At 64.3% G+C, this 57,205-nt stretch carries 51 protein-coding genes, 1 tRNA gene and 3 pseudogenes; 39 read left to right on the top strand and 16 right to left on the bottom strand.

Translation table 11 applies throughout. The features are described 5' to 3' along the window. Positions 1-25: 25 nt before the first annotated feature. Positions 26-898 carry an NAD(P)-dependent oxidoreductase gene (locus tag NCS58_RS28055; protein ID WP_061121184.1) on the bottom strand — a complete coding sequence of 291 codons (873 nt, stop codon included), beginning with the start codon at positions 896-898 and terminating at the stop codon, positions 26-28. Between the two features lie 39 nt (positions 899-937). After that, positions 938-2,266 (bottom strand): MFS transporter, encoded by a 1,329-nt coding sequence (locus NCS58_RS28050; RefSeq protein ID WP_061121225.1) that lies wholly within the window; start codon positions 2,264-2,266, stop codon positions 938-940. 263 nt (positions 2,267-2,529) lie between these two features. On the opposite strand from NCS58_RS28050, the gene NCS58_RS28045 reads away from it, so the two are divergent. The 6 genes and pseudogenes from NCS58_RS28045 to NCS58_RS28020 all read left to right on the top strand — a co-directional run bounded on the left by NCS58_RS28045 (position 2,530) and on the right by NCS58_RS28020 (position 7,541). Beyond that, positions 2,530-3,450 carry a LysR family transcriptional regulator gene (locus NCS58_RS28045; RefSeq protein WP_061121185.1) on the top strand — a complete coding sequence of 307 codons (921 nt, stop codon included), beginning with the start codon at positions 2,530-2,532 and terminating at the stop codon, positions 3,448-3,450. 220 nt (positions 3,451-3,670) lie between these two features. Continuing rightward, on the top strand, positions 3,671-4,774 hold the full coding sequence (locus NCS58_RS28040) for a tartrate dehydrogenase (RefSeq protein ID WP_061121186.1): 1,104 nt from the start codon (positions 3,671-3,673) through the stop codon (positions 4,772-4,774). A gap of 2 nt (positions 4,775-4,776) precedes the next feature. Continuing rightward, positions 4,777-6,225 carry an aldehyde dehydrogenase family protein gene (locus NCS58_RS28035; protein WP_061121187.1) on the top strand — a complete coding sequence of 483 codons (1,449 nt, stop codon included), beginning with the start codon at positions 4,777-4,779 and terminating at the stop codon, positions 6,223-6,225. Positions 6,226-6,248: 23 nt separating this feature from the next. Further along, positions 6,249-7,082, top strand: a complete 834-nt coding sequence (locus NCS58_RS28030) for a Rossmann-like and DUF2520 domain-containing protein (RefSeq protein ID WP_061121188.1) — start codon at positions 6,249-6,251, stop codon at positions 7,080-7,082. Then, positions 7,079-7,195, top strand: a pseudogene (locus NCS58_RS28025) (alpha-hydroxy-acid oxidizing protein); the annotation flags it as partial. The gene NCS58_RS28030 and the pseudogene NCS58_RS28025, both read left to right, overlap by 4 nt. A 61-nt stretch (positions 7,196-7,256) precedes the next feature. Next, positions 7,257-7,541: an alpha-hydroxy-acid oxidizing protein gene (locus NCS58_RS28020; RefSeq protein ID WP_250538920.1), complete on the top strand. Its 285-nt coding sequence runs from the start codon at positions 7,257-7,259 to the stop codon at positions 7,539-7,541. Between the two features lie 68 nt (positions 7,542-7,609). Here NCS58_RS28020 and NCS58_RS28015 read toward each other — a convergent pair whose 3' ends face one another. Beyond that, complete coding sequence (locus NCS58_RS28015) at positions 7,610-8,467, bottom strand: oxidoreductase (protein WP_061121226.1); 858 nt, start codon at positions 8,465-8,467, stop codon at positions 7,610-7,612. Positions 8,468-8,586: 119 nt separating this feature from the next. Here NCS58_RS28015 and NCS58_RS28010 point away from each other — a divergent pair, with 119 nt between their 5' ends. The 4 genes and pseudogenes from NCS58_RS28010 (at position 8,587) to NCS58_RS27995 (ending at position 10,839) form a co-directional block, all read left to right on the top strand. Continuing rightward, positions 8,587-9,522, top strand: a complete 936-nt coding sequence (locus NCS58_RS28010; protein ID WP_061121190.1) for a LysR family transcriptional regulator — start codon at positions 8,587-8,589, stop codon at positions 9,520-9,522. Positions 9,523-9,625: 103 nt separating this feature from the next. After that, positions 9,626-9,991 (top strand): BON domain-containing protein, encoded by a 366-nt coding sequence (locus NCS58_RS28005; protein WP_061121191.1) that lies wholly within the window; start codon positions 9,626-9,628, stop codon positions 9,989-9,991. Positions 9,992-10,036: 45 nt separating this feature from the next. Beyond that, positions 10,037-10,504 (top strand): annotated as a pseudogene (locus NCS58_RS28000) (MFS transporter); the annotation flags it as partial. Positions 10,505-10,617: 113 nt separating this feature from the next. Beyond that, a complete protein-coding gene (locus NCS58_RS27995) occupies positions 10,618-10,839 on the top strand; it encodes a hypothetical protein (protein WP_061121193.1) in 222 nt (73 codons plus the stop codon). Between the two features lie 27 nt (positions 10,840-10,866). Here the strand turns inward: NCS58_RS27995 and NCS58_RS27990 are convergent, their stop codons facing one another. Continuing rightward, positions 10,867-11,238: an NUDIX hydrolase gene (locus NCS58_RS27990; protein WP_061121194.1), complete on the bottom strand. Its 372-nt coding sequence runs from the start codon at positions 11,236-11,238 to the stop codon at positions 10,867-10,869. 215 nt (positions 11,239-11,453) lie between these two features. Between NCS58_RS27990 and NCS58_RS27985 the strand changes: the two genes are divergently transcribed. From NCS58_RS27985 to NCS58_RS27975, 3 genes are all read left to right on the top strand, one after another. Beyond that, on the top strand, positions 11,454-12,278 hold the full coding sequence (locus NCS58_RS27985; RefSeq protein WP_061121227.1) for a CHAD domain-containing protein: 825 nt from the start codon (positions 11,454-11,456) through the stop codon (positions 12,276-12,278). Positions 12,279-12,370: 92 nt separating this feature from the next. After that, positions 12,371-13,120 carry a DUF2278 family protein gene (locus NCS58_RS27980; RefSeq protein ID WP_250478044.1) on the top strand — a complete coding sequence of 250 codons (750 nt, stop codon included), beginning with the start codon at positions 12,371-12,373 and terminating at the stop codon, positions 13,118-13,120. A gap of 173 nt (positions 13,121-13,293) precedes the next feature. Further along, complete coding sequence (locus NCS58_RS27975; protein ID WP_061121196.1) at positions 13,294-13,518, top strand: hypothetical protein; 225 nt, start codon at positions 13,294-13,296, stop codon at positions 13,516-13,518. A 48-nt stretch (positions 13,519-13,566) separates the two neighbouring features. Here the strand turns inward: NCS58_RS27975 and NCS58_RS27970 are convergent, their stop codons facing one another. Together NCS58_RS27970 and NCS58_RS27965 are read right to left on the bottom strand one after the other, a co-directional pair. Beyond that, a complete protein-coding gene (locus tag NCS58_RS27970) occupies positions 13,567-14,205 on the bottom strand; it encodes an NADPH-dependent FMN reductase (RefSeq protein ID WP_061121197.1) in 639 nt (212 codons plus the stop codon). A gap of 26 nt (positions 14,206-14,231) precedes the next feature. Beyond that, a complete protein-coding gene (locus tag NCS58_RS27965; RefSeq protein WP_250478043.1) occupies positions 14,232-14,369 on the bottom strand; it encodes a hypothetical protein in 138 nt (45 codons plus the stop codon). Positions 14,370-14,585: 216 nt separating this feature from the next. Here NCS58_RS27965 and NCS58_RS27960 point away from each other — a divergent pair, with 216 nt between their 5' ends. Next, the gene (locus NCS58_RS27960; RefSeq protein WP_061121198.1) at positions 14,586-15,179 is read left to right on the top strand and encodes a nitroreductase family protein; all 594 of its coding nucleotides are present in this window, start codon (positions 14,586-14,588) and stop codon (positions 15,177-15,179) included. 13 nt (positions 15,180-15,192) lie between these two features. Here NCS58_RS27960 and NCS58_RS27955 read toward each other — a convergent pair whose 3' ends face one another. Beyond that, entirely contained in the window at positions 15,193-17,379 is a 2,187-nt protein-coding gene (locus tag NCS58_RS27955) for a hybrid sensor histidine kinase/response regulator (RefSeq protein ID WP_061121199.1), read from the bottom strand. Positions 17,380-17,585: 206 nt separating this feature from the next. On the opposite strand from NCS58_RS27955, the gene NCS58_RS27950 reads away from it, so the two are divergent. Next, complete coding sequence (locus NCS58_RS27950) at positions 17,586-17,849, top strand: hypothetical protein (protein ID WP_061121200.1); 264 nt, start codon at positions 17,586-17,588, stop codon at positions 17,847-17,849. Between the two features lie 14 nt (positions 17,850-17,863). Beyond that, on the top strand, positions 17,864-18,850 hold the full coding sequence (locus NCS58_RS27945) for an FkbO/Hyg5 family chorismatase (protein WP_061121201.1): 987 nt from the start codon (positions 17,864-17,866) through the stop codon (positions 18,848-18,850). Here the strand turns inward: NCS58_RS27945 and NCS58_RS27940 are convergent. After that, positions 18,842-19,711, bottom strand: a complete 870-nt coding sequence (locus NCS58_RS27940) for a LysR family transcriptional regulator (protein ID WP_061121228.1) — start codon at positions 19,709-19,711, stop codon at positions 18,842-18,844. The genes NCS58_RS27945 and NCS58_RS27940 overlap by 9 nt on opposite strands. 86 nt (positions 19,712-19,797) lie before the next feature. Between NCS58_RS27940 and NCS58_RS27935 the strand changes: the two genes are divergently transcribed. Next, a complete protein-coding gene (locus NCS58_RS27935; protein ID WP_250478041.1) occupies positions 19,798-20,724 on the top strand; it encodes a DMT family transporter in 927 nt (308 codons plus the stop codon). An 87-nt stretch (positions 20,725-20,811) separates the two neighbouring features. On the opposite strand, the gene NCS58_RS27930 is transcribed toward NCS58_RS27935, so the two are convergent. Next, complete coding sequence (locus NCS58_RS27930) at positions 20,812-21,732, bottom strand: LysR family transcriptional regulator (RefSeq protein WP_061121202.1); 921 nt, start codon at positions 21,730-21,732, stop codon at positions 20,812-20,814. A 123-nt stretch (positions 21,733-21,855) separates the two neighbouring features. Here NCS58_RS27930 and NCS58_RS27925 point away from each other — a divergent pair, with 123 nt between their 5' ends. The 5 genes from NCS58_RS27925 (at position 21,856) to NCS58_RS27905 (ending at position 29,800) form a co-directional block, all read left to right on the top strand. Then, positions 21,856-23,982: a 3-hydroxyacyl-CoA dehydrogenase NAD-binding domain-containing protein gene (locus tag NCS58_RS27925; RefSeq protein WP_061121203.1), complete on the top strand. Its 2,127-nt coding sequence runs from the start codon at positions 21,856-21,858 to the stop codon at positions 23,980-23,982. Positions 23,983-24,020: 38 nt separating this feature from the next. Then, positions 24,021-25,199 (top strand): acyl-CoA dehydrogenase family protein, encoded by a 1,179-nt coding sequence (locus NCS58_RS27920; protein ID WP_061121204.1) that lies wholly within the window; start codon positions 24,021-24,023, stop codon positions 25,197-25,199. Positions 25,200-25,211: 12 nt separating this feature from the next. Next, a complete protein-coding gene (locus NCS58_RS27915; protein ID WP_250478040.1) occupies positions 25,212-26,351 on the top strand; it encodes an acyl-CoA dehydrogenase family protein in 1,140 nt (379 codons plus the stop codon). A 134-nt stretch (positions 26,352-26,485) separates the two neighbouring features. Further along, entirely contained in the window at positions 26,486-28,009 is a 1,524-nt protein-coding gene (locus NCS58_RS27910) for a sensor domain-containing diguanylate cyclase (protein WP_061121206.1), read from the top strand. A gap of 138 nt (positions 28,010-28,147) precedes the next feature. Beyond that, on the top strand, positions 28,148-29,800 hold the full coding sequence (locus NCS58_RS27905) for a response regulator (RefSeq protein ID WP_250478039.1): 1,653 nt from the start codon (positions 28,148-28,150) through the stop codon (positions 29,798-29,800). Positions 29,801-29,807: 7 nt separating this feature from the next. Here the strand turns inward: NCS58_RS27905 and NCS58_RS27900 are convergent, their stop codons facing one another. The 3 genes from NCS58_RS27900 to NCS58_RS27890 form a co-directional block, all read right to left on the bottom strand. Next, positions 29,808-30,755, bottom strand: a complete 948-nt coding sequence (locus tag NCS58_RS27900; protein WP_061121207.1) for an amino acid ABC transporter substrate-binding protein — start codon at positions 30,753-30,755, stop codon at positions 29,808-29,810. Positions 30,756-30,767: 12 nt separating this feature from the next. After that, positions 30,768-32,075: a dicarboxylate/amino acid:cation symporter gene (locus NCS58_RS27895; RefSeq protein ID WP_061121208.1), complete on the bottom strand. Its 1,308-nt coding sequence runs from the start codon at positions 32,073-32,075 to the stop codon at positions 30,768-30,770. Between the two features lie 420 nt (positions 32,076-32,495). Further along, the gene (locus NCS58_RS27890) at positions 32,496-34,028 is read right to left on the bottom strand and encodes a NuoM family protein (protein WP_061121209.1); all 1,533 of its coding nucleotides are present in this window, start codon (positions 34,026-34,028) and stop codon (positions 32,496-32,498) included. 350 nt (positions 34,029-34,378) lie between these two features. Here NCS58_RS27890 and NCS58_RS27885 point away from each other — a divergent pair, with 350 nt between their 5' ends. Continuing rightward, the gene (locus NCS58_RS27885; protein ID WP_061121210.1) at positions 34,379-34,627 is read left to right on the top strand and encodes a hypothetical protein; all 249 of its coding nucleotides are present in this window, start codon (positions 34,379-34,381) and stop codon (positions 34,625-34,627) included. Between the two features lie 43 nt (positions 34,628-34,670). On the opposite strand, the gene NCS58_RS27880 is transcribed toward NCS58_RS27885, so the two are convergent. Then, positions 34,671-36,023, bottom strand: a complete 1,353-nt coding sequence (locus NCS58_RS27880; RefSeq protein ID WP_061121211.1) for an NAD(P)/FAD-dependent oxidoreductase — start codon at positions 36,021-36,023, stop codon at positions 34,671-34,673. Positions 36,024-36,133: 110 nt separating this feature from the next. Between NCS58_RS27880 and NCS58_RS27875 the strand changes: the two are divergent. Further along, positions 36,134-37,069 (top strand): annotated as a pseudogene (locus NCS58_RS27875) (LysR family transcriptional regulator); the annotation flags it as partial. Between the two features lie 47 nt (positions 37,070-37,116). Here NCS58_RS27875 and NCS58_RS27870 read toward each other — a convergent pair. Continuing rightward, positions 37,117-37,201: transfer RNA gene (locus tag NCS58_RS27870), tRNA-Leu, on the bottom strand. A 165-nt stretch (positions 37,202-37,366) separates the two neighbouring features. On the opposite strand from NCS58_RS27870, the gene NCS58_RS27865 reads away from it, so the two are divergent. Continuing rightward, on the top strand, positions 37,367-38,569 hold the full coding sequence (locus NCS58_RS27865; protein ID WP_061121212.1) for a mechanosensitive ion channel family protein: 1,203 nt from the start codon (positions 37,367-37,369) through the stop codon (positions 38,567-38,569). 6 nt (positions 38,570-38,575) lie between these two features. Here NCS58_RS27865 and NCS58_RS27860 read toward each other — a convergent pair whose 3' ends face one another. Beyond that, positions 38,576-39,538, bottom strand: a complete 963-nt coding sequence (locus NCS58_RS27860; protein WP_061121213.1) for a LysR family transcriptional regulator — start codon at positions 39,536-39,538, stop codon at positions 38,576-38,578. Positions 39,539-39,634: 96 nt separating this feature from the next. On the opposite strand from NCS58_RS27860, the gene NCS58_RS27855 reads away from it, so the two are divergent. Together NCS58_RS27855 and NCS58_RS27850 are read left to right on the top strand one after the other, a co-directional pair. Continuing rightward, positions 39,635-41,662, top strand: coding sequence for an FAD-dependent oxidoreductase (locus NCS58_RS27855; RefSeq protein ID WP_061121214.1), 2,028 nt, complete (start codon positions 39,635-39,637; stop codon positions 41,660-41,662). Between the two features lie 62 nt (positions 41,663-41,724). Then, entirely contained in the window at positions 41,725-43,302 is a 1,578-nt protein-coding gene (locus NCS58_RS27850; RefSeq protein WP_061121215.1) for an ABC transporter substrate-binding protein, read from the top strand. A 33-nt stretch (positions 43,303-43,335) separates the two neighbouring features. Here NCS58_RS27850 and NCS58_RS27845 read toward each other — a convergent pair whose 3' ends face one another. After that, positions 43,336-44,208 carry a GNAT family N-acetyltransferase gene (locus tag NCS58_RS27845; RefSeq protein WP_250478038.1) on the bottom strand — a complete coding sequence of 291 codons (873 nt, stop codon included), beginning with the start codon at positions 44,206-44,208 and terminating at the stop codon, positions 43,336-43,338. A 247-nt stretch (positions 44,209-44,455) separates the two neighbouring features. On the opposite strand from NCS58_RS27845, the gene NCS58_RS27840 reads away from it, so the two are divergent. The 12 genes from NCS58_RS27840 to NCS58_RS27785 all read left to right on the top strand — a co-directional run. Next, complete coding sequence (locus tag NCS58_RS27840; protein WP_061121231.1) at positions 44,456-45,934, top strand: aldehyde dehydrogenase; 1,479 nt, start codon at positions 44,456-44,458, stop codon at positions 45,932-45,934. 208 nt (positions 45,935-46,142) lie between these two features. Further along, the gene (locus NCS58_RS27835; RefSeq protein ID WP_061121217.1) at positions 46,143-46,811 is read left to right on the top strand and encodes a haloacid dehalogenase type II; all 669 of its coding nucleotides are present in this window, start codon (positions 46,143-46,145) and stop codon (positions 46,809-46,811) included. Between the two features lie 29 nt (positions 46,812-46,840). Further along, entirely contained in the window at positions 46,841-48,115 is a 1,275-nt protein-coding gene (locus tag NCS58_RS27830) for an FAD-binding oxidoreductase (RefSeq protein ID WP_061121232.1), read from the top strand. Between the two features lie 79 nt (positions 48,116-48,194). Then, on the top strand, positions 48,195-49,817 hold the full coding sequence (locus NCS58_RS27825) for an ABC transporter substrate-binding protein (protein ID WP_061121218.1): 1,623 nt from the start codon (positions 48,195-48,197) through the stop codon (positions 49,815-49,817). 78 nt (positions 49,818-49,895) lie between these two features. Next, positions 49,896-50,852 (top strand): ABC transporter permease, encoded by a 957-nt coding sequence (locus NCS58_RS27820; protein WP_061121219.1) that lies wholly within the window; start codon positions 49,896-49,898, stop codon positions 50,850-50,852. Continuing rightward, positions 50,849-51,778, top strand: a complete 930-nt coding sequence (locus NCS58_RS27815) for an ABC transporter permease (protein ID WP_061121220.1) — start codon at positions 50,849-50,851, stop codon at positions 51,776-51,778. The genes NCS58_RS27820 and NCS58_RS27815 overlap by 4 nt, the downstream gene beginning before the upstream one ends. Before the next feature lie 20 nt (positions 51,779-51,798). Beyond that, positions 51,799-53,622 carry an ABC transporter ATP-binding protein gene (locus NCS58_RS27810; protein ID WP_061121233.1) on the top strand — a complete coding sequence of 608 codons (1,824 nt, stop codon included), beginning with the start codon at positions 51,799-51,801 and terminating at the stop codon, positions 53,620-53,622. Next, positions 53,619-53,933 (top strand): (2Fe-2S)-binding protein, encoded by a 315-nt coding sequence (locus NCS58_RS27805; protein ID WP_061121221.1) that lies wholly within the window; start codon positions 53,619-53,621, stop codon positions 53,931-53,933. Before NCS58_RS27810 ends, NCS58_RS27805 begins: the two co-directional genes overlap by 4 nt. After that, positions 53,918-55,306 carry an NAD(P)/FAD-dependent oxidoreductase gene (locus NCS58_RS27800; RefSeq protein ID WP_061121222.1) on the top strand — a complete coding sequence of 463 codons (1,389 nt, stop codon included), beginning with the start codon at positions 53,918-53,920 and terminating at the stop codon, positions 55,304-55,306. Before NCS58_RS27805 ends, NCS58_RS27800 begins: the two co-directional genes overlap by 16 nt. After that, on the top strand, positions 55,303-56,472 hold the full coding sequence (locus NCS58_RS27795; RefSeq protein WP_061121223.1) for an FAD-binding oxidoreductase: 1,170 nt from the start codon (positions 55,303-55,305) through the stop codon (positions 56,470-56,472). The genes NCS58_RS27800 and NCS58_RS27795 overlap by 4 nt, the downstream gene beginning before the upstream one ends. Then, entirely contained in the window at positions 56,469-56,885 is a 417-nt protein-coding gene (locus NCS58_RS27790; RefSeq protein ID WP_061121224.1) for a helix-turn-helix domain-containing protein, read from the top strand. Before NCS58_RS27795 ends, NCS58_RS27790 begins: the two co-directional genes overlap by 4 nt. 33 nt (positions 56,886-56,918) lie before the next feature. Continuing rightward, positions 56,919-57,205 (top strand): aldehyde dehydrogenase family protein (locus NCS58_RS27785; RefSeq protein WP_143756433.1); only part of this gene is annotated, 287 nt, incomplete at its 3' end.

The following is a 57,205-nucleotide window of genomic DNA, read 5'->3' as shown; positions in this document are numbered from 1 at the left end:
GCGGCTTTTTTTCGCGTCGTCGCAATCAGGCGCCCAGCAGCTTCGGCAACTCCAGCAACGTCCGATGCGCGCCGCCTTGCTCGACCGCGTCCGCATACGTCGCGCGAACAGCAGTGGCGATCGCATCGACCGCGTTCGTGTCCCCGGCCATCGTCACGTAGTAGCCGAGATCCTTGAGCGCATTGGACATGTGAAACGGCATGCCCGACGGATCGTCTTCCACGAGCGACGGACGCAGCCGCTCCAATGCCGCGCCGCCGCCACCGCCTTTCGCGAGGACATCGACGAAGGTTTGCGCATCGACACCCGCGCGCTTCGCGCAGGCCGCCGCTTCGGAGATCAGCGCGATCGTCCCGAGCGATACGAAATTGTGCAGCAGCTTCATGCTGTGCCCCGCGCCGAGGCCGCCGACGAGCGTCACGTTCTCCGCATACGTACGCAACAGCGGCTCGATACGAGCGAACAATTCCGGCTCAGCGCCGACCAGCAGATTCAGGCGCCCTTCATGCGCTTCCTTCGCGGTGCGCGTCATCGGCGCATCGACGAACAGACCGCCCGCTTCCTTCACGAGCGATGCCATGCGCGCCGTCGATGCGGGTACGGCCGTCGAGCAGTCGATCACGATCGTTCCCGGCTGCAATCCCGCGAGCACGCCATCGGGCGCGGTCAACACCGCTTCGACTTCAGGCGATCCTGTCACGCAGAGAATGACGATGTCCGATTCGCGCGCGAGCGCCTCGCCGTTCGCGACGGTCTTCACGCCGCCCGCGCGCAGTTCGTCGAGTGGCTGATTGCCGGGATGCTCGACCACCGTAAGCGGATAGCCATGCTTCATCACATTGCGCGCGATGCCGTGCCCCATCAGGCCGATACCGATCATGCCGATTCGCTGCTTCATCCTGCCTCTCTTCGTCTTGTCGTGTCTGTGGAAAAAAGCTCAGCGGTTCACGAGCCGCTTCGGCAGCAGCATCGTCAGAACGATGCCGAGTGCGAGGCAGCCTACCATCGAGAAAATCGGCAATGTCATGCCGCCCGAAGCCTGCTTCAGGAAGCCGACCACATACGGGCCGAAGAAGCCGCCGAGATTGCCGAACGCGCTGATCCATGCGATGCCGACCGCCGCCGCGGCCTGCCCGAGCACGGCCGTGGGCATGCTCCAGAAGAGCGGCGGAAACGACAGCAGTCCCGCGTTGGCGATGCACAGCGCGATCATGCCGAGCCACAAATTGTCATGCCAGAGCACGGACAGCGACAAGCCGACCGCGCCCATCAGAAGCAATGCCGCGACATGCATGCGCCGCTCGCCGCGCCTGTCCGCGCTGCGGCCGAAGGTCAACATCACGACGACGGCAACCGCGTTCGGCAACGCCGCGAGCGCGCCGATCGCGAAGTCGCCGGAGATGCCCATCGACTTGATCATCGTGGGCGCCCAGAAGGTGTAGCCATAGATGCCGAATACATCGAGAAAATAGATCAGGCAAAACGCCCACACGAGCCAGCTCGAGAAGAGGCCCTTGTGGTTCGATTCCGCCGTCACCGCGCGATCCTCGGCGAGCACGCGCGAGAGGAAGGCGCGATCGGCCTCGCTGTAGCGCGGGCTTTTCGTGACGTCGTCGTCGAGTCCCTTCCATGTGTAGACCGCCGCGAGAAACGCGGGCAAGGCTTCGACGATGAAGATCCACTTCCAGCCGGCCAACTGCATGAGGCCGTCGAAGTACTGCATGATGAAGCCCGTCAACGGCGAGCCGATGAGACCCGCGAGCGCGAGCGCCGCATAGAACATGCTGAGGATGCGCGCGCGGCGGTTACGCGGAAACGACTGGCCGATATAAAAGACGATCGCCGGAATGAAGCCGGCCTCCGCGACGCCGAGCAGGCAGCGCATCACGTAGAACTGCATCGGCGTGGCGACGAAGGCCGTCAGCCCCGACACGACGCCCCACGACAGGATGATGCGCGTGATCCATCTGCGCGCGCCCACGCGTTGCAGGATCATGTTGCTCGGCACTTCGAAAATCACATAGCCAAGAAAGAAGATGCCTGCGCCGAAGCCGAACACGGCATCGGAGAAGCCGAGCTGCTGCGCCATCTGCAACTTCGCGAAGCTCACGTTCACGCGATCGATGTACGACGTGATGTACGCGAACATCAGAATCGGCAGGATTTGCAGAGCCAGGCGGCGGAAGATCCGGTCCGCCGTGGCCGCGTCGTGTGACGGGGCGGGCGATGCCGCGCCGGGCGGCATGTTGGTCGCATCGATTTCCACGTCTGTCTCCATGTATGTTTTTTTTAAGCTCCGTCCTGCGTCGCCCGGATTCGTGGACGGAAGACGCGGCGGAACAGGGGAAATGTAGCGGCTGCCGAGCGCCGGTGATATGCGAAATCGTTGAAGCGGGCTTTCGAATAGTTCGAACACGCCCTTCGCGACACGGGCGTGCGCATCGGTCAGGGTTTTCCTGTATCCGGCCACGACGCGCCGATCGCGCCCGGATGCCATACTGCGCGGCAAGACTTTAAGGAGCGTCCGGTTTGTTCGATCTCACGTCGCTGGCTCTTTTTCTGCGCGCAGTCGAATTGGGCAGCCTGTCGAAGGCGGCGCAGCAATCGCATATGTCGCTGTCGACGGCGAGCCGGCGTATTGCGCTGCTCGAACATCACTTCCGCGTCGGGTTGCTGAACCGCACGTCGGCGGGTGTCGAGCCCACGCCCGCGGGCGAAGCGCTCGCGCGTCATGCCACCGAGCTGCTGCTCAAGACCGATGCGATATACAGCGAGCTGTCCGACTACACCAAAGGCTCCGTCGGCCGCGTGCGCGTGTTCGCCAATATCTCGGCGATCAGCCAGGACTTGCCCGATCATCTGCGCGCGTTCTCGCAGCGGTATCAGGACATCAAGCTGCATATCAGCGAATTGCGCAGCATGGACATTCTTCAGGCGTTGCGTGAAGGGCGCGCGGATGTCGGCGTGGTGACTTCGCAGGTCGGCATGGAAGGCATTCGCCTCGCGCCATACTGCGCGGACCGCATCAGCGTCGTCGTGCCGGAAGACCATGTTTTGCAGGGCGAGCAGATCGACTTCGCGGCGCTGCTCGAACACGATATCGTCGGCCTCGACGACAAGGCCGAAGTCACGCGAATGCTCGTCAAGGAAGCCGCGCTCGCGGGCCGCACGATCCGCTTTCGCGTGCAGGTGCAAAGCTTCGAGGCGATGTGCCGGCTCATCGCGGCGGGGCAGGGCGTCGGCGTGCTGCCCGAAGGCGCGGTGCGTCTCTTTCGCGAGCCGATGCATCTGCGCTTCATCCGCCTGACGAATCCCTGGGCCGAGCGCGTGATGTCGGTCGGGATTCGCGCCGGCGCCGCGCCTTTGCCCGCGCGCAAGCTGTTCGATTTCCTGAGCGCGTTCGCGCCCGCATCGCTGGTTGCGCCGGGCGGCGAACGTCCGGCCGGCTGAACCCCCTTGCGGATATTCGAAGACTCCCGTTTGCGGATTCGCACTTCCGCCGCGTGAGGGCGTCCGCTAGATTGCTCATCTGAATAGTCCGATGCCCGGACACGCACGCGTTCCGAGGGCGACAGAGACGAAGGAGACAACTAGGCTCTTGCCATGTGCAAGGTCTCCTCTCGTGCGCACGCCGGGCATGTCCGCGTCGAAATCGAGGAGACATAGCGCAATGGCAACAACGCATCACATCGCCGTCATTCCGGGCGACGGCATCGGCAAGGAAGTCATGGTCGAAGGCTTGCGCGTGCTGAAGGCGGCCGCGGCGCGCTATGACATCGCGCTCGACTTCGACGAATTCGCGTCGTGGTGCACCGAACACTACGTGCAGCACGGCACGATGATGCCCGCCGACTGGGCGAGGCAGATCGGCAAGCACGACGCCATCTTCTTCGGCGCGGTCGGCACGCCCGATGTCGTGCCGGACCACACGGCCGTGTGGGAATCGATCATCAGGATTCGCCGCGACTTCGATCAGTACGTGAACCTGCGCCCGGTGCGTCTCATGCCAGGCGTGCCGTCGCCGCTCGCGCACCGCAAGCCCGGCGACATCGACTTTCTGGTCGTGCGCGAGAACACCGAAGGCGAGTATTCGTCGGTCGGCGGACGCATGTTCGAAGGCACCGACCGCGAGTTCGCGACGCAGCAGGCGGTGTTTACGCGCACGGGCGTCGATCGCATTCTCGACTTCGCCTTTCAGCTCGCCCAAAGCCGCCCGAAAAAGCAGCTGACCGCCGCGACCAAATCGAACGGCATCTCTATCACGATGCCGTACTGGGACGAGCGCCTCGCGGAAGCGGCGAAGCGCTATCCGGACATCGAGACGCGCAAGTTTCATATCGACATTCTGTGCGCGCATTTCGTGCAGCATCCCGATCGTTTCGATGTGGTCGTCGCGTCCAATCTCTTCGGCGACATTCTTTCGGACCTCGGGCCTGCGTGCACCGGCACCATCGGCATCGCGCCTTCGGCCAACCTGAATCCGGAGCGGCGCTTTCCGTCGCTCTTCGAGCCGGTGCACGGCTCCGCGCCGGATATCGCGGGCAAGGGCATCGCCAATCCGATCGGGCAAATCTGGTCGGCGGCGCTGATGCTGCAGCATCTCGGCCGTGGCGAGGCGCGCTACGAAGCGGCGGCGAAGACCATCGTCTCGGCCATCGAAACCGTGCTCGAAAGCGGTCCGCGCACGCCGGACATGGGCGGCGCGGCGAACACCATCGAAGTCGGCACGGCGATCGCCGCAGCCGTCACCGAACACGCACTGATCACGGAGTAAGCATGGAATATCGTCACTTCATCGGCAACGCATGGCGCGCGGGCGACAACGGCGAATCGCTCGATGTCATCGACCCCAGCACGGGCGAGCCGTTCGCGGCGATCGCGCGCGGCAATGCCGCCGATGTCGACCGCGCTGTCGCCGCCGCACGCGACGCAATGGGCGAGGCGCTCGACGGTCCGTGGGCGAAGCGCTCGCCGGTCGAGCGCGCGAATCTGCTGTTCGCGTATGCAGCGGCGGTGCTGGAGAACGCCGACGAACTCGCGCGGCTCGAAGCGCGCGACACCGGCAAGGCGCTCAAGACCGCGCGCACCGACGCGGCCGTGCTCGCGCGCTATCTGCAGTACTACGCCGGCTGCGTCGACAAGCTGCATGGCGAGACGCTGCCCTATACGACGGGCTTCACGGTGCTGACGGTGCGCGAGCCGATAGGCGTGACGGGGCACATCATCCCGTGGAATTACCCGATGCAGATCTATGGCCGCAGCGTCGGCGCATCGCTCGCGGCGGGCAACGCGTGCGTGATCAAGCCGGCGGAAGACGCCAGCCTGTCGATCCTGCGTCTCGCCGAAATCGCCGCCGACATCGGCTTTCCGGCGGGCGCGATCAACGTCGTCACGGGTCTGGGCAGCGAAGCGGGCGCGGCGTTGTCGGCGAACGGCGGCATCGGCCATATTTCGTTCACCGGCTCGAGCGCGACGGGCGCGCTGGTCGGACGCACGGCGGCGGAGCGTCATTGCCCGAGCGTGCTCGAACTCGGCGGCAAGTCGCCGCAACTCCTGTTCGACGATGCCGATCTCGACGAAGCCTTGCCCGTGATTCTCAACGCGATCATCCAGAACGCCGGGCAGACGTGCTCGGCGGGCAGCCGCCTGCTGGTTCAGCGCGGCATCTACGAGACGGTGATCGAACGTCTGACGCAGCGTTTCGAAGCGCTGCGCTCCGGCCCGCCCGCGATGGACCTCGACATGGGCCCGCTCGTCAACGCGAAGCAGCAGGCGCGCGTGCGCAGCATGGTCGAGCAGGCAGAGGCCGAAGGCATTCGCGTGGCGGCGCGCGGCAGGATCGTCGTGGAGGCGTCGCGCAACGGCTTTTTCCAGGAGGCGGTCCTGTTCCGCGACGTGCCGCCGCAAAGCCGCCTCGCGCAAGAAGAAGTTTTCGGACCGGTGCTCGCGGCGATGCCCTTCGACGATGAAGCCGAAGCCGTGAAGCTCGCCAACGGGACGCATTACGGCCTCGTCGCGGGCGTGTGGACGCGCGACGGCTCGCGTGGCTTGCGTCTCGCGCGCAAGCTGCAGGCGGGGCAGGTCTTCGTGAACAACTACGGCGCGGGCGGCGGCGTCGAGTTGCCGTTCGGCGGCGTGAAGGCGAGCGGCCACGGACGCGAGAAGGGCTTCGAGGCGCTCTATGGTTTCACGAGTCTGAAGACCATCGCGATCAGGCACGGCTGAGTCTCGCGCGGCCTCACATCATCATGGCGACTCTCAACATCATCGGCGCGGGGCGCGTCGGCGCGACGCTCGGCAATCTGATCGTCGCGAACCGCGTGCTCGATATCGGCGACGTATGCGACAGCGATATCGCGCATGCGCGTGACGCGGTCGATTTCATCGGCGCGGGCCGCGCGCTCGACGACATCGCCGCGATGCGCCCCGCCGATATTTGGCTGCTGTCGGTGCCCGACATGCGCATCGCGGAAGTGGCGCAGTCGCTCGCGGGGCATCGCAGGGACGACATGCCGTCGATTGCGGTGCATTGCAGCGGCGCGCTCGACACGGACACGCTCGCGCCCTTGCGCGCGCTCGGCTGGAATGTCGCGAGCGTGCATCCGATGCTGAGCTTCGCCAATCCCGGCACGGCCGTGTTTCAGTTCGAAGGCACGCCGTGCGGGCTCGAAGGCGACCGGGCCGCGCGTGCCGCATGGAGCGAGATTCTCGCGGCCATCGGCGCGCGCTGTTTCGATATCGAGCCGGGCAGCAAGGCGCTCTATCACGCGGCGGCGGTCGTCGCGTCGAACTTTCTGCCGATACTCGCGGCGATGTCCGTCGAGATGTGGCAGGCGGCGGGCATTCCGCAGCCGCTCATCGAGGACATGATGCATACGCTGTCGCGCAATGCGGCCGCGAACATCGTCGCGCTCGGGCCGAAGGATGCGTTGACGGGCCCGGCCGCGCGCGGCGATCGCGCGGTCGTCGAAGCGCAGTCGCAGGCTATCGGCGCGTGGGACGCGGTATCGCGCGACGCGTATGACGCGCTCTCGACGCTCGCGATGCGGCTCGCGCAAACGGGCAAAGTGCGCGAGGCATGAGGCTTACGCTCGACAGCGCGCTGTCGAGCGCCGATCTGCGCGAACTCGCGCGCCGCACGCTGCCGCGCTTCGTGTTCGAGTTCATCGACGGCGGCGCGGAAGACGAGATCACGCTCGCGGCGAATCGCGCGGCGTTCGAACGCCGCGCGCTCGAGCCTCGAATCGCTGCATGCGGTGCGTCGCGCGCTCGGGCCGGGCACGGAATTGCTCATCGATTCGGGCATCCGGCGCGGCGTCGATATCGTAAAGGCGGTGGCGCTCGGCGCGCAGGCGGCGGCGATCGCGCGTCCCGTGCTGTTCGTCGCGGCCATCGGCGGCGACCAAGGCGCGCTCTGCGCCATCGACATCCTGCTCGATGAAGCAAAACGCGCGATGACGCTGTGCGGCACGCCGAACGTCGATGCGATCCGCGCGGGCGATGTGATCGCTTCGTCACGTCCCGTTGCCTTCGAAACATAGACGCGACGTCGCCAGAAGGATTGGGCTCGTCGTTCCTTCAGAGACACCGCTCTTTCGCCCGAAACCGCTTAAACCGCGAAGTCCGTCGAGCTTGACAGCGCCTTCCAGCTTTCCGTTTCCGCCGCGACATACGCGTTCTTTTCCGCTATAGCCTTCAGCGTGTCGGTGCCGAGCGCGAGACGCAGCGGCGGTGTTTGCGCATCGGCGAGCGTGACGAGCGCGGTCGCGAGCTTCTCGGGATCGCCCGGCTGATTGTGATTCATGCCGGCAGCGAAGCGCCGCACGTTGCCCGAAGTCGCATCGTAGTCGTCGATGATTTCCTTGCCGACGAGAAGCGACGACGCATCCAGAAAGTCCGTGCGAAAGTAGCCCGGCTCGACGACGGTCGCGTGAATGCCGAGCGGCTTCAACTCCGCATGCAACGCTTCGGTGATGCCTTCGACGGCGAACTTCGTCGAGCTATAGACGCCGAAGCCCGCTGCCGCGCGATAACCGCCGATCGACGACATGTTCATGACATGCCCGCCGCGCTGCTTGCGCATGACGGGCAGCACGGCGCGCGTCACGTTGAGCAGGCCGAAGACGTTGGTGTCGTACATGCGGCGCACATCGGCATCGCTCGATTCTTCGACGGCCGCGAGCAGCCCGAAGCCCGCATTGTTGATCAGCACGTCGATACGGCCGAACTTCGCGACGGCGGCTTCGACGGCCGCCTTGGCCTGCGCTTCGCTCGTGACGTCGAGCGCGACCGGCAGCAGGGCGGGCGATTCGCCGAGACGCTCGACGATCGCTTCGACATTGCGGCCCGCGGCGACGACCGCGTTGCCGTCGTCGAGCGCCGCGCGGGCGATCAGCGCGCCGAGGCCGCGCGACGCGCCCGTGATGAACCAGACCCGCTTGTATTGCTGTTGAATGGCGTTGCTCATGATGTGCTCCGTTGTGCCGGTGGTGAAGGTGAAACGAAGCATAGGACGTCCGATTCGCACGAACTAGCCGCCGAACGCTAGACTGATAATCAACCTGAATTTGCGAATCGAGGCGCTTCATGAACGAGGTCCGCGCGATTTCGATCTTCGTGCGCGCCGCCACGCTCGGCAATTTGCGGCGTGCGGCCATTGATCAGGGGATTTCGCCGCAAGCCGCGAGTCACGCGGTGATGCAGCTCGAAAAGTCGCTGGGCGTGCGCCTGTTTCATCGCACGACGCGCAAGCTCTCGCTGACCGAGGAAGGGCAGCGGCTCCTGCAAAGTGTCGAGCCGGCGCTCGCAATGCTCACATCGGCCATTGCGGATGCGAGGAGCGCGAAGGAAGTCATCGCCGGTCCGTTGCGCATCAGCGCGCCGAAAGCGCTCGCGCGCGCGTTGTGGCCGTCGGTGCTGGCGTTCGCGCGGCTTTATCCGGACGTCGGACTCGACGTGCGTTTCGACGACCATTTCACCGATCTCGTGGAAGAACGCGCCGATGTCGGATTGCGTGGCGGCTCGCCGCCCTCAGGCGGCGCGATTGCACGGCGGCTCGTGCCGATCCAGCTGATCGTGTGCGGGTCGCCCGCGTATATCGAACGATATGGCGCGCCGCGTACCGTCGACGATCTATCCTCGCATCGTTGCACCGGTTATCGGCGTGCGAACACCGGCAAGCAGGCGCCGTGGGAATTCATGATCGGCGATGAAATCGTCTACCGCGAGGTCGCGGCGGCGCTTTGCGCGAACGATATCGATGCGGAAACCGACGCGGTGCTCGCCGGTGTCGCGATCGGCCAGCTCGGGAGTTTTTCGGCGGTGACGCATATCCGCGAAGGGCGGCTCGTGCCCTTGCTCACGCGGCATCTGACACAGCGCGAATCGATTTATATCTACTACCGGCATCGGACGGAGCAACCGTTGCGCGTGCGAACGTTCATTGACTTCATGATCGAAAAGCTCGCGGACAACGGCGATTTCTTCCTGTCGCCCGCCGAATTGCGCGCGTATGCGAAATGAACGGCCCGAATCCCTGCGATCTCGCGAACCCGCGACTAGAATTCATCGTGCCTTCGTTTCACCCAAGCCCATCAAGCCAATCAAGCCAACCTGGAGCCAAGCGATGAAAACGATCAATGCGCTCAGATTTGCCGCCGTTGCATCAGCGATTGCCTTCTCCGTCAACGTGTGGTCACAGACCAGCGATGCGGCCTCGACTCAGTCCGCTACGCCGTCGGCGAGCGCCGGAACCTCGAAGTCCGCGGCCCGCAAGGCCAATCGGGCTCTCAGCAAGAAGGTGTCCCAGGCGCTGCAGAAAGGCGGCGTCGAATTGAACGGCATCAACGTGATCGCGAAGAACGGCGCAATCACGCTCGCCGGACATGCCGCGGATGCGGAGCAGATCGACAAGGCCGCTTCGATCGCGAAGGGCGTGAGCGGCGTCACGTCCGTGAAGAATGTTCTGACGATTCAGGAAGGCGGGCAGTAGGCGCTCGCACGCGAGCACGACGAAACGCGCGTGCTCGCGCGTGTCATGAACTCGTTCGCTGACGTTCACGAGCCGGAGCGCCAGCGCCTGCCGTTTCGCGAATCGCTGCTCGCGATGCTCGGCATCGCCTTCGTCACGATGCTGGTCGCGCTCGATCAGACCATCGTCGGCACCGCAATGCCGCGCATCATCGCCGAGCTGAAGGGCTCCGATCTGTACGCGTGGGTCGCGACCTCGTACATGCTCGCCTCCGTCATCACGATTCCGATTTTCGGGCGGCTCGGTGACCTCTACGGGCGCAAGCTCTTTTGCTCGCGGCCATCGTGCTGCTCAGGCTGGCGTCCGTGTTATGCGGATTCGCGCGCAGCATGCTGTTTCCCGTCATTGCACGCGGTGTGCAGGGCATCGGCGGCGGTATCCTGCTCGGCACGGTATTCGCCGCCGTCGCCGATCTCTTTTCCCGATCCGAAGCTGCGTTTGCGCTGGCTCGTGCTCGTCACGTCGACATTCGGCGCTCGGCACCGCGATCACGGGCGCGCTGCTCGGGCATTTCTACGCGAAACGTGCATCGTCCGCTGGATTCGTATCAGGCGACGCAGTGGCTCAAATCGTTCGCGAGCCCCGATTTGCTGATCGACCGTGCGGAACAGTCAGCGCTGATCGAACGGCTTGTAGCTGCTGGCCAGCCGGGCGACGCGATGACGCACTCGGCGCGCATGGCGCTCGTCGCGTCGATTCACGTCGGGCTTGTCGTGGCCGCGATGGCGGCGTTCGTCGGCTTGTGTCTCGCGTGGTTCGTGCCCGCGGTGCGAGTCGTGTACGGCGATGCGAAACAGCAGGGCGTTTGATGCCTGGTCGCCGTGAGCGTTGCACGGTCAGCGTTTTCGCCTTTCGTCACCGAGCGCTTTGACGATCATTTTGGTCGGCGCACTGGTGGCGAGCCGCTGAATTTCCGAAACGTGGACCCAGCGGCACCGCGAGATTTCATTGCTCGCGCGCGGCTTCGCGCGTTTCGGCACATCGCAGAAAAAGACGTGATGATGCTTCTGCCTTCCGCGATGCTGGAACAGAAATTTAGCCGACTTGCCCGCAAGACGCGTTTCCTCCTTGAGCTCGCGCAGTGCGGCATCCGGCAAATCCTCGCCCCGTTTGAGCATGCCGCCGGGCAGCGCCCATTTGGTGCGACGTCGCGCAACCAGCAAAATCCGGTTGCCCTTTCGACAGATGACCGTGGCTCGCTTCCTCAAGCTGGCTCCGAATATGTGATTCTGTTCGTTTGAATCTGCAGGCGCGTCCAAGTGTACCCAACAGCTTTTTTGTTGTGGAGCGTTCCTTGACAGCGGCATTTCCCGTATCGCGAACCCAGCAAGACGTGTTCCGCTTTTCGTGCCTTGTTTTGGGGCAAGCGCGGCGGCGGGTATGCATGTTGCATGTGGATGGTACTGCGCAACGGGAAACGATCATGGCTTCGAATGGCAGTGCGCGCGCGAGGAGCGAAACAGCGGAAACTAAATTTGGTGAACTGGCATCGCCGTTGGTCGAAGAGGCGCTGCGGCATGCGTCCACGCTCGACGGGAACGCGGACCCCGAGGTGCTGCACAAGCTGCGCGTCGCGTTGCGACGGCTTCGCACATTGTTCTGGGCTTACAGCCCCTTGCTGGAAGACGAATTCGACACGCATCAGCGCGCGTTGCTCAAGTATCTGGCGACGTCGGCGGGCAGGGCGCGCGACTGGGATATTTTGCTGAAGCTGCTGGACGAACTCCATGTGGAAGGGCTCGACGACTCCGTGAAGGCGCGTCGTGCGGCGGTGCTCGCGACCAGCATCGAAACCATTGCGAACGCGGACGTAAAGCATGTGTTGCTGACGGGCGTGAAGGAGGCGAATCAGCAGCTCAACACGGGGCATAGTCGCGTGCCGGTCGAACGGTTTGCAAAGAAGCGGATCGGCGCGGCGCGCGGTCAGTTGAAAAAGCGCATCAAGCGGGCGCTGCGCGCGAAGCGATCCGACTATGCCGCTTATCACGAAGTGCGCAAGGCCGGAAAGAAGGTGCGCTATCTGCTCGAATTTTTCGGGGATGTCTCGCCCGGCATGCGTGACAGTGTGAAGAGCCTTAAGCGGCTGCAAAAGCGTTTCGGCGCGTTGAACGACGTGGTCGCGAGTCGCGGTCTGCTTTCCGGCTCGGAAGGGGCGTTTCCCGATGACGTCGATACCAAGCCGGCGATACGGGCACTCAAAAGCGAGCAGAAGCATCGCTTCAAGTCCGCGAGAAAGGCGATACGCTGACGGCGGCGCCGTCGCGGGCGCGGGTCGCCTGTCGATCGCAAAGATGTCACACTGGCCGCATCAAATGATCGCTCACTTCACGGAGCCGCATCATGGAGCGCAACGAATACGTTCTTTTCAAGGGCACGGTGACGCTCGGCGTGCCCTATCTCCAGAATTACAAGGGCGATCCGCACTATGTGATCGTCGGCGAAGATACGAATGGCAAGCCGTTCAATATCGTCACCAATGTGAAATCGGACAGCTCACTGACGGGGCCGGCGGGCTATCTCGTGCTGTATCTCTGGAATCAATACTTCGATCACCCGATGACCGCCGATCTCGTCCGGCTGCCTGCCGGTGTCGCCACGTCGAACTTCCCGAAGCTCGATTATGTGCATGACACGCGTCTCCTGGATCTCGGCGCGATGCGTCCGATCCCGCTCGATACCAAAGACGAGCACAACGATATCAATGCGCTTCTCAACGAGATGCTGCAACTCGACATGTCGGCCGACGGCGTCGACTATGTCTACAAGACGCCCGCTTATAGCGACGATCGCCTCGGATGGAAACCCGCGAAAGACGTCACCGTCTACGGCTTCGGCTTTCTGTTCGAACCGGGGAAAGACGGCTTGCACGAAACGCACATGAATCAGGGCAACCCGAAGCGGGGCAAGGGCAGCCCGGTCAAGGACCACTCGAACGAGAACGGCGTGTTTCAGGACGGCGCGGTGATGGTCGAAGTGGACGGCAAGTTCCAGGCGCTTTTCGTCGCGTTTCAGACGCAGCTCGTGCCGACCGATAATCGCGGCCGTCCGATACCGGGGCAGTCTCATCCGATACTGGATGGCACGAAGTGATTGCATGAAGCGCTTCGCGGGCCCAGGCTACCGGCGCCGTCTTCGTCCCATGCGGAAAGCCGCCTCAACGCGCCAAACAGGTGCCGCCTGCTATGCATTGCAGAAACCCTTGTTTGTCCAAACGTTTTTGACAGCCTAGAGTCGAGTCATCCGTGCATTCGAGGAGGCGTACCATGCCGCACTTCCTGACTCAATATTGGCAGGCGCTGTCGGCGCCGGCCGGGCGCGTGCGTAAGCACTTCACGAAAGAAGGGGCGGCACACGAGGCGCACGCCGTCAGCGAAACTACGCGCGCGGAACAGCTCGAGCACATTTCCGCTTATGCACGCGCGGGCTATTTCAACATGGGCTATACCGTCGATGCGTTTCAGCTGCCCGGCGAGCCGCCGCTGCACTGAAACGAAGCGGAAAAGCTGCGCGCCATGCGCAGCTTCGTCATCCGCAAGTCAATGCTGCACGAGCGCGACGCGTCGGTCCACTTCATGGTAGTCGTCCGCACGCGCCGCGCCGAACGCCAGCGCGAAGCCCGACGCCTGCCGCCCCACGGTGCGGAGTTGCTCGACGACCTTCGGATCGGAGCAAGTATCTGCGGATTCGAAACGCGTCTCCAGCGTGTTGATCGTTGCGCCGAAAGGCGTCGGCCAGCCGCGCAACGCGTGCACGATCGAGCGCAGCGACGTGAGCACCGTGCCCGCCGCCTGCCATCCATACGCCGTGACGATACTGCCGACCGCGCGTCCGTCGAGATAGGGGCGCTCGTCGAGCCGTAGCTCCTCCAGCGTATCGAGCGCATTCTTGACGAGGCCCGAGATGCCGCCGTGATAGCCGGGCGTCGCGATGATGAGCGCATCCGCCGCGCGCACGGCCTCGATGAGTTCGTGTTGCTCATCGGTGAGTTCGCGCGATTCCGGTGCGTAGTGCGGCAGGCTATGTAAAAACGCGCCGCCGAAGAGTTGCACGCTCGCGCCGCTCTCCTGCGCACCGCGCAATGCGAACGCGAGTGCCCGTTCGGTCGATGATTGAGGCCGCGTCGTGCCGCCGATGCCGACCACCCGTGGACCGCGCGATGAATTGAATCGAGACAAGATCGATACTCCGTGAAAATGGGCTGTCAGAAGAATGTGCCGTTCGGTAACGCCGCGCGGTGCGAGGCCATGGCGCGGATGTTGCGCCGGTGACGGTCGAGCGCGAGTTCGTCGATGGGCACTTTCGAGCGCGCCGAAGTGTCGAGCGTGTGAGTCGTGGACATGAAGCACTTCGTGCGAAGAAAAGAAGCCTATCTTCGCCGCGCGTGCATTCGTGACGAACCGATCATTTCAGCGATGCTTTTGAATGAATCGATGCTTTGAATAGCTGTGTATGTGCAAAGCCCATTCATTTGCTTAGCAAGGTAAATTGGTTTGTGCCCGGGAACATCGCGCATATGATTTCGCGTTGCAAGACTTCATGTTCATCCGAATCATTCATGACACATCGACCTGCTCCGACCGATATCGCCATTCATCCGCTCATCGCGGGACGATGGAGCCCGCGCGCTTATGCGGATCGCGCGGTCGCGCATGCGCAGGTGGTCGCGTTGCTGGAAGCGGCGCGCTGGGCGCCGTCGGCTTATAACGTGCAGCCCTGGCGCTTCGTCGTGTTCGAGAAGGCGCACGATCCCGACGCCTTCGCGCGCGCATTCGCATTGCTCGTGCCGTTCAATCAGTCATGGAATGCGAATGCGCAAGTGTTGATCGCGGTGCTCGCGGACACACTGAATGCGAAGGGCGAAGTCAACGTGAGCGCAGCCTACGATGCGGGCGCCGCCGCGATGGCGCTGCTGCTCCAGGCGCACGCGCAAGGACTCGCCGCCCACGCGATGGGCGGATTCGATGCAAGCGGCCTCAAAGAGGCGTTCGCGATTCCGGAGCGATTCACGCCGCTCTCCGTGATTTCCGTTGCGCATCACGGCGACGCTCGCGCGCTGCCTGCGTCGCTGGCCGAGCGTGAGCGCGCGCCGCGTGCGCGCCTGTCGCTCGAAGATATCGCGCAATTCGGCGGGTGGCGCGATCCGCGTTGATCGGCTATCGGAATTACTTCGTCACACGCATCGATAGACCGTTCAGCAGCCGTTGCAGATCGTCGATGTTGAAAGGCTTCGCGAGGATCGCAAAGCCCGTGCGGCGCGCCTCGTCGAGTTGATCGGCGTAGCCCGTCATCAGCGTGACCGGCTGCGTCGGGCGCGTCGCCTTGATCCATTCCGCGAGCCTGATGCCGTCGTAGTTGCCGGGCATCTGGATGTCCGAGAGCACGAGATCGAACGCGTTGCCCGCTTCGAGCATCTGCTTCGCGGCATCGCCCGAAGCTGCGTGGCGCGCCTGCCAGCCGAGCACGTCGAGCACTGCGCACAGGCCCGCCGCGACTTCCTCGTTGTCTTCCACGAGGAGCACGGTCGACGAAAGCGCAGTGTGTTCGATCGCCTCGACGTGCGGCGCGTCTGCAAGCGCTTCGGCTTCTCCGGTCCAGTGCGGCAGATAGATGTCGATGGTCGTCCCGAAGCCCCATGCCGAGTTCACGCGCGCGGTGCCGCCCGCCTGCTCCGTCATCGCCAGCACTTGCGCGAGGCCGAGCCCCGTGCCGGCGCCTGCGCCCTTGGTCGTGAAAAGCGGCTCGAACGCCTGCCTCGCGACATCGGGCCGCATGCCGATGCCGCTGTCCCTGCACGAGATCACGACATATTCGCCCGCGCCGAGGCCGTCGTGCGTGTCCGCGTAGCGCACGTTGCTGCAATCGATCCGGAAGTCGCCGCCATTGGGCATCGCGTCTTTCGCGTTTACGGCGATGTTGATGAGCGCCGATGTCAGCTCCGTCGCATCGACGCGCACGGGCCACGTCGTATCCGGCGCGCGCGTGCCGAACGTCACCTTGTCGCCCACCGACGCGCGCACGAGCGGCTCCAGTTCCGCCATCCATCGGTCGAGCCGTATGACCTGCATCTGCAACGGCTGACGGCGCGCGACGCTCAGCAGTCGGCGCGCGAGCGACTGCGCATTGGTCGCTGCGCGCTCGACCGCGGTGACTTCTTTCTCGAGGCCATTGAAGCCCTTGCGCCGCGCCATCTCCATGTTGGCCGTGACGACCATCAACAGGTTATTGAAATCGTGCGCGACGCTCGCGACCAGATTGCCGAGCGCGCCCATGCGCTGCAAACGGCGCGTCGCGGCGATGGCCGAGCGGCGCAGCGAGAGCTCGCCGCGCCAGTTGTGCCACGCCGCTTCTTCGGCCTTCAGGCGGCGCAGCGAAAAGCCGATCAGCAGCCACAGCGCAATGCACGGTATCAGCGCGATCGACGCAATCGATACATCTCGCCGCCACCATGCGAGGCGTATGTCGCGGATGGCGAAGCCCGCGGCGGCATAGACCGGATAGTCGCCGACGCGCCGCCAGGCGGCGAGCTTCTCGTCGTTGTCGAGCGGCGACAGGTAACGCATGAGGCCCGTGGACTTGCCTTGCGCGAATGCGTCGGCGAGCACGAGATGGCGATCGGGTGGATTCCGCACGGACGGCGGCGGATAACGCGCGAGCACGGCGCCGTCGGCGCGATGCAGCGCGAGCGTGAGCGCGGAATCGCTCGTGGCGAGCTCGCGATAGAAGCCGATCAGATAATCGCGCCGCACCGCGATCGAGATCTCGCCGAGAAAGCGCCCGTCCTTCGCAAAGCGCGCGCTCAGCGTATCGATGATGTCGGTGTTCTTCACGCGCCCGCGCTCGGGCATGGAGACATGGAACGTCGCGCGCGAGTCGCGCGTTGCGATGAAATCGGCACGATCGCCGATGGACACATTGGGCGCCGGAAAAAGGCGGCTGCTGAGAACGAGCCTGCCGCGACTGTCGAGCACGGACAGCGCGGCGATCTGCGCGTGGCTCTGTGCGAGACGGGCGAGCTTGTCGTGCAGTTCGGACTCGCTGCGTGCGATGAAGTCCTCGTCGCCACTGCCGAGCATGTCTTCGATGCGTGAAATCAGCTCGCGGTTGATGCTGAAAACGGTGTTCGCTTTTTCGTCGATGACGCGCGCCAGCCGTTCGAGCGACTGGCCCGTTTCGCTGAGCGCGCGTTCATACGTGTAGTAACCGTACAGACAGAAAAACGCGAGCGGGATGACGATCGACGCGACGAGCGCAGCGAAGAGCCGCCTGCGCGCCGCGCGAAAGTCGAGCGGAGGAAGCGAAGGCAAGACCTCTGCCGTGCCGAGTCCGGGGTGGTCTTCTGATTCGTTCATGACGCTGTGTGAGACGTGCGCGAGCGCCGGCGCGGACGTCGTCGGACGGATGCAGGATGCCCTTTTCGATGGTAGCACGCACGTCCGCGAGCGCCGCGCACGGTCGTGCGCCGGGCGAAGCCGGATCGGGCCGAAGTTGCGCTGTGGTATAAGCACGCATGCGCGCGCCGGCTTGCGGCGCCCACCGAACGTAACAGGAGCATGCAGTGAGAAGGACCGCCGAAAACAAGCTGAAGGTGGTCGCAGTGCGGGTCGATCCACAATTCGAGCAACGGCTGCGACTCTTGGCGGAAGTAACGGGGCGCAAGCAATCGTTCTTCCTCCAGCAGATGATCGAGAACGGCATCGGCGCCATGGAAGAGACCTGGCTGCCGCCCGCCGTCCTCGAACAGGTGAGAAGCGGCGCATTGCCGCCGCTGCAGGATCGCGTCGCGACCGCGGACCTGTTCGGCGATCAGGCCGATGAATAGTCCATGAGTAAGCGATGAGCGCGACGATCGAGTGCCGCTTCATTACGCCCGAGGCGACATGCGGCAACGAGGTGCTGGCGCGCATCGTTTTCGGCGAAGCGAGCGGCCGGCCGTGCATCGAAAACGGCGTGCCCACGCTGCGCCTCGCAATGTGCGACGACGCCCGTGACGGCTTCGCCGAAATCTGGACGAGCGCCGGACCGATCCGCAGCGCAAGCATCAACGATCTCGTCTTCGCGCACAACGACGAGTTCCTGTTTTGCGCGGGTTTCCTCCCCGTTTCCGACCGATACACCGACGCCACGCGCGAGACCTATGGCGATGCGTTCGCGCTCGTCGGCGAACTGAACTTCCCGAAGATCTTCCGCATGTGGAACTTCATTCCGCACATCAACGGGGCGAATCGGGAAGGGCTCGAGGTGTATCGCGATTTTTGCCGCGGGCGTGCCGTGGCCTTCGAGCAGGACTATGCGAATGCGTCGGGCATGCCGGCGGCGACGGGCATCGGCACATGGGGCGATGGCGTCGGTTTCTATTTTCTGGCGTGCCGCGAAAGTCCGATTCGGCATATCGAGAACTCACGCCAGACGCCCGCGTATGAGTATCCGCAACGTTACGGCCCCAAGTCGCCGAGCTTCGCCCGGGCCACGCAATTGCGCGACACGCTCTTCGTATCCGGCACGGCCAGCATTCTCGGCCACGAGACCGTGCACGTGGGCGATCTCGAGAAGCAGTGGAGCGTCGCGACCGGCAACATCGCGCACCTGATCGGCGGGGAGAGTCTGGAAAAGCAGGGTGTGCATAACGGTTATACGTTGCGCGATCTCGACCAGATCAAGGTGTACTACCGGCATCCTGCGGATTTGCCGCGCGTGATGAAGCTGGCGCAGACTGCGTTTCATCCCGATGCGAGCGTGCGTTATCTGAACGTCGACATTTGCCGCGCCGATCTGCTCGTCGAGATCGAGGGGATCGCGTCACATCGGCATCGCTCAGACTGACGCCGATTGCCGCAGGGTTTTCACGAGCAGGCTGTGCAGGCTGTCGACGGCCTTCGAGCCACGCGAATCGCGGCTGCGATACACCGCGACTTCCATCGGTTCGAGCGGCCCCAGACCTTCTTCACGGCCCAGTATCCGCAGATGTTCCGGCGCGCTGCATTGCGTCAGCGCCGCCACGGCCAGGCCGCTTTCGACGGCGGCGATCTGCCCGGCGAGACTCGAACTGTTGTAGACCACCTTGTATCGGCGCCCCTGTTGCGCAAGCGAATGAATCGCGCTGCGCCGCGCGAGGCTCGTGCTCTCGTAGACGGCAATCGGCATTGGATCGCGCCGCCATAACTCGAACTGCGCGGCGCCGACCCAGACCATCGGCTCATGAAAGAGCGACGTGCCGCGCCGGCCATGATCGCGCGACACGAGTGCAAGATCGAGCTCGCCATGGGCGATACGCGGAATGAGCGAAGTCGATTGCTCGCAGATCAGCTCGATTTCGACGCCGCTGTGCCGCGGCGCAAAGCGTTTGAGCACGGGCGTCAGATACTTTGCGGCGTAGTCGTCGGGTACGCCGAGCCGCACGCGGCCGGTGAGTTGCTCGCCCTGAAGCGCGACCTGAGCTTCGGCGTGCAAATCGAGGATGCGGCGCGCATAACCGAGCAGCGTCTGCCCGTCGTGAGTCAGTGCGAGCGTGCGCGAGCCGCGCTCGACGAGTCGCAGCCCCAGCGCGTTTTCGAGCTTCTTCAACTGCATGCTCACCGCCGATTGCGAGCGGTGCACTTCACTGGCCGCGCTCGACAGCGACCCCGCGTCGACGACGGCGACGAAGCATTTAAGCCAGTCGGTTTGCAGATCGTGGTGTTTCATCGTGTTCAGGCGGCTTTCGAAAATCGAATGGATTAAGTTCGAATTATGCGCTTTTCGTTCGTTCCGTCGCGGCACACACTGCGGGCATGGACACGAATTCATCATCTCATCGGGCGGCGGCACGCATCGTTGCGCGCGGCGAAGGAGGCCGTGCAGCAGGCGCGTGGCCGTTTCTGGCCGGCTGCGCGCTGCTCGGCACGATCGGCGTTTTCTTGCACGAGGCCAGGGCTGATCCGCTGACCGCGACGTGGTTTCGCTGCGCGTTCGGACTCGTCTGCATGAGCGCGTGGGTGATTCTGCGCGGGCAAGCGCGCTTTCTGCTTCTCACGCGGGCGAACGGACCGTGGGTGCTGAGTGCCAGCGCGTTGATGGTGCTGAGCTGGGCCTTGTTCTTCGGCGCGGTCGAGCGAATATCGGCGGGCGTCGCGATCGTGCTGTTCCATGTCCAGCCGATGTGGGTGCTGATGTTCGCCTCGTTATGGCTGAAAGAAGCGATCGGCGGGCAGCGCGTCGTCGCGGTGTCGGTTGCGATGTGCGGGCTGGTGCTGGCGACGGGCATCGTCGAGCACACGGCGGGCGGCGCGCTTCAGCCGCAATACTGGATGGGCGTTGCTGCGTGTCTGGCGGGCTCGCTGTGCATGGCGTGCGTGACCATCATCGCCACACGCCTGCGCGATATGCCCGCCGGCATTCTTGCGTGGTGGCAGTGCGCCGTCGGCACGATCCTGCTGTGGCTCTGGCCGATGCAGCATGGCTGGCCCGCGTGGGGCATGTCGTGGGCGTGGCTGGCGGGCCTTGGGCTGATTCATACGGGTCTCGCGTATACGCTGATGTATATCGGCATGGCGCGGCTTCATACGGCGCGTATCGCCGTGTTTCAGTTCGTTTATCCGGCGCTTGCCATCGTCATCGACTGGCTGGTTCTCGATCAGCGTTTGAGCGGCGTGCAGATCGCGGGCATCGCGTTGATGTCGGCGGCGATCTGGTTTGCGGAGCGCGGGCGGCGTGGGTGACGCAGCGGTGACCGGTGTGCGATGTTCAGGGAGATCATCCGGCCTGCTCCCGAGCTTTTTGGCGGCGACTGACCGCGCACGCTTCGTTCAATGCGTGCCTGGAAGAAGCCCCCCGCGTCCCGCCTTCCGCGATCGCTCCAGCATGAACTCGATGAACGCCAGCGTCGCGCGCGTGTGATGCCGGTTCGGCATATACAGCATGTACATGTGCGTGCCGAAAATGCTGAGCCGCCATTCATCGAGCGCCGTCACGACCTCGCCGCGCCGCATGTCTTCCGCCACGACGTAATCCGGCACGATCCCGACGCCCAGGCCCGCGAGAATCGCATCGCGCAGGAACAGAAAGTTCTCCGAGATCAGGCTCGGCTCCAGCAGCACTTCGTGACGCTCGTCGTCGAGATAGGCGGCGACGCGCGTCTGTTTGCCGACGACCGTCGCGGTAATCACCGGCGCGACGCCCAAGTCTTCGAAGCGCGTCGGCATGCCGTGCGCATCCGCATAAGCGGACGATGCGCACGCGACGTACCGCACCGGCCCCATGTCGCGCGCGACGAGACTCGGCGGGGGCTCCGGCATCACGCGCACGGCGATGTCGACTTCATCGCGCAACAGATCCTCCACGCGATTCTCGAACATCACATCGAGCACGATATCCGGATACTCGCGCTTGAACGCGATCAGCCATTCCGACATCACGAGCTGCCCATAACCGCTCGGCACCGACAGGCGCACGCGTCCCTGCAATCTCTGCCCGAGCATCGACACCGATTCCTGCGCCGCGAGCAGCGCATTCCGGATCGACCTGCCATGCTCATACAACTCGAGGCCGAGTTCGGTCGGCTCCACACGGCGCGTGGTGCGCCGCACGAGCTGCAAGCCGACCGACTTTTCGAGCTGATTCAGGTGATAGCTGACATTGGCGCGGCTCATTTTCAGGCGCCGCGCCGCTTCGCTGAGATTGCCCGCATCGAGGATTTCGACCAGCAGCGTAAGTTCGTTGACGTCCACGGCCCAAGCGATTGTCAAAAGCGATTTGACAGTCTGTCAACCGTCGCTGTCATTGTCAAGGAAGCTTGTCCCCGCGAGAATGCTCGACACAGTCGGCAAACATCGGAACAGGAGACACCAGCCATGACGCTTTCGAGCGCGCCCGAAACCGCGGTAGTCCAGCACGCATTGCGTGGCAGCGTCCTCGTCGTGACGATCGATCATGCGCCCGTCAACGCGCTCAATGCCGCCGTGCGGCGCGGTCTGATCGACGCCATCGACGCCGCCGATGCGAACGCCGCCGTGCGCGCGGTGCTGATCGTGGGCGCGGGCCGCAACTTCATCGCCGGCGCGGATATCCGCGAGTTCGGCAAGCCCGCCGTGCCGCCCTCGCTGCCCGAGGTGTGCAATCGCATCGAGGCGTGCGGCAAGCCGGTCATCGCGGCGATTCATGGCGCGGCGCTCGGCGGCGGGCTGGAGGTTGCGCTGGCGTCGCATTACCGGATCGCCGTCGAGGGTGCGAAGCTCGGTCTGCCGGAAGTGCAACTGGGCCTCCTGCCCGGCGCGGGCGGCACGCAGCGCTCGGCGCGTCTGATCGGCGCGCAGGCCGCGTTGTCGCTGATGCTCAGCGGCCGTCATGTCGGCGCGCAGGATGCGCTGCGTCTCGGCCTCGTCGATCGCGTCGGCCAGAGCGACGACGTATTCGCCGAAGGCCTCGCTTACGCGCACGAACTGATCGCGACGCACGCCGCGCCGCGCCGCACGAAGAACGCGCGCGGTCTGGCGGACAAGGAAGCCAGCGCCGCCGCGATCGCCGCCGCGCGCGCCGACACGCAGAAGACAGCGCGCGGATTGGCGTCGCCGCTGAAGATCGTCGACTGCGTGGAGGCGGCGTTGAATCTGCCGTTCGACGAAGGTCTGCGATTCGAGCGCGAGCGATTCCTGGAATGTCGCGAGAGTCCGCAGCGCGCCGGTCTCGTGCACGCGTTCTTCGCCGAGCGCGAGGCGCAGAAATCGCCGGAAACGCGCGGTGCGCAACCGCGCGCGCTGCGCTCGGCCGGCGTGCTCGGCGGCGGAACGATGGGCGCGGGCATCGCCGTCGCGCTGCTGGATGCGGGCCTCGCGGTGACGATGATCGAGCGCGACGACGCCTCGCTCGAACGCGGCCGCGCGCATGTCGAAAAGGTCTACGACGGATCGGTCGAAAAAGGCCGCATGACGCCCGAAGCGAAAGCGCGCGCGCTGCAGCGCTTCAATGGCGACACGGCCTACGACGCACTCGCCGGTGCCGATCTCGTCATCGAAGCCGTATTCGAGGACATGACCGTGAAGAAGGCCGTATTCGCGCAACTCGATCGCGTGTGCAAGCCCGGCGCGGTGCTCGCGACGAACACGTCGTACCTCGACATCGACGAGATCGCGGCGAGCATCACGCGCCCGCAAGACGTGCTCGGGCTGCACTTCTTCTCGCCCGCGAACATCATGAAGCTGCTCGAAGTGGTCGTGCCCGCGCGCGTCACCGCAGATGTCGTCGCGACCGGCTTCGAGCTTGCGAAGAAACTCAGGAAGGTCGCGGTGCGCGCGGGCGTGTGCGACGGCTTCATCGGCAATCGCATGCTCGCGGTGTATCGCGCTGCGGCGGATCATCTGATGGAAGACGGCGCCTCGCCGTATCAGGTCGATCAGGCCGTGCGCGACTTCGGCTTTCCGATGGGACCGTATCAGGTCATCGATCTCGCAGGCGGCGATATCGGCTGGGCCGCGAGAAAGCGCCGCGCCGCGACGCGCGATCCGAATGCGCGTTATGTGCGCATCGGCGACGCGCTGTGCGAGCGCGGCTGGCTCGGCCAGAAGACGGGACGCGGCTTCTATCGTTATGAAGACGGCGCGCGCATCGGCAAGCCGGATGCCGAAGTCGAAGCGATCATCGACGCGGAGCGCGTGCGTGCGGGCGTCACGCCGCGTGCGTTCAGCGACGAGCAGATCGTGCGCCGCTACATGGCCGCGATGATCAACGAAGGCGCGAATATCGTGCATGAAGGGATTGCGCAGCGCCCGCTCGATATCGATGCTACGTTGATGCACGGCTTCGGTTTTCCGCGCTATCGCGGCGGCCCGATGCATTACGCCGACAGCATCGGCCTCGACACCGTGCTCGCCGATATCCGCGAGTTCGCCAAGGAAGATCCGTTGTTCTGGCGCGCGTCGCCGCTGATCGTCGATCTCGTTGCGCGCGGCAAGAATTTCGCCAGCCTCAATCAGGCGGCCTGAGCCGCGGGCTTCGTCAATCTCTTCATGGAATCGCAGTCATGGACCTGAAATTCACCGCAGCAGAAGAGGCGTTTCGCGCCGACGTGCTGAAGTTTCTGCGCACGTCACTGCCGGACGAAATCGCGCAGAAAGTGCACACGGGAAGGCGCCTCACACGCGACGACATGGCGCAGTGGCACGGCATCCTCAACGCGCAGGGCTGGCTCGCGAATCACTGGCCGAAAGAGTACGGCGGACCCGGCTGGACCGCGGTGCAGAAGTTCATCTTCGAGAACGAATGCGCGATAGCGGGCGCGCCGCGTGTCGTGCCCTTCGGCGTGAACATGCTCGGACCGGTGCTCATCAAGTACGGCAGCGAAGCGCAAAAGCGTCACTGGCTGCCGCGCATTCTCGATGGCTCAGACTGGTGGTGTCAGGGCTATTCGGAACCGGGCGCGGGCTCCGATCTCGCATCGGTGCGCACGACGGCCGTGCGCGCGATGGAGAACGGCGAAGAGTATTACCGCGTGAATGGCCAGAAGACCTGGACCACGCTCGCGCACTACGCGAACATGATTTTCTGCCTCGTGCGCACGTCGCAGGACGCGCGCAAGCAGGAGGGCATCAGCTTCCTGTTGATCGACATGAACACGCCGGGCGTCGAAGTGCGTCCGATCATCACACTGGATGGCGAGCACGAAGTCAACGAAGTCTTCTTCACCGATGTGCGCGTGCCCGTTGCGAATCTCGTCGGCGAGGAGAACAAGGGCTGGACGTATGCGAAGTACCTGCTGACGTATGAGCGCACGAACATCGCGGGTGTGGGCTTCTCGGTCGCGGCGCTGGGCCGCCTCAAAGAGGCGGCGAGCAGACTGCAAAGTAATGGCCGCGCCCTCACCGACGATCCGTTGTTCGCCGCGCGGCTCGCGCGTGTCGAGATCGATCTGGAGAACATGAAGACGACGAATCTGCGCGTGCTCGCGGCGGTGGCGGGCGGCGGCGCGCCAGGCGCGGAAAGCTCGATGCTCAAGATTCGCGGCACCGAGATTCGTCAGGAAATCTCGTCGCTGATGCGTCGCGCGATGGGTCCGTATGCGCAGCAATTCATTGAGGAAGATAGCGACGATGAAGCGTCCACCGCGGCCGCGCAGTACTTCAACAATCGCAAGCTGTCGATCTTCGGCGGCTCCAACGAAATACAGAAGAACATCATCGCGAAGATGATGCTCGGGCTTTAAAGGATTCGCACGATGAATTTCCAGCACACGGAAGACCGGCGGATGCTCGCGGATTCGCTGAACCGCTTCATTGCGGAGCAGTATGCGTTCGATGCGCGAGACGGGATCGCGCGCTCGGCGCAAGGGTACAGCCGCGACATGTGGCTGCGGTTTTGCGAGCTCGGCATCATCGGCGCGTTCTTCGATGAAGCGGCGGGCGGATTCGGCGGCGATGGCTTCGATGTCAGCGTCGTGTTCGAGGCACTCGGACGCGGGCTCGTCGTCGAACCGTTTCTCGATGCGCTCATCGTCGGACGCGCGCTCGCGCTTGCCGGCAACGACACGCAGCGCGGGATCATCGCCAAGATGATCGACGGCTCCACGCTTGCAGCATTCGCGCACGACGAACCCGGCTCACACTACGAGCGCGCACGCGTCGGCACGCGCGCGACGCGCCGCGGCGACGGCTGGGTGTTGAACGGCGCGAAAGGCGTCGTGCAAGAGGGCGAACACGCCGACGTGTTGCTCGTGTCGGCGCGCACGTCGGGCGGCGATCATGACGAAGCGGGCATTTCGCTCTTCGTCGTGCCGCGTGATGCCGGGGGCGTCGATGTGCGCGGTTATCGCAAGATCGATGGCGGACGGGCGGCGGAGGTGTCGCTCGATGACGTCGCACTCGAAGCGGACGCGCTCGTGGGTATTGAAGGCGATGGTTACGCCGTGCTCACGCATGTGATCGGCTATGGTCTCGTCGCGCTCGCGTCGGAAGCGGTCGGCGCGATGGATGTCGCAAAGGAGCACACGCTCGAATACTTGCGCACGCGTAAGCAGTTCGGCGTGCCCATCGGCGCGTTTCAGGCGCTGCAGCATCGCATGGCCGATGTCCTCGTCGACATCGAACAGGCGCGTTCAGCGGCGATCAATGCGGCCGCGACGGTCGGTGAGTCGGGCGTCGCGCGTGAACGCGCCTTGTCGGCGGCGAAGTATTCCATCGGGCGCATTGGCGCGCGCGTCGCGGAAGAGTCCATTCAGATGCATGGCGGCATCGGCATGACGTGGGAATTGCCGCTCGCTCACTACGCAAAGCGGCTCGTGATGATCGACCATCAGTTGGGCGATGAAGACCATCATCTTGCGCGATACATCGAACTGGGGCGCGCTCCGGTGGCTTGACCTGGCGAGCGACATCGCCCTCGTCCACACCCTGCCTGGACAAATAGGAGAGAATATTGCCCTGGCTCGCTGACTGAGGACCGTACAGAGCACTGACAAACGCGCGAAGCAGTATTCCGGGGACACCCAGAAAAGTGGCATCCGAAAATATCTACAACCCGAGTCTCAATGCACAGCCGCCGACGCGCGCGCGAACATCGACGCCGAACGTCATCGTGCTGTGCGGCACCCTCATCGCGCTCGTCATGATGGGGCTTTGCGCGCTGGTCCTCTATCAGGGCAGAGTCGATGCGCTCGATCGCGCGCGCGACACGTCGCGCAATCTGGCGCTGCTCGCCGAGCGCGATATCGAACGCAATTTCGAACTGTACGAGTTGTCGTTGCAGGCGGTCGTCGAGGGCGTGCAGCGCGACGATGTGATCAGACTCCCGCCGCACCTGCGCAACGACGTGCTCTTCGACCGGGCCGCCACCGCCCGCGATCTCGGCTCGATTCTCGTCCTCGACGAGCACGGCAATATCGTCATCGATTCGGGCAGCGTGGCGCCCCGACCGGGCAACTTTGCGGACCGCCGTTACTTCACGGTTCAGCGCGACAACCCGCACACCGGTCTTTATCTCAGCAGCCCCTACGCGTCGCGATTGCGTGGCGGCGCGCCCAGCATCGCACTCAGCCGAAGGCTGTCGCATCCGGATGGCTCGTTCGCAGGCGTCGCGATGCTCGCCATCAACCTGGAATACTTTCGCAATCTTTTCGCGGGGCTTTCGCTCGGGCCGCACGGCGCCGTCTCGCTGATCAACCACGACGGCGTGATGATCATGCGTCAACCCTTCGATTCCAGCGTGATCGGCCGCGACATCAGCAAGGCCGACACCTTCAGGCACTTCCGCGCGGCCGCGGAAGGCAGCTTCGCCGAGACATCGTCGATCGACGGCAGGCGCCGGCTCTACTATTTCCGCAACTTTCCCGACCTGCCGCTCATCATCATGGTGGCCGAAGGGGAAGAGGACATCTACGCGGCGTGGCGGCGGCGCGCGGCCATCATCGGTTCGTCGATGGGCGTGCTCGCGGTCGGCTTCATCACCTTGTCGTTCGTGCTCGCCGCACAATTCAGGCGGCGCATGCGCGCGGAATCTGAACTGCAATTGCTCGCGCGCACCGACGGACTGACCGGGCTGCACAATCGCCGCACGCTGGGCGAGATCCTCGATCAGGAATGGCGCAGGGCGCGTCGCACGCGCGGTCTCTTCTCTCTGCTGTTCGTCGATATCGATCGCTTCAAGGCCTTCAACGACGCCTACGGTCATCAGGCCGGCGACGATGCGCTCGCTGCCGTCGCACGCTGCATCGGCGACAACATCCGGCGGCCGGGTGACACGGCGGCGCGCTATGGCGGCGAGGAATTCGTTGTCGTGTTGCCCGACACCCCAGCCGATGGCGCCGCGAGAATCGCGGAGCAGATTCGCGCGGCCATCAGCGATCTGTCGATCGAGCACGCCGGCAGCGAGTTCGGTCGCGTCACGGCCAGCATCGGCCTCGCGAGCTGGCGGCCCGAGCGCGATGACGACGTGAGCGCGCTCATCCGCGCCGCCGACGAGGCGCTTTACGATGCGAAGGCATCCGGACGCAATCGGGTGAGGCTGGCGAGTCCCGCCTGAAGCTGCGCGTTATTTTTCATTGGAAGGCTGGACGAAAGTTCGTCGCAGGCAGGAAACGTTTTTCTCGCGTGCACCCTCTGCCAGGTTTCGCGTAAGCTCTCACCCGCCGTGCCGCGCGATCAACAAGAACTTCCTCCGATGACCCACGCCCCCGATTCCAAAGCGCACCGTCTCGCCGCCGTGGCGCGCTATCGCGCGCTATTTGACGCAATCGACGATGGCTTTTGCATCATCGAATTCTTCGACGGCCCGCACGGGCCGCTCAGCGATTACGTTCATGTCGAAGCGAATCCGGGATACGAGCGGCATACGGGCATCCCGGACGTGGCGGGCAAGACCTTGCGCGAGATCGATCCGATTGAGGCGGACCGCTGGATCGAACTGTATGGCAACGTGCTGCGCACCGGCGTCCCGGCGCGTTTCGAGCGCTACTTCCTGACAGCGGGACGGCACATCGAGGTGTCGGCGGCGCGGGTCGAACCGGCAAGCCTGCGGCAGGTGTCGGTCCTGTTTCGCGATATCTCCGCGCGCAAGCAAGCCGAGGAGGAGCGCGACCGCGCGGACGCGTCGCTGCGCTCGCTCAACGAGACGCTCGAGCAGCGGGTTGCGGAGCGCACGGCGGAACTGATGCGCGCGGAAGAGCAACTGCGGCAAGCGCAGAAGATGGAAGCGGTCGGTCAGCTCACCGGCGGCCTCGCGCACGACTTCAACAATCTGCTGGCGGGCGTGTCGGGCTCGCTGCAGTTGTTGAGCATACGGCTGAGCCAGGGACGCGTCGCCGAGGTCGATAAATACGTCGTCGCGGCACAAGGGGCGGTGCGGCGCGCGGCGGCATTGACGCATCGGCTGCTCGCCTTTTCGCGCCGGCAAACGCTCGATCCGCGGCCCACGGATGTCAACGCGCTCGTGAACGGCATGACCGATCTGATACAGCGCACGGCCGGGCCGGGCATCAAGGTCGAGGCGGTCGGCGCAGCGGGCCTCTGGCCCGCGCTGGTCGATTCGGGCCAGCTCGAAAACGCGCTGCTGAACCTGTGCATCAATGCACGAGACGCGATGCCCGACGGCGGGCGCATCACGATCGAAACCGCCAACAAATGGATCGACCGGCGCGCGGCCGAGACCCACGACATGCCCGAAGGCCAGTTCCTGTCGCTGTGCGTGACCGATACCGGCACCGGCATGACGCCCGAAGTGGTCGCGAAGGCGTTCGATCCGTTCTTCACCACCAAGCCGATCGGCATGGGCACGGGCCTCGGTCTCTCGATGATCTACGGCTTCGCGAAACAGTCGGGCGGTCAGGTGCGGATCTATTCGGAAGCCGGGCAGGGCACGACGGTGTGCATCTATCTGCCGCGCTTCTACGGCGGTGTCGACACCGACGCGGCCGACCATGCCGCGTCGCCCGTCTCGGGCGCGGAGGCCGGCGAGACGGTGCTGATCGTCGACGATGAACCGAGCGTGCGCATGCTGATCGTCGATGTCCTCGAAGAGGCCGGCTACTCGGTGATCGAAGCCGCCGACAGCGTCGCCGGCCTGAAGCTGTTGCAGTCGAACGTGCGGATCGACCTGCTGATCAGCGATGTCGGCCTTCCCGGCGGCATGAACGGCCGCCAGATGGCCGATGCCGCGCGGCAGGCGCGCCCGGATCTCAAGGTGCTTTTCATCACCGGCTACGCGGAGAACTCGGTGATCGGCAACGGGCGCCTCGAGCCCGGCATGCAGGTGCTGACCAAGCCGTTCGCGATCGAAACGCTCGCCGCTCGCGTCCGCCAGCTCGTGGACGAATAACGCGCGCTCACTGCGCCTCGCCGCCCGCCATCGTCTCGATGATGCTTTCGAGCTGCGCGCTCATCGGCATGTCGAGGCTCGTGCCCGACGGCAGACGTTGCAGGAACCAGCGCTTGTACTGCCGCTCGATTTCGCCATCGGCCGCGAGCGCCTGAAACGTGTCCTTCACCACTTGCGCGAGTTGCGGATCGTTCTTGCGATACATGATGCCGTATGGGTCGTACGACAGATAATCGCCGACGACCTGATACGCGCCGCCCTTCGCCGCGTTCTCCGCGATGAGGCCGTAAAGCAGCACGTCGTCGGTGGCGAATGCGTCGGCCTGCCCGTTCGCCACGCGCGCGAAGCCTTCCGCGTGATCCGGCACGACCTGCAACTGAATGCCGAGCCCGAACTTCCTGTCGATGTCGCGCAGCGCCTTTTCATTGGTGGTGCCCGCCGTGACCGCGACCTTCCTTCCCGCCAGATCGCGAAACGAGCGGATCGGCGAGCCTCGCCTGACCATGACCTTGGTGCCGGCCACGAAGAAGATCGGCGAGAAGGCCACGCGTTTTTGCCGTTCGACGTTGCTCGTGGTCGAGCCGCATTCGAGATCCACGCGGCCATCGACGACGGCATCGATACGGTTTTCCGGCGTCACGGGCACCCACTGGATCTTCAGGTTCTTGTGGACCGTATTGCCGACCGCCGCGACGAGCGCCTTGCACAGTTCGATGGAATAGCCGATCGGCTCCTTGCGCGCATTGAGATAGGAAAACGGCACCGAAGACTCGCGATAGCCGAGCGCGATCGTGCCCGTGTCGCGGGCCTTGGCTAGCGTGCCCGTCAGCGTGGCGGGCGCGAAGGCGTCGTTGTCCGGCGGCGGCGTCTGCACGTCTTCGGCGGCGCGCACGCCGAAGGCCACGGCGATCAGACTGGCCAGAGCCAGCGCCGCCCAGAAGCGCTGCGTTGTCATGGCTCGCCTCCTTCAGACTTGCGCGGGATGCGCCAGCGAGGCTTCCTGTTCGGCCTCGATGCGCGCCGCATTCGCTGCCGCTTCCGGTTCGGAGAGCAACTCGCCTTCCCACTTGGCGACCACCGCGCTCGCGATGGAATTGCCGACCGCGTTGGTGGCGGAGCGGCCCATGTCGAGGAAAGTGTCCACGCCGAGGATCAGCAACAGGCCCGCCTCGGGAATGTTGAAGTGATTGAGCGTGGCCGCGATGACGACGAGCGACGCGCGCGGCACGCCCGCCATGCCCTTCGACGTCAGCATCAGGATCAGCAGCATCGTGATCTGCGTGCTGAACGGCAGATGGATGTTGTACGCCTGCGCGATGAAGAGCGTTGCGAAGGTGCAGTACATCATCGAGCCGTCGAGGTTGAACGAGTAGCCCATCGGCATCACGAAGCTGGAGATCTTGCGCTTCACGCCGAAGCGGTCGAGCGCGTCCAGGATCTTCGGATACGCGGCTTCGGAACTGGCGGTCGCGAACGAAAGCATGAATGCTTCCTTGATGAGCGAGAGCAGCCTGAAGACGCGCCGCCGGAGAAACGCGAAGCCCGCGAGCACGAGCAGGCCCCACAGAAGAAACAGGCTGAGGTAGAAATCGGCCATGAAGACGGCGAATTTCAAAAGAATCGTCAGCCCGTTCACGGCAACGGTGGCGGCCATCGCCGCGAACACGGCGAGCGGCGCGATTTTCATCACATAGCCGGTGATCTTGAGCATCACGTGCGAGAGCTGATCGATCGCGGCGAGCAGGATTTTGCCTTTGTCGCCGAGCGCGGCGAGCGCGACGCCGAAGAACATCGAGAACACGACGATCTGCAGGATCTCGTTGTTGGCCATCGATTCGGCGAAGGAGCGCGGCACCATGTGGCCGACGAAGTCTTTCAGCGTGAATTTCGATGTGGCGAGATTCGCCGATGCGCCGATGTCGGGCAGCGGCAATCCCAGGTTGTCGCCGGGCTTGAGCAGATTCGACATCACCAAGCCGAGCAGCAGTGAAATGAGGGAGGCGGTGACGAACCAGCCTAGCGCCTTGGCGAACACGCGGCCGACCGAGGCCGCGTCGCCCATGTGCGCAATGCCGACGACCAGTGTGGAAAACACGAGCGGCCCGATCAGCATCTTGATGAGCCGCAGAAAGACGTCGGACACGAGCGAGATGTAACCGGCTATCTCCGTGGCGGTCTTCTTGTCGGGAAAGCTCGTGAAGATCATGTAGCCGACCCCGATGCCGATGACCATCGCGACCAGGATCCAGATGGCTGCGGAGCTTTTCTTGTTCATGTCCAGGCCTCCTTTGACTGCATATCGAGCGATTGCATTTCAAATTTCGGATGGAGCAGGCGATACAAGACGGGCGGGCTGCCCCGTGCGTGGGGGCCGGGCAGCGTCGATCCGCGAATGATCAGATGTTAGCGTTGCTTCCCGATCTTTGCACGGCGCGGTGCGCTTCCATGTCGTCCGGGCCTGGATCACTATGGCCGCAAGTGCCTATCATAAGCCTTCCGGCGTGATCGGGGACGTCACGTCGCGTTGCGTGCCTGATGCACCGATATGCGATCAACGCGGGCCAATGCGCCGTGATCGAATGATAAGGATGCCGGAATATAGCGAAAGCCGTCGCCAGGCGAGCGGGACCCCGTTGCAGGTGCGCCTGCCGCTCGTGCACCGGCACGCCGCGACAGGCTGACAGCGTCGCGGGACTCAGCCCGGCGTGCGTTCCGAACTCGCTTCACGACGCGCGTTGAACGAAGGCGCGCTGGCGTCGTCCGGCAGCGTCGAGCCCTGCACCGCCGACATGAGGCTCTCGACCGACGGGCCCATCGCGTCCGTGAAGGTCTTCGGATGAACGCCGATCGCGAGCACGAGCACGGCCATCGCGCCGAACAGCGCGAGCTCGCGCTTGCCGAGATCGCGCAGGCCGGCCACGCGCTCGTTCTTCACCGCGCCGAAGATCACGCGCTTGACCATCCACAGCGTGTAGGCCGCGCTCAGAATCAGCGACGAAGCGGCTGCCGCGCCGATCCAGAAATTCAGGCGGATCGCGCCCATCAGCACCAGAAACTCGCCGACGAAACCCGAGGTCCCCGGCAGGCCGACGTTGGCCATCGAGAACAGCATCGCGCAGACGGCGAAGCGGGGCATCGTGTTGGCGACGCCGCCGTAGGCATCGATCGAACCGTTCTTCGTGCGCTCGACCAGCACGCCGGTGCACAACAGCATCGCGCCGGACACGATGCCGTACGACAGCATCTGCACGACCGCGCCTTCGGTGCCCATGCGGTCGAACGTGAAGAGGCCGAGCGTCACGAGACCCATGTGCGCGACCGCCGAGTATGCGAGCAGCTTGCGCATGTCCGTCTGCACGAGCGCGACGAGACTGCCGTAGATGACGGCGACGAGCGACAGCGCGATCATCGCCGGGGCGAAGAAGTGGGATGCGTCGGGCACGATCGGCAACACGTAGCGCAACATGCCGTAGCCGCCGATCTTGAGCATGCCGAGCAGAATTGCCGCGCCTGTCGGGCCTTCCGAATTCACATCGGGGAGCCACGTGTGAACCGGCCACATCGGCACCTTCACCGAGAAAGCCGCGAGGAAGCAGACGAAGACGACGATCTGCGGCGCGAAGCCGAGCTTCAGATGGCGCCATGCGTCGATGTCGAAGGTATGCGCCTGCGTCCAGAGATAGATCAGCGCGGCCAGCATCGCGAGCGAGCCGAGCAGCGAGAAAAAGAAGAAGCGAATGGCCGCGTACACGCGCCGCTCGCCGCCCCATGTGCCGATCAGCAGATACAGCGGAATCAGCGACGCCTCGAAAAACACGAAGAACAGCATGCCGTCGAGCGATGCGAACACGCCCTGCATGCAGCCCGAGAGCACGAGAAACGCGCCGTAGTACTGCGCGACCTGCTTCGTGACCGACTGCCACGACGCGATGAAAATGATGAGCGTCGTTACCGCCGTCAGCACGGTGAACCACAGCGAAATGCCGTCGACACCCAGATGGTACGAGATGCCGAACTGCGGCAGCCACTCGATGCGCTCGACGAACTGCATGGCGCTGGAAGAGGCGTCGAAGCGCGACAGCAGCGGCACGACCGGCAGCAGGCCGAGCATCGCGCCGCACAGGGCGACGGCGCGCGAAAGCGTGGCCGACGCGCTGAACGTCAGCACGAAGATGCCCGACACCACTGGAATCCAGATGAGAAAGCTGAGAACGGACGGCAGATGCATAAGCTTGGTTCTAATCAGGCGCAAAGCACGGTTAGCACGCAATGGCGTGCTCGCGGGAAAGGCGCGGTGACAGTGGAATGTAAGACGGGACGAGATGCGCGGAAGGTTGAATCCGCAAGCGCAACCCGAATACGCTAGGCGTATTCCTAAGGGTTAACGAGGATAACCCAAAAGAAAAGATTTTGGGGACGTTGCGGCGTATCAAATTCATTGCGCCGGACGGCATTGACATTTTTTACCGCTTATCGGTCCGACGCGCGCCGCATCGAATCAAACATTCGTTCGCTCCGGGGTTGCCCTGATTTGCCCGCGGCCCGCTGGCCCTTAGCCTAGACCGCAAGGAGACAAGCATGAAGAAAACATTCAAGGCCGTCGTATTCGCACTCGTCGCGTACCTCGTCGCCGATCGCGCCATGCTTCACGCGCAGGGACACGACATCGGCGCGGCCTCGTGTGCCCAGAGCGCCGCGCAAGTCGAATTCGACGCCCTGAGCAAGGGTTTCAGTCATGCCGCCGCGAGCAGCCAGCGCGACGCATTCAGGTCGCAATGCCTCGTGTCGGGCCGCTCGCAGCCTGGCGAGGCCGTGGCGATGCGGTGAAACGGCAGCCCGTTCACGCGGGCTTGCGCGGACAGTCGCCGCCTCAGTTCAGCTTCACCGTGGGCCGCACGCGTTCGCGCAGCCATTGGCTCGCGGCATACATCACGGCTCGCTTGACACCCGTGAGACCCATGATGTGCCGGCGATACAGATGCCGGTAGCACGACGCCGCGAACCATCCGTCGATGAAAAGCGGCTGCCGCAGCAACTCGCTCATCAGCGCGCCGGCCGCGCCCGCGCGTCCGAAGGAAATGAGCGTGCCTTGATCGCGATAGGAGAAAAGCGGCACGGCGCAATCGTCGAGGCGGCGCGCGAGCGCATCGGCGAGATAGACGGCCTGCTGCCAGGCGGCCTGCGCGCGCGGCGGCACGAGCGCGTCGCCTTTCGATGCGGCGCACGCGGCGCAGTCGCCCATCGCGTAGATGCCCGAGCCGGGTTCGACCTGCAGCGTTGCATCGACGATGACCTGCCCGAGCCTGTTCAACGGCAGTCCTTCGAGCGTGCGCAGCACGGGCGGCCCTTCCACGCCCGCGGCCCAGATCGTGATGTCGCTGGCGAGCGTTTCGCCGTCCACGGTTGAAACGGCATTCGCATCGACCGCGCGCACACGGCAGCCCAGCCGAACCTCGACGCCGAGCCCGGCGAGCACGTCCTGGGCGCGCGCCGAAATGCGCTCGGGCAGCGCGGGCAGCACGCGCGGCGCGCCTTCCAGCAGGCGAATGCGGATGTCACGCGCCGGATCGAGCGAGGCGAGGTGATAGTCGCGCAACATTTCGGCCGAGCCACGCAGCGCGGCGGCCAGTTCGACGCCGGTCGCGCCGCCGCCGATCACCGTCACCGAAACAGGTGTCGCGCTCGCGCCGGGCGTCGCTTGCCGCGCGTGACTCGAGCGCAGCAGGCTCGACAGCAGACGCCGCCTGAACGTCTCTGCCTGCTCCACCGTCTCAAGCGTCAATGCGTGCCGTTCGGCGCCCGGAATCGAGAAGAAGTTCGTCACGCTGCCGAGCGCGAGCACGAGCGTATCGAATGCGAGCGTTCGCTTCGGCAGGAGCGGACGTCCGTCGATATCGGTCGTCTCGTCGATGACGATCTCGCGGCGGCCGCGATCGATGCTCGCGAGCGCGCCCTGCTCGAAGCGGAAGTGATTCCACTTCGCATGCGCGGCGTAATCGATCTGATGGCTCGACGCGTCGATCTGGCCTGATGCGACTTCGTGCAGAAGCGGCTTCCAGAAGTGTGTCGGGAAACGGTCGATGAGGATCACTTCGGCGCGGCGCCGCTTGCCGACGCCATTGCCCAGACGCGTCGCGAGCTCCAGCCCGGCGGCCCCGCCGCCCACGACGACGATGCGATGGGGCGAATCGACCTGCTGTTGCGCATACGGATTCAACATCATGGACCTCCCGGGAGTGCTGTGGATGCTTGACGACCTCGTTGGAAAAAATATAAGGTCGCGAAAACATTTGCGCCATTGAGTAATTATCGCCGACTCATAAGTTTTCACTAATGTTAAAGACGACGACTTTCCGCCAGTTGCGCACGCTGCAGACCGTTGCGCGCGTGGGCAGCATCTCGGGCGCCGCCGACGAACTGCATCTCACCCAGCCGGCGGTGTCGCTGCAGATTTCGCTGCTGGGCGAGGCGGCCGGCACCCCGCTCTTGCGCAGGGTAGGGCGCGAGGTGCAGTTGACGGCCGCGGGCGAAGTGATGGCGCGTTATGCGAACGAGATTCTGAGCCTGTGGAATGAAGCCGGCGAAGAAGTGGCGGCGCTGCGCGGCGAGCTGGGCGGCACGCTGCGCATCGGCGCGATCACGACGGCGGAGTATCTCGTGCCGCCGCTGCTCGTGCGCTTCACGAAAGACCGGCCCGGCGTGAAGCTGCAGTTCCGCATCGGCAATCGCGATGACATCGTGCGCATGCTCGCGACGAATGAAATCGATCTCGCGATCATGGGACGTCAGCCGCGCGAATTGCGCACGAACGCGGCGGCATTCGCGAAGCATCCGATGGCGTTCGTCGCCGCGCCGTCGCATCCGCTCATGCACGCCAGGCGCCTGAGCCTGACCGATGTCGAATCGGCGAATCTGCTCGTCCGGGAGCGCGGCTCGGGCACGCGTGTCGCGATCGAAGGGCTTTTCAAGGAAGCGGGATTGAAGCTGCATGCCGCATCGGAGCTATCGAGCAACGAGGCGATCAAGCAGCTCGTCGAAGCGGGACTCGGCGTCGCGTTTCTTTCGCTGCACGCGTGCGCGCTCGAGATGCAGGCGGGCTTGCTCGCGACGCTGCCCGTGCCATCTACGCCGATCGAGCGGGCGTGGCATGTGGTGCATATGTCGGAGCGGCGCCTGCCTCAGGTCGCCAATGCATTCAGGGAGTTTCTGATGCAGTCGGGGGCGGCTGTAGCGGGCCTGACTGCGCCGCCGGAGATGCACAAGGCACGTTCGGGACGCAAGGAACAGAAGAAAACGGAAGTCGTCGCCGATGCGACTGGTGCCCAGGGCGGGACTCGAACCCGCACGCCTCGCGGCGCTACCCCCTCAAGATAGTGCGTCTACCAATTCCGCCACCTGGGCAAAGGGGACCGAATTCTAGCGGGAAAATCCGCAGATGCGAAGTACCTTCGTGCGTCACATGGGCACCCGATGATCAAGACGACGCTACTACAATAGCCAGCGGAGCAAGTGCCACGTCCGATTCGCCTGAATAATCATTTCGCTTCGCCCACATCGGGAGCGTCCATGTTCGGCAACACCTTGCGTTTCGAAGTCGGACCGGACTGGCAAGTCCACGTCGCCACCGAGAGCTGGCTCGTCGCGACACTGCTGGTGGCCGCCCTGCTACTGGCGATCCTGCTGGCGAGCGTGATCTGCTACTACGTGACGCGCTCGATCATGCTCCTGATCGTCGGCCGGCTCGCACGCAAGGAAGGGCGCAAGTGGCTGATCGCGGCGGAGCGTCATCGCGTGTTTCACCGGCTCGCGCCGCTCGTGCCCGCGGCAATCATCTATGCGTCGGCGCCGTTGCTCTCCGGCCTCTCGTTCCCGGTCATTCCTGCGCTCGGCCACCCGCTGGCCATCCTTGCAGCCTGCTACATGGTCTATACGCTCGTGCGCGCGGCGCTCGCGTTGCGCGACAGCATCGACGAGCGATACAGCCACTTTCCTTCCGCGAGCGAACGGCCGATCAAGAGCTTTCTGCAAATCGCGACCATCGTCGTATATCTGGTCGCGCTGATCGCGGTGGTGTCGTTGCTGCTGGAGCGTTCGCCGGTTTATCTGCTCACCGGTCTCTCGGCCGTCACGGCGCTGCTCATCATCATCTTTCGCGACTCGCTCCTCGGCTTCGTCGCCAGCATTCAGCTCGCGGCCTACGACATGCTGCGCGTGGGCGACTGGATCGAAGTGCCGGGATTCGTCGCCGATGGCATCGTGATCGACATCGCGCTGAACACGATCAAGGTGCGCAACTTCGACAACACGGTCGTCATGCTGCCGAGCCAGCTTCTCCTGACCAACAGCGTGAAGAACTGGCGCGGCATGATCGCGTCCGGCGGGCGGCGCCTGCGGCACGCGATTCACTTCGATGTGGATACCATCCGCTTCCCCGACGATGCCTTGCTCGCGCGGCTGCGCGAATCATTCGAACGACCGCTCGCGATGCCCGAAGGCGAGCGCCGCACGAACCTCGGCTTGTACAGGCTCTATCTCAGCGGATATTTCCGTGAGCATCCGGCCGTGCGCCGTGACATGCCGCTCGTGATTCGCCAGGTGCAGTCGACGGCGCCCATCGTCGCGCTGGAGATTTGCGTGTTTATCGACGAGATACGTTGGGAGCGATACGAAAGCCTGCTGTCGGACATGCTCGATCACGCTTATGGCGTCGTGCCGCTCTTCGGCCTGCGCTGCTGGCAGCGCGAGCGCGCGTCGGCAGCGGCGTCATGACGACGCTCAAAGCGTGCTCGCATGATCGACGCGGTGCTTGGGCACCGCTTTCAACAAAGCCAGCACGCGCCGCGCGTCGTCGAGTTCCTTCTTCATCTCGTCGATGAGCCACCGCGCCACCGCGCGCGTGCTCTCCGACGGATTCGACGAGCGAAATTCGAGCACGTAATTGGAGCCCGTTTCGATATAGCGATCCCACGCGGGAATGACCTTGCCCTCGTTGAGCGGCGCCGCGACCGCGAGCAGCCAGCCGAGCACGACGCCCTGGCCGAGCATCGCGCATTGCACGGCAAGTCCCGGGTCGGTGTGATGCACCGCTTCGCCGATGCCTTTCTCCGAGAGTCCCGTCGCCCGATGAAAATCAGCCCATGAGAGCGTGGTCACGTCGAGATGAATGTAGGCGTGACCGTCGATGCTCTTCGGTGCATCGAGCGGACCGAACTGCGCCAGATAGTTCGAACTACAGACGGGCACGATGATCTCCGGACACAGCAGAAGCGGGTCCTTGTCCGAACCCGGACCATGCAGCCGGATGCCGAGGTCCGCATCTTCGAGCGGTCCATACAACCGTCCCGCCATCACCTGCAAGCGCAGATTGACGGAAGGAAACGCACGGCGAAACTCGGCGTATCGGGGCAGGAGCCATAACGCGGCGAAACCGCTTGCGAGCGATAGCGTGACGATCTCGCCTTGCGCGTGGTCGCGCTTGAGCTCCTCGATGGTGTCGCCGATCTGCCCGAAGCCGGAAGCCACGGCGTGCTGCAATGTTGCACCGCGATCGGTCAGGGTTAGCCCTAGCTTCGTGCGCTCGAAGAGCCTGAAGCCGAGCGCGTCTTCAAGCCGCGCCACCATGCGGCTCACCGCGACGGGCGTTACGTTGAGTTCGCCGGCGGCCTTGGTGAAGCTCAGCAGCCGCGCGGATGTTTCGAAAACGACCAGTGCCTGAAGCGAGGGAAGTCGCAGACTCATACAACACCATGTTATGGGGCATGCATCGATTTGTAATTTGACGGCGCATATTGACCTCCTTACCTTGAGTCCGACGCTCACTTCATCTGGCAGGCCATGACTACTGCTTCGTCGGACCCGTTGCTTCAGCCATTCGCACTCAGGCATCTCGTGTTCAAAAATCGTGTGATGAGCACGAGTCACGCAAGCCGTCTGACGCGCGACGAATTCCCGCAGGAGGTCTATCAACGGTATCACGAGGAAAAGGCGAAAGGGGGTATCGCGCTGACGATGTTCGGCGGGTCGTCGAACGTCAGCCTCGACAGTCCGAACACGTTCCAGCAGATCAACGTCGGAACCGACGCCGTGGTGCCGCATCTGCGGCGCTTTTCCGATCGCATCCACACGCACGGCGCGGCGCTCATGTGCCAGATCACGCATCTCGGGCGGCGCGGCGATGCGTACACGGAGCCGTGGCTGCCGATGATCGCTCCATCGGCCGTGCGTGAAACGCTGCACCGCGCCATGCCGCAAGCAATCCACGACGCGGACATCAAACGCGTGATCCGCGATTTCGGCCTCGCGGCGAAGCGCTGCCGCGATGGCGGCCTCGACGGCATCGAATCGCATGCGGGCGGTCATCTCATCGGCCAGTTCATGGACCCGACCGTGAACCTGCGCACCGACAAATACGGCGGCTCGACGGCGAATCGCGTGCGCTTCGCGATTGAGGTTCACGAGGAGATTCGCAAGCAGGTGGGCGATGATTTCATCGTCGGCTTTCGCTTCGCGCTCGAAGACGGATGCAGCTTCGAGGAAGGGCTGGAGATGTCGCGCATTCTGCAAGGCACGGGCCTTTTCGACTTCTTCAACGTCACGTTCGGGCGCATGGACACGAAGATGTCGCTCGCGGTCAATTCCATGCCGGGGATGTTCGTGCCGTCCGCGCCGTGGCTGCCGAAAGCCGCCGCATTCAAGCGCGCAGTCGATCTGCCCGTGTTTCATGCAGCGAAGATCGCCGATCTCGCCACCGCGCGCTACGCGATCCGCGAAGGCCTGCTCGACATGGTCGGCATGACGCGCGCGCATATCGCGGAGCCGCATCTCGTGAAGCTCGTCGCAGCGGGCAAGGAGGACGAGGCGCGGCCGTGCGTCGGCGCATCGTTTTGCCGCAACTTCCGCGCGACGTGCATCCATAATCCGGCGACGTCGCGCGAGACCTATCTCACGCATGACATACCCGAAGCCGCGCGGAAGAAGCGCGTGCTCATCGTAGGCGCGGGACCGGCGGGTCTCGAAGCTGCGCGCATCTGCGCGACGCGCGGCCATCACGTCACCGTGCTCGAAGCGAACTCGACGGCGGGCGGACAGATGCTGCTGGCGGCGACGGGAAGCTGGCGGCGCGACCTCATCGGCATCGTGGACTGGCGCGTGGCGCAGATCGAAAAGCTCGGCGTAGACGTGCGCTATAACCACTACGCCGAACTGAGCGACGTGCTCGATCATGGCGCGGATGTCGTCATCATCGCGACGGGCGGTCTGCCCAATCTCGATGCGCTGCCGGGCGGCGAGCTGTGCAAGTCGGTCTTCGACGCGCTCACGGACACGCCGCCGCGCGAAGGCAGCGTGCTCGTGTACGACGGCACCGGCCGCCACAACGCTTATCTGTGCGCGGAGCGTTATGTCGATGCGGGCCTCGATGTATCGCTCGCGCTCATCGACAGCATGCCGGCGCAGGAAACCGGCGGCCGCGGCGACGATCAGGTCTGGATGCGCAATATCGCGCGCTGGGACGTGCCCGTGCGCACGAACATCGAGCTCATCGAAGTGAGCACGTCCGATACCGGCAAGCGCCGGGCCGTGTTCCGTCATCACCTGACGAATGATCTCGTGGAGATGGAAGCGGATCATGTCGTCGTCGAGCGCGGCATGCTCGCAGTCGATGATCTGTTCGAGGCGACGCGCATGTATTCCGTCAACGACGGCTACACCGATCTCGAAGCGTTCGCCACGGGCAAGCCGCAGCCCGAAGTGCAGAAGGGCGAAGAAGGACAGTTCCATCTTTACCGCATTGGCGACGCGAGCGCGTCGCGCGACATTCACACGGCCATCTACGACGCCTGCAGGCTATGCCTCGCGCTGTGAAGGCCGGTTGCATCGTATCCGCCATACCATCCGCATAACGACATGACCGAGCGAGGCTGACCATGATATTGCCGAAGGAACTCGTAGTCGCCGATCCTGGCCGCCGCAAGGCGATGAAGACGCTGGCCGCCGCGGGCGCGGCGACGCTCATCCTGCCGGGCGCATCGTCACTCGCGTTCGCCGCGACGCAGCCCGCGCCGCAACGCGGCGGACGCATCCGCGTGGCGCTGGCGAACCAGTCGCTCATGGATTCGCTCGATCCCGCGAAGGGCACGCATACCGGCGACTATTCACGCGCGTACATGTTCTATAGCGGCCTCACCGAACTCGACGCCGACTTCAAGACGCAGAACGCGCTCGCGGAAAAGCTCGAATCCGACGACTTCGTGAAATGGACCGTCACGCTTCGGCCCAACGTGCATTTCCACGACGGCAAGCCCTTCACATCCGACGATGTCGTTTTTTCGCTGATGCGCCACAAGGATCCGGCGACGGCATCGAAGGCGAAGTCGATCGTCGATGGCATCAGCTCGGTCAAGGCGGCGGGGCCGCTGAAGGTCGAGATCACGTTGACCGAGCCGAACGTCGACCTTCCCGCGCTGCTCGCGATTCCGCATCTGGTGATCGTCGCCGCGAATACGACGGACTTCTCCAAAGGGAACGGCACGGGCCCGTTCACGTGCAAGGAGTTCACGCCGGCGCAGCGCTGCATCGGCGCGCGCAACCCGAACTTCTGGAAGCCGGGGCGCCCGTATCTCGACGAAGTGGAGATCATCGGCATCGGCGACGACGCGGCGCGCACCAATGCGCTGCTCGCGGGCGACGTGCAGCTCATCTCGCCGCTGCCCGCGCGCGATGTCGATCGCGTCAAGCAGACAGGCAAGGTGACGGTGCTCGAAAGTCCGTCGCAGCTTTACTCGGACCTCGCCTTGCGGCAGGACATGCTGCCGACGAAGAGCGCGGACTTCAACGAGGGCGTCAAGTATCTGCACGACCGGCAGCGCATCGTGAACGTGATGCTGCGCGGCCACGGCACGCTTGCGAACGATCATCCGGTGCCGGAGTGGCATCCGTACTTCATGAAGGGATTGCCGCAGCGCACGTTCGATCCGGACAAGGCGCAGTTCCACTTCAAGAAGGCCGGCACGCCAGGCGCGCGTGCGGAGATCATCGCGCCGCCATCGGTCGAAACCGCGCTCGACTCCGCCATGATGATTCAGCAGGCCGCGAAGCAGGCGGGCGTCGATATCAACGTGCGCCGCGTGCCCGCCGACGGTTACTGGACGACGTACTGGATGAAGTATCCGATGACCTACGGCTCCATCCTGCCGCGCCCGACGCTCGACCTGCTGTACACGCAGTTCTTCCGCTCGAATGCGAACTGGAACGAGTCGGGATGGAAGAACGAGCAGTTCGATCAGTTGCTGACCCAGGCGCGCCGCGAGCGCGACGAAGCGAAGCGCAAGCAGATGTACGGCGACATGCAGACGATCATCTACGAGAAGAACAGTCTCGTGATTCCCGCATTCATCAACTTCATCGACGCACAGAGCTCGACCTTGCGCGGATTGAAGGGCACGCCTTCGGGGCGCGTGATGGGCTATCGGTTCGCGGAGTTCGCGTGGCTGGACAAGGCGTGAAAGCCGCTTCCGCCGATGTCTGCGCGCACGCGACTACCACACCGCCTGACTCGTCAGCGCGAACTGCGTGAGCGTGGCATCGGCGGCGGGCACGCCGTTCAACGCCATCTGCTCGATGGTATCGACGAGCGGCAGCCCGAGCCCTTCGAGCCACGAGGAAAGCCCGTATCGCAAGGGCGTATCGACGCGCACGAACATGCCCGCGTTCAGCGCGAGCCAGTAACTGATCAACGCCTTGGCGCGGCTCTGATCCGGCGATTCGGGTGCGATCACCGGACCGATCACATGTCCGTCGCCGAAACGCCGGAAGAGCGCGAATCCGATCAGCTCGCCGTCGCGATCGAGCGCGATGCCGCTCGCGACATCGAGCAGTTGCGGAAGCAGCGCCGAGCGGTCCAGCCCGCTCGCGCGCGATGCCAGTTCGGCGAGACGCGGCGTGTCCTTCGCGCCGATCGGACGCAGCCGCTCGCCGGGCGGCAGCGAAACCAGCGGCGGTTGAAACGCCGCACCCTGATGCTGTTGAATCGTGTCGATGCGCGTGAAGCCCCGTTGCTCGCACAGCGGCCTGCCTTCGTTCGATGCGTGAATCAGGAGCGTGCGCGAGCCGAGCTTCGCCGTCAGCCGGTCGAGCAGCGCGCGTCCGATGCCCTGCCGTTGATGTTCCGGCGACACGATGAACATGCCGAGCGTCGCGGCGTTCGCGCCGAACGGAAAGGCGAGCGCCGTGCCGACGAGCGCGCCCGCCGGATCGACGGCGGCGAGGCCGTCGCCGAGACGCGCCGCGAAGCGCCAGTCGTCCGCGCGATGCCGCCATTTGACGGAGGCCGACAGCGCGTGCGCCGCGGGAATATCGTCGAGCGTGAAAGCCCGGTATTCGACCACATTGTTATTGCTCGAGTCGGGCACGCCGGCCTCCTGACCTTGAATACATTTATCGCAACTTTGACACCGCAGCGCGCGCGTGGCTAGGACGATCTTCCTGTCACGCATGGTGCATGGACCGGCGCATGTGGTGCAACGCAAAACCACGGGTTATCGCCGCAAGAACGCGCATGCTGTGCTGTATCGGCAATTTTGTCGGCGAAATATGCCGGTGCTCCGGTCCTACGATGAAGCCATGTCAACGCAGCATCACGGAAGAGGACTCACGCATATGGACCGGTTCGATCCTGCCAGCATCGTCATCAGGAGCGGGCATTTCATCGGCGGCGAATTGATCGATGCGGGCGCGTCGCGCATCGAGGTCGCGCGGCCATCGGATGGCGTCGCGTATGCATCGGTGCCTGTCGCCGATGACGCGATGATCGACTACGCCGTGCAGAACGCGTTCAGCGCGTTCAAGAAGAGCGACTGGGCACGCCGCGCGCCGCGCGAGCGAGCGCGAGTATTGCGCAAATTCGCCGATCTCGTCGCCGCCGATGCCGCCACACTCGCGCCGCTCGAAGCGCTCGGCTCGACGCGCCCCGTGCGAGATGCGTACCACTGGGACGTGCCGTTCACCGCCGAAAGCATCCGCTTCTATGCGGAGCTTGCCGACAAGATCGGCGGCGATGTCGCGGCGACCGATCATCGGCATCTGGGCATGACGATAGCGGAGCCTTACGGCGTGATCGGCGCGATCGCGCCGTGGAACTTTCCGCTCGTGATGGGCATCTGGAAGGCCGCGCCCGCGCTCGCGGCGGGCAACGCGGTGGTGCTGAAGCCTTCGGAGATGACGCCGTTTTCCACGCTGCGTCTCGCCGAGCTCGCACTGGAAGCGGGCGTGCCGCCGGGCATCTTCAACGTCGTTCAGGGCGATGGCCGCACGACCGGCGACGCGCTCGTGCGTCATCCGCGCATCGGCAAAGTGACGTTCACGGGATCGACACGCACCGGCGCCGCGATCATGGCCGCATGCGCCGAAACCGGCACGAAGCCGGTCACGCTGGAACTGGGCGGCAAAAGTCCGCAGATCGTGTTCGCGGATGCACCGCGCATCGATGATGTAGCGCGGCGCATTGCCGGCGCGATCACGGGCAATGCCGGACAAGTGTGCGTTGCGGGTTCGCGGCTTCTCGTGCAGCGCGCAATCGCCGGCGAGCTGACCGATCGCATCGCGCAGGCATTCGGCGAACTCAAAGCCGGCGCGACGTGGGCCGCGGGCACGACGCTGCCGCCGATCATCTCCGAGCCGCAGGCGCTACGTATCGACGCGATCGTTCAACGCAGCATCGCGGGCGGCGCGACCTTGCGTTGCGGCGCAAAGCGCGCGGATGCGGCGACGCCGGGCGCGTTCTACGCGCCGACCTTGTTATGCGATGTCACGCAGGACAACGACGCCGTGCGCAGCGAAATCTTCGGCCCCGTGCTCACCGTGCAGTCTTTCGATACGGAAGAAGAAGCGCTCGAACTCGCGGCGCATCCTAAATACGGTCTCGCCGCGGGCGTGCATACGGCGGACATCGGGCGGGCTTTGCGGATGGTGCGCGGCATCGAGGCGGGCACCGTCTGGGTGAACCGCTATGGCCGCACGAGCGACTTCGTGCTTCCGACCGGCGGCTACAAGCGCTCGGGTATCGGCAAGGACCTCGGACGGCAGGCTTATGAAGCGAATCTGCGCTTCAAGAGCGTGCTCATCGATACGGAAGGATGAGGCGCACAAGACATGCACGATCGTGCAAAAAAGGCGCCGCATTTTCTGCTGTGGCGATGCCTCAAAACGCATGACTTATGTCGCCGCGAGGCACGCATTCGACGCCATCAGTCATTTTTGCACTGTTTAAATTTTCATCAACACATCGCTGTTTCTTGTTTTCACCACTGAACTCCGGACGGGTTCATCACACGACAGGATTGACACCATGATCGATTTCGAGCCGAAGTACATCACGTTCGACTGCTACGGCACGCTGACGAAATTCCGCATGGCCGATATGGCCCGCGAGATGTACGGCGACCGCCTGCAAGGCGACGACCTCGAACAATTCGTGAAGTTCTTCGCGGGCTATCGCCGCGACGAAGTGCTCGGCGCGTGGAAGCCGTATCGCGACGTGATCGTCAACTCCGTGCGCCGCACGTGCGAACGCACGAACGTCGCATTCGATGAAGCGGAAGCCGAAAAGTTTTACCTCGCCGTGCCGACCTGGGGCCCGCATCCGGACGTGCCGGAAGGCCTCTCGCGGCTCGCTACGAAGTACAAGCTCGTGATTCTGTCGAACGCATCGAACGATCAGATCCAGAGCAACGTCGACAAGCTCGGCGCGCCGTTCCATCGCGTATTCACGGCGCAGCAGGCGCAATCGTACAAGCCGCGCATGCAGGGCTTCGAATACATGTTCGATCAGTTGAACTGCAATCCGGAGGACGTGCTGCATGTGTCGTCGAGCCTGCGTTACGACCTGATGACCGCGCACGACATGGGCATCAAGCACAAGGCGTTCGTGAAGCGCGGCCATGAGCCGGGCACGCCGTACTACGAGTATTACGAAGTGGACACCATCGGCGATCTCGCCACGCAACTCGGTCTGTAAAGAAAGCCACTTCCACGCGAGCAATGCCGATGAAACTCGACTCCTACTGGCTCGACACCGCGCCCGCGATGATCCCGACGTGCGAAGGCCCGGCCGATGGCCAGGCCGATGTCGCCGTGATCGGCGGCGGGTTCACGGGCTTGTCGGCGGCGCTCGCGTTGGGCAGGCGCGGCGCGGGCGTCGTCGTGCTCGATGCCGGGCGCGTGGGCGGCGGCGCGTCGGGGCGCAACGGCGGTCAGTGCAATACGGGCGTCGCGCAGGACTATGCGGCGCTGCGCGCGCAACTCGGCGTCGAACGGGCGCAAGGCTGTTATCGCGCGTATGCGGCGGCGGTGGACACCGTCGAGCGTCTGATCCGCGAAGAGAACATCGATTGCGACTATCTCGCGTCCGGCAAGCTGAAGCTCGCCGCGAAGCCGCATCATCTCGACCATATCGCGAAGACCGCCGAGCTGATCCGGCGTGAAGTCGATCCGGACATCGATCTGCTCGATCGCGCGCAGGTCCGCAACGAAGTGCAGTCCGATGCCTTTTACGGCGGCTTGCTGCAGCGTCATGGCGGGCAGATGCATATGGGCAAGTTCGCCGCCGGGCTTGCGCAGGCAGCGGTCAGGCAAGGCGCGCGTCTCTACGAGCACGCGGAAGTCACGGGAATCACGAAGGAAGGCGGCGCATATCGAATCGATTCCAGGCGCGGCGCCTTGCACGCGAAGCAGGTGCTGATCGCGACGGGCCCGTCGAAGCACGGCCCGTTCTCGTGGTATCGGCGCAGACTCGCGCCCGTGGGTTCGTTCATCATCGTGACGGAGCCGCTGCCTGCGGACCAACTGCAACGGCTGCTGCCGAACCGGCGTTCGTACACGACGAGCCGCCTGATGCACAACTATTTTCGCGTGACGCCCGATGCGCGTCTCCTGCTCGGCGGGCGCGCACGCTTCACCGCATCCGAGCGCCCATCGGATGCGAAGAGCGGCCGCATTCTGCAAGCGAATCTCGCAGCGATCTTCCCGAGCCTGGCCAACGTGCGCATCGACTATTGCTGGGGCGGTCTCGTCGATATCACTGCGGATCGTTTGCCGCGCGCGGGCCAGCACGACGGCATCTATTTCTCGATGGGCTACAGCGGCCACGGCACGCAGATGTCGACGCACATGGGCCAGATCATGGCCGACGTGATGAACGGCCACGCCGATGCGAACCCGTGGCGCGATTTCGACTGGCCCGCGATTCCGGGTCATACGGGCAAGCCGTGGTTCTTACCGCTCGTCGGCGCGTATTACTCGATCAAAGACGTGTTCTATTGAAGCATCGAAGCAAAGACAGGCGGCCAGCATTCAATCAAAGAGCCGTCGAACATTCACAGTCCCTATCGCGGAGAAGTTCATGAGCATCGACACATCGCCTGAAGCACTTGTCCATGCCGATGCCGGCAAACGGCTCGAAGAACTGACGCGCCGCGGCGCGTCGCGGCGCAACGTCCTTCGCGCGATGGCCGCGGGCGGCTTGCTGTCAGTGACAGGCGCGGGGCTGCTGAGCGCAAGCGGCGCGGCTTTCGCGCAGGACAAGCCGAAGCAGGGCGGACGCATCCGCGTGGCGACGCAGTCGTCGTCGGCCGCCGATACGCTCGATCCCGCCAAGGGCGCGCTCGGCACGGACTACGCCCGCGCGTTCATGTTCTATAGCGGCCTGACCGAACTCGACAATCATCTCGGCGCGAAGATGGCGCTCGCCGAGTCGCTCGAAACGAAAGACGCGACCGTATGGGTCGTGAAGCTGCGCAACGGCGTGCAGTTCCACGACGGCAAAGCGCTCGCGCCGCAGGATGTCATCTATTCGCTGATGCGTCATAAAGACCCGGCTGTCGCCTCGAAGGCGAAGACGCTCGCCGATCAGTTCAAGGAGATCAAGGCGACCGGCCCGAACGAACTGACCATCACGCTGACGGGTGCGAACGCGGACCTGCCCGTGATTCTCGCGGACTCGCATTTCCTCATCATCAAAGACGGCACGACAGACTTCAAGACCGCCGTCGGCACGGGCCCGTTCAAGCTGAAGGAGTTCTCGCCGGGCGTGCGCACCGTGGGCGTACGCAACGAGAAGTACTGGAAGCCGGGCATGCCGCATCTGGATGAAGTGGAACTCATCGGCATCGCGGATGAACCCGCGCGCGTGAACGCGCTCATGTCCGGCGACGTGCAGCTCATCAACGCGGTGAGCGCGCGTTCGACCGAGCGCATCAAGGGCACGCCGGGTTTCGCGGTGCTGGAAACGAAGACAGGCCAGTACACCGACCTCATCATGCGCGACGACGGCGGCATCACGGGCAACGCGGATTTTCGTCGCGGCATGACGTATCTCATGGACCGCGAGCAGATGCGCAAGACGATCTTCCGCGGCTATGGCGCGATCGGCAACGATCAGCCGATCGATCCGAGCAACAAGTACTACATGTCGGGCCTGCCGCAACGCGCGTTCGATCCCGACAAGGCCAAGTTCCACTTCCAGAAGGCGAAGGTCGGCAACACGCCGATCCAGCTGTACGCATCGCCGGCGGCGGAAGGCTCCGTCGAAATGGCCGTGCTGATGCAGCAGGTCGCGCCGCAGGCCGGCATCAATCTGCAAGTCGTGCGCGTGCCATCCGATGGCTACTGGTCGAACCACTGGATGAAGCATCCGCTCGGCTTCGGCAACATCAATGCGCGCCCGAGCGCGGATGTGATCTTCACGCAGTTCTTCAAGTCCGACGCGCCGTGGAACGAAGCGAACTGGAAGAGCGCGCAGTTCGACCAGATGCTCGTCGCCGCGCGCGGCGAACCGGACGAAGCGAAGCGCAAGAAGATCTACGGCGACATGCAGGAGCTCGTGCATACGGATGGCGGCATCGGCATTCCGATGTTCCAGAGCTCGCTCGATGCGCACAGCGCGAAGCTCAAGGGTCTTGGCGGCATTCCGCTCGCGGGTCTGATGGGCTGGATGTTCGCCGAAAACGTGTGGCTCGAAGCATGAGCGTGATTTGACAGCGGACGCGCGCCGGCTTGAAGCGGCGGCGCGCGAAGTCAACCCTTCAACGAGAGGCGATATCCGATGAAAGTTCATGCGCAACGACTCGTCGCCGCGCGCCTCGGCCTCGCGCTGCTCACGCTCTTGATCGTGTCGATGGTGGTGTTCGGCATCACCGGACTGTTGCCTGGCGATGCCGCGCAACAGGCGCTCGGTCAGGCGGCGACGCCCGAGCAGGTGACGGCGCTGCGGCATCAGTTCGGTCTCGATCAACCCGCGCTCACGCGCTATGTTCAATGGCTCGTGCATGTGATGACGGGCAACTTCGGCACGTCGCTGTCGAACAATCTGCCGGTCAGCGAACTGATTTCGACGCGTCTGCCGAATTCGCTCGTGCTCGCGGGATTGACCGCTCTCGTGTCCGTGCCGCTCGCGCTCGTGATCGGCATTGCATCGGCGATGTATCGCGGCTCGCTCGTCGATCGCGTGCTCAATGTGCTCACGCTGTCGACCGTCGCCGTGCCCGAGTTTCTCGTCGCGACCATCGCCGTGCTGATCTTCGCCGTGAAGCTGCGCTGGCTGCCCGCGTTGTCGTATTTGTCGGATGTGTCGTCGTTCGGCGGCCTGGTGCGCACGTATGCGATGCCGGTGATGACGCTCTGCTGCGTGATCGTTGCGCAGATGGCGCGCATGACGCGTGCGGCCGTGCTCGATCAACTGAATGCGTCGTATGTGGAAATGGCCTTTCTGAAGGGCGCAACGCCCATGCGTGTCGTCTTGCGGCATGTGTTGCCGAACACCATTGGACCGATTGCCAACGCGGTCGCGCTTTCGCTGTCGTATCTCTTCGGCGGCGTGGTGATCGTCGAATCGATCTTCAACTATCCCGGTCTCGCGAGCCTGATGGTCGATGCCGTCACCAATCGCGACATGCCGCTCGTGCAGGGCTGCGTGATGGTCTTCTGCGCGGCCTATCTCGCGCTCGTGCTCATTGCCGATCTGGCTCAGATCGTCTCCAACCCGAGGCTGCGTCAACGATGAACCGGAACGTCTCTTCTCACGCCACGACCGTGCTATACGAGCAGCCTCCCGCCGATGCGCCGCAGGAACAGGCGCCCGTCGTCAAGCGCAGCATGCCGAAGCGCCTCGTCGATCGCTTCTCCGTGCTGGGGCTCGTCGGTCTTTTCATCGTCGTGTTCTGGCTAGCGGTTGCATTCATCGGGCCGGTCATCGCGCCGTATAAAGGCGGCGCGTTCACGTCGACGGAAGTCTTCGGCTCGTATAGCCCGGCGCATTTGCTCGGCACCGACTATCTCGGCCGCGACATGCTGAGCCGCATTCTCTACGGCACGCAATACACGGTGGGTCTCGCACTCGCATCGACGGTGGCGGCGAGCGTCATCGGCACGTTCTTCGGTCTCATCGCCGCCGTGTCGGGGCGCTGGGTCGATGAAGTGCTGAGCCGCCTCTTCGATGCGCTCATTTCCATCCCGAGCAAGATTCTCGCGCTCGTCGTGATCGCGGCGTTCGGCTCATCCATTCCGATGCTGATGATGGTCGCCGCGCTCGCCTACATTCCCGGGGCATTCCGCATTTCGCGCTCGCTCGCGGTGAACATCATGACGCTCGAATATGTGCAGGTGGCGAAGGCGCGCGGCGAGAAACTCTTCTATATCGCGCGCGTGGAAGTGCTGCCCAACATGATTCATCCGATGCTCGCGGACTTCGGCCTGCGCTTCGTGTTCATCGTGCTGCTGCTCTCGGGGCTGAGCTTCCTTGGCCTCGGCGTGCAGCCGCCGAATGCGGACTGGGGCTCGCTCGTGCGCGAGAACATCGGCGGACTCTCGGAAGGCGCGCCCGCGGTGCTGATGCCCGCGGTGGCGATCGCGACGCTGACCGTCGGTGTGAATCTGCTTATCGACAGCCTGCGTCGTCATGGCGCGCGTTCGCATGGAGGCGCTCAGTGAATACGGCAACGAGCACGAACATGATCGAAGTGAAAGGCTTGCGCGTCGTCGCGGGCGTGACGCCCGATCCGGTCGTCGAGATCGTGAGAGGCGTGGATTTCACGGTGAAGAAGGGCGAAGTGCTCGCGCTGATCGGCGAGTCGGGTTCGGGCAAGACGACGATCGCGCTCGCGCTGCTCGGCTATGCGCGCGGCGGATGCGCGATTGCGGGCGGCTCGGTGAAGATCGGCGATACGGATGTATTGTCGCTCGACGCCAGGGGCCGTCGCGCATTGCGTGCACGAACGGTCGCGTATGTCGCGCAGAGCGCATCGGCGGGCTTCAATCCGGCGCGCACGATCATCGATCAGGTCACCGAGCCCGCGCTGCTGCATAAGCTGATGACGCCCGCCGCCGCGCGTGAGAAGGCAATCGGTCTCTTCCGTTCGCTGGCATTGCCGGACCCCGAGACCATCGGCGATCGTTATCCGCATCAGGTGTCGGGCGGTCAGTTGCAGCGGCTCATGGCGGCGATGGCGTTGATCACCGATCCCGCCGTGGTTGTGTTCGACGAACCGACCACCGCGCTCGACGTGACCACGCAGATCGAAGTGCTCGCCGCATTCAAGGGCGTGGTGCGCGAACTGGGCACGACAGCCGTGTACGTGTCGCACGATCTGGCGGTCGTCGCGCAGATGGCGGATCGCATCGTCGTATTGAATGGCGGCCGCGTGCGCGAGAACGGCGCGACCGCGCAAGTGCTCGATGCACCCGCCGACGATTACACGCGTCAACTGCTTGCTGCTACGCGCCGTCCGGAAGCGCAGCTCACGATGCCCGACGAAGCGCGCGACGTGCCGCTGCTCGAAATACGCAACCTGAGCGCGGGCTATGGCCGTATCGATGCGAACGGCGTGCCCGCCGTGCGCGTGCTCGATGACGTGAGCCTGAAGATCGCGCGCGGCAGCACGCTCGGCGTGATCGGCGAATCCGGCTCGGGCAAGACGACGCTCGCGCGCGTGATCGCGGGCCTCGTCGATCGTGCGCGCGGCGACGTGCTGCTCGATGGCAAGCCCTTGCCCGCGAAGCTGTCGGAGCGCACGCTGGAGCAGTATCGGCGCGTGCAGATAGTGTTTCAGAACGCCGATACCGCGCTGAACCCGAGCCGCACCATCGCCGATATCCTCGCCAGGCCGATGAACTTCTATCACGGCTTGCGCGGCGCGGCTGCGCAAAAGCGCATGCTCGAACTGCTCGATCTGGTGAAGCTGCCCGCATCGATTGCGAAGCGTCAGCCCGGCGGTTTGTCGGGTGGACAGAAGCAGCGCGTGAACCTCGCGCGTGCGCTCGCCGCGAATCCCGAACTCATTCTCTGCGATGAAGTGACGTCTGCGCTCGATACCGTCGTCGGCGCAGCGATCCTCGATCTGCTCGCGGAACTGCGCCGCGAACTGCACGTGTCGTACATGTTCATCAGCCACGACATCTCGACGGTGCGCGCGATCTGCGACGAAGTAATCGTGCTCTATGCGGGCCAGTGCGTCGAAGCGGGCCAGCGCGATGCGCTTTCGCATCCGCCTTATCACCCTTACACGGGCTTGCTCATCGACTCGGTGCCCGCGCTGCGTCCCGGCTGGCTCGATTCGCGCCGCGCGATGGCGCTCGGCGCGTTGCCCGTGCTCGGCCCGGAAAGCGATGCGCCCGAACTGTGCAGCTTCCGTTCGCGTTGTTCGGCGCGCATCGACGGCAAATGCAATGTGACGCCGCCAGCGAGGAAGACCTTGCCGTCGGGCGCGCAGATTTTGTGTCATCACAGCGCGGGCGATCTCTCGCGCATGCAGTCCACAGAAGCGGAGACGGCATGAGCGGACGTTTCGTGAGGGTCGCGGAGAAAGAGCGCAGGACGTTCGGTATCGTCATCGACGGCAGACGTGCGCTCGCGTCCGAAGGCGACACGTTGATGGTCGCGCTGCTCACCTCGCAGGAAGACTTGCGCGATTCCGAGTTCGGCGACGGACGCCGTGCGGGTTTCTGCGTGATGGGCGCATGCCAGGACTGCTGGGTGTGGACGGAAGCCGGCGAGCGCGTGCGCGCGTGCACGACGCCGGCGGTCGAAGGCATGTCCATTGTCACGCGTCTCTCGCAAGCCGAGGAGGGCGTATGGCCGCGACTGTGATCGTGATCGGCGCGGGGCCTGCAGGCGTGCGCGCGGCGCAGGCGCTCGTTGAAGCCGGCTTGCGTCCCGTGGTGATCGACGAAAGCCGGCGCGATGGCGGGCAGATCTATCGTCGTCAGCCGGAAGGATTCACGCGCACCTATGACACCTTGTACGGCACCGAGGCGCAACGCGCGCGTGCGTTGCACGAGGCCTTCGATGCATTGCGCCCGCACATCGACCATATGCCCGATACGCTCGTGTGGAACGTAGCGCCGAACGCGGTGCATGTAGTGAGCGGCACGCATCATCGCGAGCTTGCATTCGATGCGCTCATCATTTGCAGCGGCGCGGCCGATCGCGTGATGCCCGTGCCTGGCTGGCATCACGCGGGAACCTATAGTCTCGGCGGCGCGCAGGTTGCGCTGAAATCGCAGGGCTGCGCGATCGGTTCTCGCGTCGTGATGATGGGCACGGGGCCGCTGCTTTATCTCGTCGCCGCGCAATACGTCAAAGCGGGCGCGACGGTGAGCGCAGTGCTCGATACATCGACTTTTGCGCAACGTCTGCGCGCGTTGCCGCAACTGCTCGCGATTCCATCGACGCTGAAGAAAGGCATCGCGCTGATGGGCATTCTCAAGGATGCGCGCGTGCCGATTCATCGCGGCATTACGCCGGTCGAGGTTCGCGGCACACCTGAGCGTGGCGTTCAAGCCGTGCGCGTGACGCTTGCCGATGGCGCAATGCTCGAAGTCGAATGCGATGCCGTCGCGCTCGGTTATCACCTGCGCTCCGAAACTCAACTCGCCGATCTCGCGGGCTGCGAATTCCGTTTCGATCATGCGTTGCAACAGTGGCTTCCCGTCGCCGATGAAGACGGCCGCAGCAACGTAAGGGGCGTCTATCTCGCGGGAGATGGCGCGCGTGTGCGCGGCGCGGATGCCGCTGAACGCGCGGGACGGCTTGCCGCGCTTGCGGCGATCAAAGACATCGGCATGACCTGCAACGAAGATGAAGCAAACAAATTGCGTACGCAACTAAGCCGCTTCACGCGTTTCGCGGCGGGCTTGCGTACCGCATTCCCGTGGCCCGCGCGATTCGCGGCCACGCTGCCGGACGAAACCATCGTCTGCCGCTGCGAAGCGGTCACCGCCGGCGAGCTGAGGCGCGTCGTGAACGACATGGGCGCGAAGGAAGCGAATCGCGCCAAGGCATTCTCCCGTGTCGGCATGGGCCGATGCCAGGGCCGGTTCTGCGCGCATGCGGGCGCGGAAGTGATCGCCGCGCAAGCACGCGTGCCGCTCGAAGCAGTCGGGCGCCTGCGCGGGCAGGCGCCCGTCAAACCTTTACCGATGGCGCTTGCGCCGCACGAGGACATGGAGACCAGTGAATGATCGAACGCGCCGATGTGATCGTGATCGGCGGCGGCATCGTCGGCACCTCGACCGCTTTCTTTCTGCGCCGACGCAAGCGTTCGGTGATTCTGCTCGAACGCGGTCTGACGGGACAGCAGGCGAGCGGCGTGAACTTCGGCGGCGTGCGTCGCCAAGGCCGCGCGCTCGAACAACTCGCGATGTCGAATCGTGCGCTCGACACATGGCGGCGTTCGCGCGAATTGCTCGGCGAGGACGTCGAGTTCCTGCCGTCGGGGCATACGCGTGTGTGTTATCACGCGCATGACGCGGAATACTTTCATCGCTATGCCGCTGATGCGCGCGCGTATGGCCTCGATCTCGATGTGCTGGAAGGCGCGGCCCTTTTCAGGCGCTTTCCGTTCCTCGGCCGCGATGTGCTCGCCGCATCGATCTCGCCGCTCGATGGCCACGCGAACCCGCGTCTCGCCGCGCCCGCGTTCGGCCGCGCGGCGGCGCGGCTCGGTGCGCGCATCGTCGAGAACACGGAAGTGGTGCGCGTCGAAAAGGAAGCGGGCGGCTTTCGCGTGGAAAGCGCAACGGGCGACGTGTATCGCGCGGAGCAGGTGCTGATCTGCGCGGGCGCGTGGGCCAATGCGCTATCGACGCAGTTCGGCGAGCCTGTGCCGCTCACCGCACGCGGTCCGCAGATGGCCGTGACCGAGCCCGTGCCCTACGTCTTCCAGTTTTCGATGGGCGTGTACACGTCCATCAAAGAAGAGAGCGTGTACTTCCGGCAGATTCCGCGCGGCAATATCGTGCTGGGTGGCGGCCCTCCCGGTCCCGCCGATGCCGGCACGCGGCGCGCATCCGTGCTGCCCGCGAATACGGTCGCACAGATGGCGCAGTTCTGCCGCATGGTGCCCGCGATGCGCCCGCTGCATGTGATTCGCGTATGGAGCGGCGTGGAAAGCTATCTGCCGGATTCGGAGCCGGTGATCGGCCCAAGCACGAAAGCCGATGGTCTTTTCTATGCGTTTGGTTTCAGCGGATCGGGCTTTCAGATCGGGCCGGGCGTCGGCGAAACGCTCGCCGAGTTGCTCGATAGCGGCAGCACGCCAGTCGACCTCACATCGTTTTCCATTGGACGATTTCAGCGCGCTTCGTCGACGCACGCCGAATCGGTCACCTCCGAGACTTCGCCATGAGCCAAGCCAATCTCGTCGACGCGCTCGCTTATATCGAAGCCAATTTCGACAAGACCGTGAGCCTCGCGCAACTCGCCGATCTCTCGGCGCTGAGCGTATCGCGCTTCGCGACCGTGTTTCGCGAGCAATTCGGGCTGTCGCCGTACAAGTACCTGTGCGAGCTGCGTGTGCGGCGCGCGCAGACCTTGTTGCTCGCGGGTGTGCCGGGTTCGGTCGTCGCGACGGAAGTCGGCTTTTTCGATCAGAGTCATCTTGCGCGGCACTTCAAGCGCCTATGCGGCATGACGCCGAGCGCTTTCGTCGAGCGCACGCAAAAGAAGGCCCGCTCGGCCGAGCTCGATGCCGGTTTGTCCAAGCGCGTCGCGCAAAATCGACCGCGGGCATTTGCTTTCGACAGCGCGCACGCCGCCTGACGCTTCCTGAACGATCCGCCACTACTCGAAAACATGCGACATCTACAGCAGTTCTATATCGACGGCGAATGGGTCGAGCCTTTCGGCAGCATGCGTTTGCCTGTCATCGATCCATCGACCGAAGAAACGATCGGCGAAGTCGCCCTCGGCGATGCACGCGATGTGGACCGCGCGGTGGCAGCGGCGCGGCGCGCGTTCGTGTCGTTCTCGCAGACGCGCGTGGCAGAGCGCGTCGCGTTGCTACAGCGTCTGCTCGAAGCGTATCTCGCGCGTTACGACGAGATGGCCCAAGTCATCTCGCGCGAGATCGGCGCGCCGGC

The sequence above is a fragment of the Caballeronia sp. INML3B genome (assembly GCF_023631305.1).
Classification (GTDB): Bacteria; Pseudomonadota; Gammaproteobacteria; order Burkholderiales; family Burkholderiaceae; genus Caballeronia; species Caballeronia turbans.
Note: the sequence above shows the minus strand (reverse complement) of the source record. Positions and strands in the feature narration are given on the sequence as shown.

Excerpts from the sequence above, each read along its gene's own strand:
- NCS58_RS28055 (WP_061121184.1), bottom strand. The coding sequence starts at position 898 with ATGAAGCAGCGAATCGGCATGATCGGTATCGGCCTGATGGGGCACGGC.
- NCS58_RS28040 (WP_061121186.1), top strand. The coding sequence starts at position 3,671 with ATGGCAACAACGCATCACATCGCCGTCATTCCGGGCGACGGCATCGGC.
- NCS58_RS28035 (WP_061121187.1), top strand. The coding sequence starts at position 4,777 with ATGGAATATCGTCACTTCATCGGCAACGCATGGCGCGCGGGCGACAAC.
- NCS58_RS28030 (WP_061121188.1), top strand. The coding sequence starts at position 6,249 with ATGGCGACTCTCAACATCATCGGCGCGGGGCGCGTCGGCGCGACGCTC.
- NCS58_RS28015 (WP_061121226.1), bottom strand. The coding sequence starts at position 8,467 with ATGAGCAACGCCATTCAACAGCAATACAAGCGGGTCTGGTTCATCACG.
- NCS58_RS28010 (WP_061121190.1), top strand. The coding sequence starts at position 8,587 with ATGAACGAGGTCCGCGCGATTTCGATCTTCGTGCGCGCCGCCACGCTC.
- NCS58_RS28005 (WP_061121191.1), top strand. The coding sequence starts at position 9,626 with ATGAAAACGATCAATGCGCTCAGATTTGCCGCCGTTGCATCAGCGATT.
- NCS58_RS27985 (WP_061121227.1), top strand. The coding sequence starts at position 11,454 with ATGGCTTCGAATGGCAGTGCGCGCGCGAGGAGCGAAACAGCGGAAACT.
- NCS58_RS27980 (WP_250478044.1), top strand. The coding sequence starts at position 12,371 with ATGGAGCGCAACGAATACGTTCTTTTCAAGGGCACGGTGACGCTCGGC.
- NCS58_RS27975 (WP_061121196.1), top strand. The coding sequence starts at position 13,294 with ATGCCGCACTTCCTGACTCAATATTGGCAGGCGCTGTCGGCGCCGGCC.
- NCS58_RS27965 (WP_250478043.1), bottom strand. The coding sequence starts at position 14,369 with ATGTCCACGACTCACACGCTCGACACTTCGGCGCGCTCGAAAGTGCCC.
- NCS58_RS27960 (WP_061121198.1), top strand. The coding sequence starts at position 14,586 with ATGACACATCGACCTGCTCCGACCGATATCGCCATTCATCCGCTCATC.
- NCS58_RS27955 (WP_061121199.1), bottom strand. The coding sequence starts at position 17,379 with ATGAACGAATCAGAAGACCACCCCGGACTCGGCACGGCAGAGGTCTTG.
- NCS58_RS27945 (WP_061121201.1), top strand. The coding sequence starts at position 17,864 with ATGAGCGCGACGATCGAGTGCCGCTTCATTACGCCCGAGGCGACATGC.
- NCS58_RS27940 (WP_061121228.1), bottom strand. The coding sequence starts at position 19,711 with ATGAAACACCACGATCTGCAAACCGACTGGCTTAAATGCTTCGTCGCC.
- NCS58_RS27935 (WP_250478041.1), top strand. The coding sequence starts at position 19,798 with ATGGACACGAATTCATCATCTCATCGGGCGGCGGCACGCATCGTTGCG.
- NCS58_RS27925 (WP_061121203.1), top strand. The coding sequence starts at position 21,856 with ATGACGCTTTCGAGCGCGCCCGAAACCGCGGTAGTCCAGCACGCATTG.
- NCS58_RS27920 (WP_061121204.1), top strand. The coding sequence starts at position 24,021 with ATGGACCTGAAATTCACCGCAGCAGAAGAGGCGTTTCGCGCCGACGTG.
- NCS58_RS27915 (WP_250478040.1), top strand. The coding sequence starts at position 25,212 with ATGAATTTCCAGCACACGGAAGACCGGCGGATGCTCGCGGATTCGCTG.
- NCS58_RS27905 (WP_250478039.1), top strand. The coding sequence starts at position 28,148 with ATGACCCACGCCCCCGATTCCAAAGCGCACCGTCTCGCCGCCGTGGCG.
- NCS58_RS27900 (WP_061121207.1), bottom strand. The coding sequence starts at position 30,755 with ATGACAACGCAGCGCTTCTGGGCGGCGCTGGCTCTGGCCAGTCTGATC.
- NCS58_RS27895 (WP_061121208.1), bottom strand. The coding sequence starts at position 32,075 with ATGAACAAGAAAAGCTCCGCAGCCATCTGGATCCTGGTCGCGATGGTC.
- NCS58_RS27890 (WP_061121209.1), bottom strand. The coding sequence starts at position 34,028 with ATGCATCTGCCGTCCGTTCTCAGCTTTCTCATCTGGATTCCAGTGGTG.
- NCS58_RS27885 (WP_061121210.1), top strand. The coding sequence starts at position 34,379 with ATGAAGAAAACATTCAAGGCCGTCGTATTCGCACTCGTCGCGTACCTC.
- NCS58_RS27880 (WP_061121211.1), bottom strand. The coding sequence starts at position 36,023 with ATGATGTTGAATCCGTATGCGCAACAGCAGGTCGATTCGCCCCATCGC.
- NCS58_RS27865 (WP_061121212.1), top strand. The coding sequence starts at position 37,367 with ATGTTCGGCAACACCTTGCGTTTCGAAGTCGGACCGGACTGGCAAGTC.
- NCS58_RS27860 (WP_061121213.1), bottom strand. The coding sequence starts at position 39,538 with ATGAGTCTGCGACTTCCCTCGCTTCAGGCACTGGTCGTTTTCGAAACA.
- NCS58_RS27855 (WP_061121214.1), top strand. The coding sequence starts at position 39,635 with ATGACTACTGCTTCGTCGGACCCGTTGCTTCAGCCATTCGCACTCAGG.
- NCS58_RS27850 (WP_061121215.1), top strand. The coding sequence starts at position 41,725 with ATGATATTGCCGAAGGAACTCGTAGTCGCCGATCCTGGCCGCCGCAAG.
- NCS58_RS27840 (WP_061121231.1), top strand. The coding sequence starts at position 44,456 with ATGGACCGGTTCGATCCTGCCAGCATCGTCATCAGGAGCGGGCATTTC.
- NCS58_RS27835 (WP_061121217.1), top strand. The coding sequence starts at position 46,143 with ATGATCGATTTCGAGCCGAAGTACATCACGTTCGACTGCTACGGCACG.
- NCS58_RS27830 (WP_061121232.1), top strand. The coding sequence starts at position 46,841 with ATGAAACTCGACTCCTACTGGCTCGACACCGCGCCCGCGATGATCCCG.
- NCS58_RS27825 (WP_061121218.1), top strand. The coding sequence starts at position 48,195 with ATGAGCATCGACACATCGCCTGAAGCACTTGTCCATGCCGATGCCGGC.
- NCS58_RS27820 (WP_061121219.1), top strand. The coding sequence starts at position 49,896 with ATGAAAGTTCATGCGCAACGACTCGTCGCCGCGCGCCTCGGCCTCGCG.
- NCS58_RS27815 (WP_061121220.1), top strand. The coding sequence starts at position 50,849 with ATGAACCGGAACGTCTCTTCTCACGCCACGACCGTGCTATACGAGCAG.
- NCS58_RS27810 (WP_061121233.1), top strand. The coding sequence starts at position 51,799 with ATGATCGAAGTGAAAGGCTTGCGCGTCGTCGCGGGCGTGACGCCCGAT.
- NCS58_RS27805 (WP_061121221.1), top strand. The coding sequence starts at position 53,619 with ATGAGCGGACGTTTCGTGAGGGTCGCGGAGAAAGAGCGCAGGACGTTC.
- NCS58_RS27800 (WP_061121222.1), top strand. The coding sequence starts at position 53,918 with ATGGCCGCGACTGTGATCGTGATCGGCGCGGGGCCTGCAGGCGTGCGC.
- NCS58_RS27795 (WP_061121223.1), top strand. The coding sequence starts at position 55,303 with ATGATCGAACGCGCCGATGTGATCGTGATCGGCGGCGGCATCGTCGGC.
- NCS58_RS27790 (WP_061121224.1), top strand. The coding sequence starts at position 56,469 with ATGAGCCAAGCCAATCTCGTCGACGCGCTCGCTTATATCGAAGCCAAT.